The organism is Bradyrhizobium dasycarpum (assembly GCF_042019905.1).
In the GTDB taxonomy this organism is placed as follows: Bacteria; Pseudomonadota; Alphaproteobacteria; order Rhizobiales; family Xanthobacteraceae; genus Bradyrhizobium; species Bradyrhizobium japonicum_B.
In genome coordinates this window covers 2,149,332-2,206,080 of sequence record NZ_CP169574.1, presented here as the reverse complement: position 1 = coordinate 2,206,080, position 56,749 = coordinate 2,149,332, and the positions used below count along the sequence as shown (strand labels likewise).

The following is a 56,749-nucleotide window of genomic DNA, read 5'->3' as shown; positions in this document are numbered from 1 at the left end:
CGCTCGTTGCCGGCTCCGCACCGGTCGCGCCCGTGATGATCGCGCCCTTGCCTTCGCGCTTGGGCAGCTTCGCCCAGAGCTGCTCCAGCGTCGCGGCCATGTCGCCGGGCTGCTTGCGCCGGGCGAGGTCGGCGACGACGCTCGACAGTCTTGCAAACGGCTTTGCGCCGCGCGCTTGCGCGTGGGCTTTCGATTCCAGCACCAGGAACGCGCCGGCCGAGCCGAGCGCGAAGCCGGCGTGATCCTTGCGCGCCCACACCGGTGCAAACTTGTCCTTCAGGTTGAAGTCGCCGAATTCGTAGAGGACCATCAGGTCCTTGCGCTCGCCGTTATGCGAGCCGCCGACCAAGGCAATGTCGCTCTCGCCCGAGGCGATGCGCGCCAGCGCGATACGGGCGGCATCGGCCCCCGCAACCTCTTCGCCCATGAAGGTACGCGAGGTGCCGCCAAGACCGTGCACGATCGCGATGTTGCCGGCGAGCAGATTGGAGAGCTGCGCCAGGAACAAGGTCGGCCGCAGATCGCTCATCAGCCGTTCGTTGAGGAAGCCGGGCGCGTTCGCCCCTTGGCCTCGGCCGTCAGAACGCCGGTGTCGACGTTGAGGTCGCGCTCGCCGCCGCCGGCGGCCACCACCATGTCGATCTTCGACAGGATGTCCTTGTTGCCCTTGATCCCGGCGGAATCGAGCGCAAGGCCGGCGGCATAGGTGCCGATGCGCTGCCAGGCTTCCATCTGGCGCTGGTCGCCCTTCTTCGGGATCTGGCTGTCGAAGCTGACAGGCATCAGGGGATGCACGATGTAGGGCGCAAAGCCCTTCTCGTCGACGTTGATGCGCTTCTCGGAAAGCGCGGCCCAATTGGCGTCCAGGCCCTCGCCGAGCGAGGTCGCAAGGCCAATGCCGGTGATCCAGACCTCGGTCTGGCCGGGCTTCGAAGCAGTGTCAATCATGGCGATACGGCCTGTTGCGGAAAGCCGACACGCTCGGCGACTTTCGCCATGTATCCGCGCATATCCGCATTGGGGAAGGGGATCAGCGTGAAGGTGAGCGCCGAATTCGCGCGCAGCTTGCCGCCGACCCTGATCTTGGCGTCGGTCATGGCATAGCCGGAGCCTTCATAGGTGAGGCTCGCCTCGATGCTCATGAGATCGCCGGGGAAGACCGAGCCGCGCACCTTGGCTTCCTTCACGGCGGCAAGAATCGGCATACGCTCGAACTTGAACACGCCGAGCTGGAGCCAGCCCGAGGCCTGCGCCATCGATTCGATCAGGAGCACGCCGGGCATCAAGGGGTAACCCGGAAAGTGCCCCTCGAAGATGGTGCTCTCCTTGGGGACCTGGGCTTCGACGACGATCTTCTTCTCGTCGACCTTGAGGTCGACGATGCGATCGATCATGTGGAAGTATTCGAGTTGCATGGCCGCGCGCTTACGCGCTCGCGCCCTTGGCCGCAACCAGTTCGTCGATGCGGGCGCACAGGTTCTTCAGCACGAAATACTGCTCGGTGGTCGCCTTGCCGTCGTTGACCTCCTGGGTCCACTTTTCCAGCGGCAGCTTGATACCGAACTGCTTGTCGATCGCGAAGGCGATGTCCAGGAAATCGAGGCTGTCGATGCCGAGGTCATCGATGGCATGGCTATCCGGTGTGATCGTGTCGCGTGGGATGTCGCAGGTTTCAGCGATGATCGTGGCGACCTGATCGAATGTGGAGGACATCACTAAGCCTTTGATATATTGCGGGTATTTGTCAGATTGTCCAGAGTGGCACGGTGGGTGGGCATCGCGCCCCTGATGACGCCCTCAACCCCCGCTCTGGCCGGGTCGAAAGCCCGTATATCGGAGCGCCGCCCTGAGTTCAATGGAGCCGGGCAGGCGAGGAGACGGGGCTGGGGACGCCCGCCGGGGGCCCGCTCCCGCCGGCGGATCGGGCCTAGATATGCGGCGTCGTGATCTTGACGCAGTCCCGACGGCCCATCAGCACGCAATCCTGGGTCCGGCGCAGGTCAGCGATGCTGACCGCGAGCCAAATTCCAATGGCGGTCAACGCGATGGTGAAGGCCAGCGCCGCGATGTTGGCGAGCATGCGATGACGGAAATCGCCCGGCTCGGCACGAGGCTGTTCGTAGCGCGACAGGTCGAGCGGTTCGGGCGCGCCGCGCAACGGCTTCACGGTACCGCTCCCGCGGTGGACCGCAGAGGGAGGCGAGGTGCGCGGCCTGAACTGGAGCACCCGGTGCTCGTCGTCAGAGCTTATGGGCCGCTGGGTCGTCATAGGGCGGGGATCACTCCGAAGCACGCTTTTGATAGCATACGTGATGAACGTGTTGCAGAAAATCTTCGCAATGTCCGCGTGCAATCATGGGCCCGCTCTATTTGTGCATGGACTGTGCGGAGCGATCGTGAAACCGGCCGTCATGGCGGCGGCAGGACGCGAGGGTTGCGTTGCAACAACGGGCATAGCGACGGCCAAAGACGTCGCGCCCTGGTCCGTCTCCGGCCCCGACGCGCGCCTCATGGGATCGAGCATCAACGCGGCCGCGCCCCGCCATACACAGCCGCGCGTGAGCGCATGGCGTCAACCGGCCAGGTCTCGTTCGATGTTCCGCAGCCGCACGAAGGCTGCCCATGCCCGCGGATAATCCTTGTCGGCGGGATCGATCGCGAGCAGCGCGCAACGCGCTCTCTGGATCTCTTGCGACGACACACGTTTCGTCGGAGCCTCCGATGTTCTCGACTGCTCCCAACGCGCCTCGATCTCCTTCGCAGCAGCCAAGGCTTCGGCGGCCGTCAGTTCCTGCGTCGATTTCGCCGGACACTGGCCTGAGGGCGGCGCCGGCCATGCGACCGGTGGCCGATCGGCCTGCCAGATCGGTTCGCTGTCCGGTGCCGCCTTCATCTGCGACACTGAAGGTTGCCCTGCCGGCGCCGGTCCCGTCCCGGCCAGTCCTGTCCTTGCCGGACCGGGCGAACCTGCCACGGCCGGTGCGACTGCTGCAGTCCGCGCGGCGAGTTGGCCAAGCTGTTGCTCCATCGTGCCGCCGCTCGATTGGGGAATGACCTTCCCGACGGCCTTGGCCACGGCCAGCGCGCCGGGGGCTATCGGCATTTGTTGTTCGGCAGTCCTGACCTCGGTTGCCGTCGGGCATGATCTGTATGGCAGGTGTTGAGAGGTAATCCGGCCGCCGTCGTCGACCCGGGCGAGGTCACTGGCCACGGCGTAAACGAATGCGGCACCGATCGCGTGGCCGGCCTTGTCCTTCGCGCTCACAGCGCCGCAGACATATCTCGCAGCGTCCGCCTCGACCGTGTGTAGGCCGCTGAAGTGAGCTGAATGCGGCTCGATCAGCATGCGGGAGACTGCTGCTCGGGCCTTGCGATGCTCAGATTGAAACATGCTCCATATTTCATCGGGATCGACGATGTCGGGCTGGTAGTTCCACATGTAGCCAGCCCCGAAGAATGCTGCGCCGACGCACGTCGCGATGATGGATGCTCGCAGGTTCATGAGATCGCGCCCTCTAGCAGGCACGACTCGTCCGCGTCTCCGTCGGTGGGCTTGACGAAAACCGTGGAGGTTGTGCCGGATTATTTACGCTAGTAGTGCGCGAGAATCTTAATAAAGCGTGTTCGATTGTGAAATCATCTCGGTTCCCGTGGGGCGGGAACTTTATTTCCCGCCGGCGGCGTCATTTTCGCCTGCGAGTTTCACCGTTCGTTGGACCGCGCTTGCCATGAGAGTGTCATGAAGCAAGCGGCGGCGAAGTTCTCGGGATCGGCGACGTCGCGTCCCAGGCAACGATTTGACTTTCCGCAAACGCGTATGAGTGCCGCCCGGTACTGTCCGCCTGCATGATTGCCGAAGCAGCGTTCTGCCCCCATGTCGGGGGTGAGGTGGGCTCCAGGTCATGCTAACTGGAGACGCGACCATGAGCATCATCTTCCGCATCCTCTTCGTCATTGCCGGCGCCATCACCGCGTTGTTCGTGGCGCGTGATGCCCTGAACTTCACCATCATTCAGACCTTCGTCGCCGTCCTGCTTGTGACGGCCATCGTGGGGGCTGGAAGTCTCTGGAGCCTGCGGCGGAAGACGTGAGCAAGGCAGAACGCGGCGTTTCCGGCGGACTGAGCGAAACCGAGGCTCGGCTGCGGCTGCAACACGAGGGGTTCAACGAACTGCCTCGGGCCGAGCGACGCACGCCGCTGCGCATCGTGCTGGAGGTGCTGCGCGAACCGATGCTTGCGCTGCTCCTGGGCGGCGGGCTGATTTACCTCCTGCTCGGCGACCTCCGCGAGGCGCTGCTTCTGCTGGCGTTCGGCGCCATCTCCGTCGTGATCACGATCGTGCAGGAGACCCGCACCGAACGCGTGCTGGAAGCCCTGCGGGAGCTGACCAGTCCGCGAGCGCTCGTGGTCAGGGATGGGGAGCGGCGGCGGATCGCGGGCCGGGACGTCGTCCGTGGCGATCTTCTCGTCCTGGCCGAAGGCGACCGGGTGCCGGCGGACGCGGTGCTCGTCAGCGCCCATGATCTGGCGGTCGACGAGTCGCTGCTGACCGGCGAGTCGGTCCCTGTTCGCAAGCAGGCCGTCAAGACGCCGGCGCGCGAAGCCGCTTCGGCCGAGCATCGCCCGGGCGGCGACGATCAGCCTTTCGTGTATTCGGGCTCGTTGGTGGTGCGAGGCGAGGGCCTGGCCGAGGTGGAGGCCACCGGCCCTCGCAGCGAGATCGGGAAGATCGGACTGTCGCTGCATGGCTTGCAGGCGGAGCCGCCGCGGTTGCAACAACAGACCGCACGGCTCGTGCGGCTTTGTTTTCTCGGCGGCGCGGCGATCAGCCTGGCCGCTGTCCTGCTTTACGGAACGTTGCGCGGGGATTGGCTGCAGGCGCTGCTCGGGGGCATCGCCATCGGCATGTCCATGCTTCCCGAGGAGTTTGCCGTCGTCCTCACCGTGTTCATGGCGATGGGCGCCTGGCGCATTTCGAAGGCGCGCGTGCTGACGCGGCGCTCCGCCGCGATCGAGGTTCTTGGCTCTGCCACGGTGCTGTGCACCGACAAGACCGGCACGCTGACGCAGAACCGGATGTCGGTTGCGGAGCTGAGGCTGCGCGACGGGACGAGCATGCGCCTTGCTTCATCGCAGCCCGCTCCTGTGGGAGCAGAGTTCTTCGAGCTGGCGCGTTGCAGCGTGCTGGCGAGCTCGCCGGAACCGTTCGACCCGATGGAGAAGGCCCTGCACACGTTCGCGCAGGCGCAGCTGCCGAAGGATGAGGAAGCCGGCGGCGCTCGGACCTTGATACGGACCTACGGCCTGCGGCCCGAGCTGCTGGCGATGACCCAGGTTTGGCGGTTGTCGCACCGCCAGGAGATCTTCGCTTCGGCGAAAGGCGCCCCCGAGGCGATTGCCCGCCTCTGCAAGCTGGACGGTGCGCAGCAGGAGGCGATGCGTGATTCGGTCGCGGCGATGGCGAAGAACGGCCTTCGCGTGCTGGGCGTGGCCGCTGCGAGCCATGGCGGCGGAGTCTGCCGACCTCGCAGCAAGGCTTTTCGTTTCGCTTCCTCGGTCTCGTCGGGCTGGCCGATCCGCTGCGTCCTGGCGTCCCCGAGGCAGTGGCGGAATGTCGTTCCGCCGGCATTCGCGTCGTCATGATCACGGGCGACTATCCTGCGACCGCGATGGCGATCGCCGGGCAGTCCGGGCTCGATGTCAAGGAGGTCGTAACCGGCGAGCAGATCAAGCTCGCGAACGAGATCGAGCTGGAGGCGCTCGTCAGGAACGTGAACGTGTTCGCCCGGGTCCTGCCGGAGCAGAAGCTGCGGATCGTTCAGGCGATGAAGCGCAACGGCGAGATCGTCGCGATGACCGGCGACGGCGTCAACGACGCGCCGTCCCTGAAGGCTGCCCATATCGGCGTCGCGATGGGCGGCCGCGGCACCGACGTGGCCCGCGAGGCGTCCTCGATCGTTCTGCTCGACGACGACTTCGGCTCGATCGTCGCATCCGTCCGCCTCGGGCGCCGGATTTACGACAATCTCCGCAAGGCGATGGCCTTCATCTTCGCCGTCCACGTTCCGATCGCGGGGCTTGCCCTGCTTCCCCTGGTGTTCGGGCTGCCGGTGATTCTAGGCCCCGTTCACATCGCGTTTCTGGAGCTGATCATCGACCCCGTCTGCTCGCTGGTGTTCGAAGCCGAGCGGGACGAGCGCGATGTCATGGCGCGCCCGCCGCGGCGCGCCGATGCGGAGCTGTTCTCGTGGGCATTGGTCGGGTGGAGCGTTCTTCAGGGGGTTCTGGCATTTGCGCTGATCGCCGCGATCTTCGTCGTCGCGCTTCGCTCCGGCATTCCTGCCGACGAGGCGCGCACGCTCGCCTTCATCGCGCTCGTCGTCTGCATCGTCGCGCTGGTGCTGGTCAACCGGTCCTTCAGCGCGTCGTTCCTGTCCGCCTTCTTCCGTCCGAACCCGGCATTGCTCTGGATCTTCGTGTCGATCGCGTCGATTCTGACCACTGCTCTGGTCTGGCCGCCGGCCTCCGGCCTGTTTCGTTTCGGTCCCCTGCACCTGGACGATCTGATGGTCACGCTCGGCGCAGGCCTGCTGGTGCTCACCGTGCTCGAATTGCTGAAACCGATATGGGCACGACGGCTGCGATTCTAGATCGCGACCGCGGCAGGTCTGTCATCGCGGCGCGGCGATGTATCCTATGCACCAGCGGAAGATGCGCGCGAGATGCTGGCGTCATCATTAGAACGGATCCAGTCTACATAGATTCTACGATACGAGGCTCCAAAACACTTTGATTGTGCGATTGGAGTCTCTGCATGGTCGTCCCCGTGAATTCGGGGACTGGGAATGCTGGAATTTGTGTCTGACGCACGCGCAATGAAGCGCGGATGCGTGTCGGTGCTGTGCGGTCTTCTCGTGCTCCCGCCGGCCATCACGTTTGGCGGCGGTGCGCGAGCCCAAAGCGTGAGCGGAGCATCAGATCTTCCGCCCGTCGTGGTCGAGCAAAGCCGCGCGAGCAAGCGTCAGGTTACGACATCGCGCACATCCCGATCCGTGAGTGCCAGAGGCGCGCGATCTCGTGCGGCAGGACAGGTGCCCCAGGCCGGCTCTCAGCCTGCCGCCGCTGCCGTGGAACGCGGGACGGATCCGGTGAGAGGGTTCGTGCCCGTCGTCAGCTCGGCCGCGATGAAATCCGACACGCCCATTCTCGAGACGCCTCAATCCGTCTCCGTCGTCAGCCGCGATCAGCTCGATGCCCGCTCGGCCACAACCCTGGTCGAAGGACTGCAATATGTGGCGGGTCTTGCGGTTCAACCGGGCGGCAAGGACCCGCGCTTCGACAATGTCTTTATCCGCGGCTTCGACAACAACGGCTACGGTGCTTATCGCGACGGGCTTCGCGAGGTCGGCGATCCCAACTTCCTGTCGCTGTTCCGCAACGAGCCCTACGGCTTCGAACGCATCGACGTCGTCAAGGGACCGAGCTCCGTCATGTACGGGCAGGGGGCACCGGGCGGTCTCGTCGACGTCATCAGCAAGCGGCCGACCGACAAGGCCTTCGGCGAGATTGTCGGGCAGCTCGGCAATTACGACCGGTTTCAGGGCGCGTTCGATTTCGGCGGGCCCGCGACCAAGGACGGCACATTGCTCTATCGGCTCACCGGCGTGTTCAGGGATTCCGATGCGCAGATCGCCAACTTCTCGAACTTCGTGAAGGACAACCGGACCTATATCGCGCCCGCCGTGACCTGGAAGCCGACCAACGACACCACGCTCACTATTCTTGCCGACTACACCCACGACGTGACGGGAAATGCGTTTCCGCTGTCGATGCTCCATGTTACGGGCGGAAGGATCACGGGCATCACCGCGCTGCCGCTGTTCCTCGGCGATCCCAGCTACAACAAGTTCGACCAGGAGCAGGAGCGCGTCGGCTACCAGCCTCGAGCATCGCTTCAGCAACAATCTGATCTTCGAATCGAAGGCCCGCTACGGCCACACCGAGCTCGACTATCGCTATCTGACGTTCGTCGGAACTCCGCTCGATACGGCCACGGTCTTTCCACGGCGCGCAATGCGCATACAGGAGCAGGTCGATACTCTGTCGACCGACAATCACCTGATCAGCAAGTTCAGCACCGGGCCGGTTCAGCATACCGCGGTCTCCGGCGTCGACTATCTCGTGTTCAACATGACGGACCGGACCTATTTCGAAGTGCGCCGTCGCTCAGCAAGATCAATCCGGTCTACAATCAGGCCGTCGCGGATCCGACTGCGCTCACCACCCCCTCGGCGAACCAGACGATCGATCAGGTCGGCGTTTACGTGCAGGATCAGATGAGGATCCAGAACTGGATCTTCACCCTGGGTGGACGGTACGACACGTCGGAGCAGAACACCTACGCGTTGGCGACCAGGAAGACCACCGACACGAAGGACACGGCTTTCACCAAGCGGGGGGCGGTCTCCTATGTGTTCGATTCCGGAGTGGCGCCCTATTATAGCTATTCGGAGTCGTTCCTGCCGACGCCAGGCACAGACTTCGCGGGCAGCCCATTCAAGCCGACGACGGCGCAACAGCATGAGGTCGGCGTCAAGTATCAACCATCACGCACCCTGCTGATGACGCTGGCGCTGTTTGACCTGACGCGGCAAAATTCGCTCACGGCGGATCCATCACATCTCGGCTTCTCGGTCCAACTCGGCGAGGTGAATTCGCGCGGCGTCGAGTTCGAGACGCTGGCGCAGATCCTGCCTGGGCTGAATCTCGTGGCGACCTACACCAATCAGGACGTGAAGGTGACGCGGAGCACCGGGACCGACCTCGGCAAGGTGCCGACGCTCGTGGCGCGCCAGATGGCGTCGACCTATCTCGATTACACGATCCAGGGCGGCATCTGGGACGGCTGGGGCCTTGGCGGCGGCGTCCGCTACAACGGGCCGACCTTCGCCGACACCACCAACACCATCGTCAACGAGGGCTACGTCGTGTTCGACGCCGGCCTGCATTATCGCAAGCCGAAGGGTGTGAATCTGGCGCTGAACGTCAAGAACATCGCCGACCGCGTCACCCTCGCTTGCACGACCGGCGGCGGTTGCCAATACACCAGTCCGCGCACCATCACGGGCACAATCAGCTATCGCTGGTAGACGCCATGGTTCACGCACCCACGATCCGCCGGTGGTCCCGCATTCACACCTGGACCTCGCTGCTGTGCATGTTGTTCCTGCTGATGCTATGCGTGACAGGCCTTCCGCTGGTTTTTCACGACGAGATCGAGGGCCTGCTCGAGGACGAGATCGCAGCTCCCGCCATGCCGGAGGGGACGCCGCGTCTCTCGCTCGACCGCATGATCGCGGCGGCCCAGGCGCGCTTTCCCGGGCAATACGTCCTGCAGCTCAACTTGAGGCAGACCGAGCCGCTGGTGACGGTCGTGGTTTCGCCGACCGCCGTCCCGGCGCCGGGCAACTTCCATCGCCTGACGCTCGATGCGCGGACGGCGGATGCGCTCGGCGAGGAGGCGCCGCATCAGGACGTCATGAACATCGTGTTGCGGATTCACAAGGACATGTTTACGGGCCTGGCCGGCGAATTGTTTCTCGGCGCGATGGGTCTTGTGTTTGCCGCGTCGATCATATCCGGTGTGGTCCTGTATTGGCCGTTCATGCGGCGGCTCGATTTCGGCACGATCCGCCGCCGATCGTCGTCTCGCGCCAGGTGGCTCGATATCCATAACTTTATCGGCATCGTCACCGTGACCTGGGCGGTGGTTGTGGGTCTCACCGGCACGATCAACACGCTGGCGACGCCGCTGTTCGATCTGTGGCGTGCGCAGCTGATTCCGGTCCTGCTGGCGCCTCATCTTGGCAAGCCCGTGGCGCCGATCCCGTCGGTACAGGCTGCTGTCGAGCTCGTCCGCGTGAGATTTCCGGACCGTCTGGTCACGTCGGTGACGATGCCGACATCGGCGCGCTTCGGCAGCCCGCAGCACCTCGTCGTCTGGACCAAAGGCGCGACACCCTTTACGGCGCGTATGCTCCAGCCGATGCTCGTCGATGCCAACGACGGCGAGACGATCGTGGCACCCGAGGTGCCCTGGTATCTGAAGACACTTCAGGTGTCGCGGCCGCTGCATTTCGGCGACTATGGCGGGCTTCCGCTGAAGATCATCTGGGCGCTGCTGGACATGATCACGATCATCGTTCTCGTCAGCGGGATCTATCTGTGGGTGGCGAGGCGAAAGTCGTCGGCCCGCCGCAAGCCGGCGGATGCGGGCCGGACCGCGGCAATTGGCATCTAGCCGATGGAGACTCCCGCCCGGAACCTGCCTCGGATTCACAGAAGCGCATGGGGCGTCTTCCGCTGGCCCCTCTTTGTCGGCGTCGTTTGCGGCGCGGGGCTCGGCCTTGCGCTGGTTGGAGACGGCGTCTGGGACGCTCTTTCGTGGCTGGCGTTGTCGTTGCCGGTCGTTCTGGCGATCGTCTATTGGTGCCGCGCAGGTCAACCGCGCTGAGATTCACGGACGGCGATCGGGCTCGGGCAGACGGTGCTGCTCGACATCGTGGCCGACGTCATGCCTCTCGTCCTTGCCACCGAGCATCCGATGCAGCCAGCGCTCCAGGCGCCGGCCGATCGTCAGCAGAACGAAGGCAAAGGCCAGCGCGGCCAGCACGATCTTCCATTGTCCGGCGCCGCAGGCAATGCCGAGACAGGCGGCCAGGAAGGTGCAGGCGGCGCTGGTCAGGCCGCGCACGCGAAAACGTTCGCTTTCATGGACGATGACGCCGGCCCCGAGGAATCCGATGCCGGTCAGGATGCCCTGGATCACACGGCTCGCCGCATCGGTGATCTTGCCGGGCTCGGCGAACTGGACCGCAAGCAGCACGACGGTTGCGGTGGAGAGCCCGACGATTCCGAGCGTCTTCAGCCCGATCGGCTTGTCGTGCAGGTCGCGGTTCAGGCCGATCGCGCTGCCGGCGAGCGTCGCGCTTCCGAGACGCAGCAGGATTTCGGGCCAGTCCAGCTCGGTCATGTCTTGTCCGTCATCTCCCGCCGGCTTTGCGCCGGCAAAACATAGTCTATGCGGGCGAGAGGCTCAACGAGGTGCGACGGGCGACAACGCGCTGATGTCATCGCTCATTCAATCGGGCGATCCAGTATTCCAGATGCGTTAGTGCTTGAGCCGAGAAGCTGCGGCGCGCTGGATGCCCAGGTCAAGCCCGGGCATGACACCGGAATTCGCGGAGGCGCGGCTGTCCGCCCCTTACCGCAGCGGCTTCTTCAGCAGCGAGAAGCGGTCCGGATCGAGCCCCATCGAGGGTTGCAGCATCGGCGCCTCGACGTTGGAGAGCGTCTTGGCGGGCGGGGCCGAGAACACCGGATCGTTCGGCACGTCGCGCTGCGAAGTGGCGCCGCGCCAGCGCCTCGAGCACGGCGCTGACGAAATGCATGTCGTGGCCGGAGGTGACGGACGGCACGCTTCGAGATGGTGGCTTCGCCGCGCGGCAATTGATGCGGCGGCACCTCCTTGAAGCGCAAGCGCGTCGGCAGCGCGACGCCCTCGCCGAAGGCCAGCACTTCACGGGTGCCGAGCGAGGGCACGAAGGACAGCAGGTTCGCGGCGGCGTCAGACACCGCGGCGCGCAGCAGCGCCTGGTCGCGGTCGTTGGCAAGACGCATCGTAAACAGCGTGTTGCACTGGGAGATGATGGTGGCGTCGAGCTCGGCCGGACGCTGGGTGATGAGGCCGAGATAGACGCCGTATTTGCGGCCTTCCTTGGCGATGCGCGACACCGCCTTGCGGGTCGGCCCGAAACCGATGTTGCGGTCGGCGGAGGCGTAACGATGCGCTTCCTCGCACACGAACAGCAGCGGCGAGACGCCGTCGCTCCACAGGCCGAAATCGAAGGCCATGCGGCACAGCACCGAGACGACGGAATCGATGACTTCGGCCGGGAAGCCGGCGAGCTGCATCACCGTCATCGGCTTGCCGTTGGCCGGGAGGCGGAACAGATGGCTGATGACCTCGGCCATGGTGTCGCCGCCGACATTGGCATTGTCGAACATGAAGGTGTAGCGCGGGTCGTTGCGCACCGCCTCGATGCGCGAGATCAGCTTGTGATAGATGATGCGCGAGGAGCGGTTCTCGAGGCTTGCCCATGCGCTCGTCGATCAGCGACAGCAGGTCGACCAGGCGATAGGGCACCGGCGTGTCGACCGTGTAGCCGATCTGCTTGGGATCGATGCGCTTGAGGCCGATGCGGTCAGCGTTCTGGTACTGGGTGTAGACGCCCTTGGCGAGCGGGATCACCTCGGCGAGGATGTCGAGCTCCTCGGGCACGCCGGCGCGGCCGCCGAACAGCACGTCGACGATTTCCTCGAAGTTGAACAGCCAGAACGGCAGCTTCAGGTTTCGTGGGTTGAGCACCAGCGCGCGGTCGCCGAAGCAGCGGCCATATTCGTTATGCACGTCGAGCAGGAAGATGCGCAGGTTCGGGCGCGCCTTCAGGATCTCGTTGAGCAGCAGCGACACGCCGGTGGATTTGCCGACGCCGGTCGATCCCAGCACCGCAAAATGCTTGGACAGCATTTCCTCGACGTCGACATAGGCGACGACCGAGCGGTCCTGCTGAAGGAAGCCCACATTGATCTGGTCCGAGCCGGTCGGCGCGTAGATCGTGCGCAGCTCCTGGCTGGTGATCAGGTCGACGGCATCGCCGATGGTCGGATAATTGGTGACGCCGCGCTGGAATTTCGGCTTGTCGCTGGCGTTGAGGATTTCGCCGAGCAGGTCGACCGAGGCGACCGCGATATAATCGTCGCTGCTCGACAAATTCTCGCAGGACACCTCGGTGATCATCGCGACGATGACCGAGCTGGCACTGCGAATGCTGACGAAGCGGCCGACGGTTGCCCGAACTTCCGAGATCGGCATCTGGCTTTCCGCCAGCAGCCCGACCCGGGCGAGCGATCCGCGAACCGAAATCACGCGTCCAAAGGATGTCACGATCAATGAACCTGGCAAGAGCGAGAGGATTTGTCCCCGACTATGCGCGGTCGTCGCTGGACAAACGGTTAAGCGCCAGGCGCGGCCGCTTCGTTAAATCTGTGACAATTCGGCCGTGAGGTTTGTTTCCGATTGCGGACTTATGAGCGGAAACGTCGGGAAAATGCTCCAATTCAAGGGCCTTTGAAGCAAAAGACGCGTTAAGGAATATTTTACCATCCGGTCACTCCGCTCCCCGTTTTCGGAATGATGGCCCTCGCGCAGCGAACGTCATCCGAGTCCGGGCGGTCGTTTGATTTGTTGACGGGACCTAATCATTTGTACATTAGTACAAATGAGCCGGCGGCTTCGGTAGCGCGATGGGGCGGGTGAGCGTGTTGCACCCCGCACCCGATCGCGCGATCCGGTCCGGCGGGTCGCTAGCCGTGGAGGAAGACATGCAGCCCGAACCGATCCTCGATCTCGCTCATCTCGGCCATATGGAGCTGCTGACGCCCAAGCCCGATGAAAGCCTGAAATTCTTCGTCGACGTCATGGGCATGACCGTCAGCGGCCAAAAGGGCGAGTCGGTTTATTTGCGCGGCTGGGACGATTACGAGCGCTACTCGCTGAAGCTGACGGCGTCGAAGACCTCAGGCATGGAACACATGGCGCTGCGCGCGCGCAGCCAGCAGGCGCTGGAGCGTCGCGTCGCCGCGCTGAAAGGGTCCGGCTTCGACATTGGCTGGATCGACGGCGACATGGGGCAGGGCCCGACTTTCCGTTGCCGCGACCCCGATGGCCACATCGTCGAACTCTATTACGAGACCGAGTGGTATCAGGCCCCGCCCGAGCTGAAGCCCGCGCTGAAGAACCAGGCGCAGCGCTTTCCCGCCCGCGGCGTCAATGTCCGTCGTCTCGATCATCTCAACTGCCTCGCGGTCGATATCAAGGCCAACCGCGAATTCTTCGAGAATTACCTCGGTTGCCGCCTCACGGAGCAGATCGTGCTCAACGACGGCCGCGAAGCTGCGATGTGGCTGACGATGTCGAACAAGAGTTACGATTTTGCCTATTCGCTCGACCATTCCGGCGTGCCGGGGCGCTTCCATCACATCACCTACGCGCTCGACAGCCGCGAAGAGATTCTTCGCGCGGCCGATATTTTCATCGAGAACGGCGTGCACATCGAGACCGGCCCGCACAAGCACGCGATCCAGCAGACCTTTTTCCTCTACGTGTACGAGCCCGGCGGCAACCGCGTCGAGGTCGCCAATGCCGGCGCGCGGCTCATCCTCGCGCCCGATTGGAAGCCCATCGTGTGGACCGAGGAGGAGCGCAAGAAAGGCCAGGCTTGGGGATTGAAGACGATCGAGTCCTTCCACACCCACGGCACGCCTCCGGTGGAGATGAAGCAGCACGGCTAGAACCGCACCTCCGACGTGTCATTCAGCGTCATTCCGGGGCTCGCCGCTTCGCGTCGCCCGGAATGACATCAGTGGTTGGAGCTGCGCACCCGCGCGATCGCATCCCGCACGCCCGGCCATGCCGGCTTGTCGGGTGCGAACTGCCTGCGCAGGAACGTGACGAGTTCCTCGATCTGCGCGTCGCTCATGCTGTTCCTGAATGCCGGCATGTAGCCGAGATCGCTGGAGACCGGATCCGTGATCCCGTGCAGGATCACCTGGACCAGATTGTCCGCCGTTGCGCTGTGCAGATTGCTGTTCAGCGCGAGCGAGGGGCGAGTGCCGAACAGCGGCAGGCCGCCGACCTCGTGGCACACCGCGCAGGCGCCCTGATAGAGCCGCGCGCCGGTGGAGGAGGCGACGGTGACCTGCGTTGCGCTCTCCAGCTTCACTGCGAGAGCAGGTGCGTCGGCGGCGTCGTCGTTGAAGGAGCCGAGATAGACCGCCATCGCGCGAATGTCCTCGTCTGGGAGGGCCTTGAGGTCCCTGACCACGGGCGCCATCGGGCCCGCGGCGACGCCGTGATAGCGCGAATGGCCGGTGCGCAAATAAGCAAACAGCTCGTCCTCGCTCCACGGGATCGGCGCGTGCGACAGCGCGGTCAGCGCCGGCGCCTCCCAGCCTTCTGCGAAGCCGCCGGCAAGATAGGCATTGCGCTGTTCGGCGCCGAACGCGTTGCGCGGCGAGTGGCAGCCGCTGCAATGGCCGAGGCCCTCGACGAGATAGGCACCGCGATTCCAGGCTTCCGATTTTGTCGGATCGGGCTTGAACTCCGTCGCTTCGTGGAACAACGCGTTCCACCCCGCGAGCAGCGGACGGAGATTGAACGGGAAGGCGAGCTCATTCGCCGGCGGCGTCGCGCGCACCGCGGGCTGCGCCATCAGATAGGCGTAGAGCGCCTGCATGTCCGCGTCGCTGGTCTTGGCGAAATGCGTGTAGGGGAAGGCCGGATAGAGCTGCCGCCCATCACGGTGCAGCCCGTCGCGCATCGCGCGCTCGAAGGCGGGATAGGACCATGCCCCGATGCCGGTGTCGACATCGGGCGTGATGTTGGTGCTGTAGATCGTGCCGAACGGCGTCTCCAGCGCGCGACCGCCGGCATTGAGCGCGCCGCGAAGCGTGGTGTGGCACTCCGCGCAATTGCCGAGCGCTGCGAGCTGCTCGCCGCGGGCGATCGTCACTGCGGAATAGACCGACGCATCGGGGCGCGCGATCGGCGCAATCGCGCGCCCCGGCAGCAGCGCGGCGCCGATGCCGATCGCAGCCGTGCAGACCGCCGCAATTGCTGCGAAGATGCCGGCGCGCTTGGCGAACGGATTTTCCCAGATGCGAGAGGGAGGCGGGGCCGTGGGTGCGGGCAGCGGCACAGCCGATGTTTCACCGTGCAACCCCTTCAAGATACGTTCGGGGGTAAACGGCGGCTCGCGAAAGCGGACGCCGGTGGCATCGAAGATCGCATTGGCGATCGCCGCCGCACTCGGCACCGAGGCGGACTCGCCGACGCCGAGCGGCGGCTGGTCCTGCCGCGGCAGCATCAGGACGTCGATTTTGGGCACGTCGGGGAAGGGGATGATCGGATAGGCGCCCCATTCGCGCGCCGCCACCGCGCCGCGTTCGAACGAGACCTCTTCCATCAGCGCGCGGCTGGTGGACTGGATCACGTTGCCGTGGATCTGGTGGCGCACGCCGTCCGGGTTGATCATCAGGCCGGAATCCTGCCCGGCGACGACGCGGGTCACGCTGACGTCGCCGGTCGTCTTGTTCACGGCAACATCTGTCACCCAGGCCGACCATGCCGCGCCGTAGCCGGGAAACTTGCTGTGGACGTAAAGGGCATAGGCGAATCCGCGTCCGTGCACGACCTCGCCGTCCTTGTCCTGCCTCACAGGCCGTGGCGTCCAGCCGGCGCGCTCCGCCACGGCATTGACGAGATCGATGGCGCGCTGGTCTTTCAGGTAACGCAGGCGATATTCGATCGGGTCGATTCCGGCCTCGGTGGCGGCCTCGTCGATAAAGGATTCGTGCGCAAAGGTGTTCGGCAGCGCAGAGACGCCGCGAAACCAGGAGGCGCGCACGATCGGCGGCGAGTCGTGGGCGACGACGCGCATGTGCTCGTAGTCATAGGGCGGGATCGCCGTGCGGTCGCCCATCTGGAGCACGGCCGGCTCCGGTGAGATGCGGCCGGTCAGCAGCAGGGCCAGCGTCGGCGCGGCGTTCGAGGGATAGCGCGTGGCGAGGTCATAACCGGCGATGCCGCCGTCGGCATCGAGCCCGCCATTGACGTCGATGAGCTGCGCGGTGCCTTTGGGCTCCCAGGCGTGCTCCTGCTCGCGCGACAGCTGCACACGCACGGGACGGCCGACCGCACGCGACAGCAGCAGCGCGTCGGCGGTGACGTCGTCGGCGCAGTTGCGGCCGTAGCAGCCCGCGGCCTCCAGGCGGATGACCTCGATCTCGCTCTCGGGACGCTCGATCAGGAGCGCAAGATCGCTGCGCAGCAGGTGCGGGTTCTGCGTGCCCGACCAGACCCTGATGTTGCCGTCCTGGAAATCCGCAACCGCGCAGGAGGGCCCGATCGAGGCGTGCATCTGATACGGCCAGACATAAGTGCGCTGCATCGGCTTGGCCGCGCCGGATATCGCAGCGCCAACATCGCCCTTGTCGATCAGCGTGCGCGGGGTCGATGGATTGGCGCGCAGTGCAGTCTCGACGTCGGAAAGATCGGTGAGGGTGGGCGTCGGCTTCCAGCTCAGCTTGAGCTGCTCGGCCGCGCGGATCGCATTCTCCTCGCGCTCGGCGACGACACCGACGAAATCGCCGATGCGCACCACGGCCACGAGACCGGGAATGCCGCGAACCGATGCTTCATCGACGCCGATCAGGCTGGTGCCGACAAAGGGTCCTGCATCGACGCCGGCATAGGGCGGCCGCACCACGCGGCCGTGCAGCATGCCGGGCACGCGGATGTCGTGGACGAAGGTCAGCTCGCCCGTGGCCTTGGCCGGCAGGTCGACGCGCGGGACGGACTGGCCGACGATGGCGTAGTCGCCGACGGGTTTGACCGCGACATCGTCGGCAAGCTCGAGCCGGATCTCCTCGCCGCCGATCAGCTCGCCATAGCTGACGCTGCGGTTGTCATGCCCGCGCACCAGGCCGTCCTCGATCTTGAGATCGGCCTCCGGCAGTTCCAGCCGCTCCGCCGCGCGCGCGATCAGGAAGTGTCGCGCCTGCGCTGCGGCCTTGCGCAGCGGCACGGCGGTGATCTGGATGGTCTCGCTCGCGATGGTCGCGCCCTGGTTCGGCACCAGGGCGGTGTCGCCGAGCACCACGATGACGCGTGCAAAAGACACGTCCAGCTCTTCGGCGACGATCTGACCGAGTGCGGTGCGAATGCCGGTGCCGAGATCGACATGGCCGTTATAGGCGGTGACCGAACCGTCGGCCGTGATGCGGACGAAGGTCTCGGACGTAATCTCGTCCACGGTGCGGACGACGACAAGCGATCCCGATGACCGGTCGGCTCCGTTCGAAACAGGGGAGGCCATCAGTCAGCCGCCTCGATGAGCTGGCCCGACGCCCGCATCACGGCGCGCAGGATTTCGACATGGGTGCCGCAGCGGCAGAGATTGTAGCGCAACGCCGCCAGCGCCTCCTGTTCGGTCGGCCGCGGGTTGATTGCAAGCAATGCCTTGGTGGTCATGATCATGCCGTTGAGGCAATAGCCGCATTGCGCGGCCTGCTCGTCGATGAACGCCTGTTGCACGACGTCAGGCTTGTCGCGCGTGCCGAGACCTTCGAGCGTCACGATGTCGCGGCCGGCGCAGCCACTGACGGGAATCACGCATGCGCGCGCTGCAGCTCCGTCGATCAGGACGGTGCAGGTGCCGCATTCGCCCAGACCGCAACCATATTTCGGGCCGTTGAGCGCGAGATCGTTGCGGAGCACGTAGAGCAGCGGCGTCTGCGGCGCCGCATCGATCTCGTGGATCCTGCCGTTGACGGTGAGGCGGATCGGTGTGTGCGCCATCCCTTAGTCCCAAGCCCGCATCAAATTCGACGTCGCGACGATACCGTTTGTACACAAACGTGCAAGCCATGCATGCCGCACTGCAGCGCGGCTGCCTTGTTTGTGGACAGAGTGGATGGGCAAATGAGGCTTTATGCGGCAGCTGCATCTTTTGCACTGCACCGCCGCTTGACAGCCGGAGGCGACCGCGCGCAACATCGTTCGTATACGAATGATAACCCGCGCCAGCTGGCTCCGACATGGTGACTGAAACGACGAACGCCGCCATCGACAAGATCCGCTGCGATGCGTGTCCGGTGATGTGCTACATCAAGCCGGGCGCGGCGGGTGCCTGCGACCGCTACGCCAACCACGACGGCAAGCTCGTCCGCGTCGATCCGCACGTGATCCTGGAGCGCACCGTCTCGCATGGCGGCAAGCTGGTTCCGTTCAGCCGCACGGAAGACTGGGACGGCAAGATCGTCCACGAGCCCTCGACCTTCGTCACCGCGATCGGTGCCGGCACCACCTATCCCGATTACAAGCCCGCGCCCTTCATCGTCTCCGCCGAGGTCGAAGGCGTCGACATGGTGACCGTGGTCACCGAGGGCATCTTCTCTTATTGCGGCGTCAAGGTGAAGATCGACACCGACCGCTATCTCGGTCCGGAGACCGCGACCGTGCGCGCGCAGGGTGAGGCGGTCGGCCACGTCACCACCAGCGAATACGGCTCGCAGATGCTGTCGCTCGGCGGCGTGCATCATCTCACCGGCGGCTCCAAGAAGGAGGGCCGCGTCACCTGCGACACGCTGATGGATCTCGCCAATTGCAAGCCGGTCGAGCTCACCATCGACGGCGGCGCCACGGTGGTGGTGCAGGCCGGTCAGCCGCCGATCGTCAACGGCGTCAGGGAAGAACGCATGCGCGTCGGCTGCGGCTCGGCGACGATCGGCATGTTCGCCAAGCAATGGCACGGCAAGGTGAATGAAGTCGTCGTGGTCGACGACCACATCACCGGCGTGCTGAGCGAGCACCAGGCCGGCAAGCTGCTCGACATCGCCGACACCGGCATCAAGATGAAGGGCCGGCGCTCGACGCCGGGCCGCTATTTCCAGGTCGCCGATCCCGGCACGGGGTGGGGCGGCACCAACATTTCCGATCCGCTAGCGATCCTCGGACCATTCGATGCCAAGGAAGCCAGACCCGGCCTGACCATGCTGATGGTCTCCACGACAGGTGAGCACTCGTCCTACTACGTGCTCGACGAGGCCTTGAAGCCGGTCGAGACCGAGATGCCGACCGACCTGAAGTTCTCGGTCGAGCGCATCCAGGAGAACTGCGAGCCGGCGCTGTGCACGGTGCTGTTCATGGCGGGGGCCGGCGGTTCCTTGCGTGCCGGCGTCACCGATAATCCGGTCCGGCTGACGCGCTCGGTGAAAGACGCGCTGACGCGCGTCACCAGCGGCGGCGCGCCGGTCTATGTCTGGCCCGGCGGCGGCATCACCTACATGGTCGATGTGACGCAGATGCCGGCGGGGGCTTTCGGCTACGTTCCGACCCCGGCGCTGGTCGCGCCGATCGAGTTCACGATGAAGCTGTCTGATTACGCCGCGCTCGGCGGCCATATGGATTACGTGAAGCCGCTGTCCGAGGTGCAGAACGGCGAGGATGTGCGGCAGCTGCCGTGGCAGAACCCAATCCCTGGGCCACGGGCATGACGAGGTTGCCGCAAATCGCATTGCTGTCTGACGGCCGGCGGCTGCATTTGCAGGATGGACCGATCGACCTGATCATCGAGGCGAGGGGGCGTGCGGACGCGGTGCGTGCGGCCTATGAGGCCGCGACGCAGCGGTTCACCGGATTGCTCGACGAGCTCTGCGCGGAGCTGCCGGCGTTGCGCGCTGCGGCCGAGGCGCGGACCTCGCTGAGCGGCGTGGTGGCGCGCCGGATGCACACGGCGGTCGCGCCCTTTGCCGCCGATGGCTTCATCACGCCGATGGCCGCCGTTGCCGGCAGCGTGGCCGAGGAGATCCTCGGCGCCATGCTGGGCGCTGCGACGCTCGATCGGGCCTATGTCAATAATGGCGGCGACATCGCTCTGCATCTCGGCCGTGGCGAGCATTTTTCGATTGGCCTGATGGATCGTCCCGATGGTGACGGCGTGATGCGGGCCATCCGGGTCGATGCGGACGACCGGGTCCGGGGTATTGCGACCAGCGGGCGCCACGGCCGCAGCTTTTCGCTCGGGATCGCCGATGCAGTGACGGTGCTGGCCGCGACGGCGTCGCAGGCCGATGCGGCGGCAACGGTCATCGCCAATGCCGTGGATCTGCCCGGGCATCCTGCCATCGTCAGGCAACTGGCCTGCGAGCTTCAGCCCGACAGCGATCTCGGCGCGCGTCTTGTCACCCGGCATGTCGGTGAATTGTCACGGAACGAGATCGCTGCCGCCCTCGAATCTGGCGCGGAATGTGCACGTCGATTGTTCGATCGCGGCTTGATCGAGGGTGCCGTAGTCCGGCTTTGTGGTGATATGCTTGTCATCGGACCTAAGCATATAAGAGAGCAACGAACGCGCCCGCGTCTGCCGGAAGACGCGGTCTGTGCCTGAACAGGGAAGCGAAACATGAGCGCGATCATCCGCAAGATCGTCACCGTCGTGGAAGAGACGCAGATGGAGATGGGGCGCCAGGTCTCGCCGCCGACCCGGCGTGCCGCGGCGATCGCCGTGATTGAGAATCCCTTTGCGGGACAGTATGTCGAGGATCTCTCGCCGCTGATTGCGATCGGCGAGGAGCTGGGGGAATTGCTGTCGAAGCGTGCGGTGGCCGCGCTCGGCATCGACGGTGCGAAGGCGCAGAGCTATGGCAAGGCCGCGGCCGTCGGCGAGAACGGCGAATTGGAACATGCCGCCGCGATCCTGCATCCCAAGATGGGGGCGCCCGTGCGTAAAGTGCTGAGCAAGGGCGCGGCGCTGATCCCGTCCTCGAAGAAGCGCAGCGGACCGGGCACGACGCTCGACATTCCGCTGGGGCACAAGGATGCGGCCTTCGTGCGCAGTCATTTCGACGGCATGGAGGTGCAGATCAACGATGCGCCGCGTGCCAACGAGATCATTGTCGCCGTCGCCGTCACCGACAGCGGCCGTCCGCTGCCGCGCGTCGGCGGGCTCACGGTCGCGGAGATCAAGGGCGAGGACGGTCTGAGATAGGGTTTGAAATCGGGGAGGCGGGCACAGCTTTCCCGACAAGGTCACGCTGACGACGTCAAAGAGTTCAAAAACTGGAGGTTGGGATGCGAGCGAGAAACATTTTTGTGGGAGCGGCCTTCGCGCTCCTGGCAGGCGGCATGGCTCATTCGGCCATGGCGCAGGACATCAAGATCGGCGAGATCAACAGCTATTCTCTGCTGCCGGCGTTCACCGAGCCCTATCGTAAGGGCTGGCAGCTCGCGGTCGAGGAAGTCAACGCAGCCGGAGGCATCAACGGCAAGAAGCTCGTCGTCATCTCCAAGGACGACGGCGGCAAGCCGGCGGACGCGCAGACCGCGGCCAACGAGCTGGTGTCGAGCGAGGGCGTTGCGATGCTCGCAGGCACCTTCCTGTCCAACATCGGCCTTGCGGTCAGCGACTTCGCCAACCAGAAGAAGGTGTTCTTCCTCGCGGCCGAGCCGCTGACGGACGCCATCACCTGGTCCAAGGGCAACAAATATACCTTCCGCCTGCGTCCCTCCAACTACATGCAGGCCGCGATGCTGGTCGAGGCGGCGGCGAAGCTGCCGGCCAAGCGCTGGGCGACGATCGCGCCAAATTACGAGTACGGCCAGTCGGCGGTCGCGGTGTTCAAGAAGCTGATGTCGGAGAAGCGCCCGGACATCCAGTGGGTCGACGAGCAATGGCCGCCGCAAGGCAAGATCGACGCAGGTCCCGTGGTGCAGGCGGTTGCCGCCGCCAACCCGGAAGCGATCCTCAACGTCACCTTCGGCGCCGATCTCGTCAAGCTCGTGCGTGAAGGCAACACCCGCGGCCTGTTCAAGGGACGCGAGGTCGTCTCGTTCCTGACCGGCGAGCCGGAATATCTCGATCCGCTCAAGGACGAGACGCCCGAGGGCTGGATCGTCACCGGCTATCCCTGGTACTCGATCAAGACGCCCGAGCACGATGCGTTCCTGAAGGCCTACCAGGCCAAGTACAACGACTATCCGCGCCTCGGCTCAATCGTCGGCTACCAGACCATCAAGGCGGCAGCGGCAATCCTGGCCAAGGCCGGCTCCACCGACCCGGAGAAGCTGATCGCGGCCGCGGAAGGGCTCTCCATGCCGTCACCGTTCGGCGAGATCACCTTCCGCAAGATTGATCACCAGTCGACACTCGGTGCCTTCGTCGGCAAGACCGCGCTGAAGGACGGCAAGGGCGTGATGGTGGATTCGTCCTACAAGAAGGGTGCGGACTATCTGCCTGGTGATGCCGAAGTCGCGAAGCTGCGTCCGAAGGATTAAACAGCCGTTCCGAACTCCGCCGCGTAGGGTGGGTTGGCCGAAGGCGTAACCTCACCTTCTGCGGCACACGAGAGACGGTGGGTTACGCCGGGCGACAGCGCTCCGCGCTGTCGCTGGGCTAACCCACCTTACGACATCACTCAACCCGGACCGCCGATGGCCTTTTACGTCGTACAGTTTCTGACCGGTCTCGCCAGCGCGGCGTCGCTGTTCCTGGTGGCCTCGGGCCTGTCGATCATCTTCGGCGTGACGCGGATCGTGAATTTCGCGCATGGCGCCTTCTACATGATCGGCGCCTACATCGCCTTCACGCTGACCGAGCGCCTTTCCGGCGCCTTCGGCTTCTGGGGCGGCATCGTGCTGGCGGCACTGGCCGTGGCGCTGATCGGAATCATCGTCGAGATGGTGCTGCTGCGGCGCATCTATCATGCGCCGGAATTGTTTCAGTTGCTCGCAACGTTCGGCCTGACCTTGATGGTCGAGGACCTCGTGGTGCTGGTCTGGGGGCCCGACGATCTCGTCGGCCGCCGCGCCCCGGGCTTCAGGGGCGCCATCGATTTCTTCGGCCAGAACATCCCGAGCTACGATCTGTTCCTGATCGTGCTGGGGCCGGTCGTGCTCGGCATCCTCTGGCTGCTGTTTCAGCGCACGCGCTGGGGAGTCCTGGTGCGCGCCGCGACGCAGGACCGCGACATGGTCGCAGCCCTCGGTGTCAATCAGAAATGGCTGTTCACGTCAGTGTTCGCGGTCGGCGTCTTCCTCGCCGCGCTTGGCGGCGCCCTTCAGATCCCGCGCGATGCCGTGCATCACGCCATGGATCTGCGCATCATTGTCGAGGTCTTCGTCGTCGTCGTGATCGGCGGCCTCGGCAGCATCATCGGCGCCTTCGTCGCGGCGGTGCTGGTCTCCGAGCTCAATGCCTTCGGCATCCTGATCTTTCCGAAGATCTCCATCATCCTGGTCTTCCTGGTGATGGCGGTGGTGCTGATCGTGCGCCCCTGGGGCCTGTTCGGCAAGCCGGAGGCGCCCGCGCGCAAGACGCCGGGCCTGACGGTCAATCCCTGGCGGCCGTTGACGTCAAACGAACGTCTCGCCGCGTTCGCAGCGCTCGTCGCGGCGGCCACCTTGCCGCTGTTCGCCGGCAATTATTTGCTGACCGTCGGGTCGGAGATCGCGATCTTCGTGATCTTCGCCGTCTCCCTGCATTTCCTCATGTCTGTCGGCGGGCTCGCGTCGTTCGGCCATGCCGCCTATTTCGGCCTCGGTGCGTATGGCATCGCATTCCTTGCCAAGATGGCGGGGCTGCCGATGGTCGTCTGCCTGCTTCTCGGGCCGCTGCTGGGCTGCATGGGCGCCGCCGTGTTCGGCTTCTTTGCCGTGCAGCTCTCCGGCGTCTACTTTGCGATGCTGACGCTGGCCTTTGCACAGATCGTCTGGTCGATCGCGTTCCAATGGGTGAGCGTGACAGGCGGCGACAACGGCATCCTGGGCGTCTGGCCGGAAAAGTGGGCGGCGAGCCCGTCGCACTTCTATTGGCTGGCGCTCGGCGTTGCAGCGCTGGTGACCATCGCGCTGCGGGCCATGGTGTTCTCGCCGTTCGGCTACGCGCTTCGTGCCACGCGCGACTCGCTGCTGCGCAGTGAAGCAATCGGCATCGACGCCAAGCGCATCCAGTGGACGGCGTTCGTGATCGCTGGCACGACCGCCGGCGTCGGCGGCGCGCTGTTCGCCTACCTCAAGGGCAGCGTCTTCCCCGACAATCTCGGCATCTCGCTGTCGGTCGATGCACTCGTCATGGTGCTGCTCGGCGGCGTCGAGACGGTGTCGGGCGCGGTGATCGGCGCCATCGTCTACAAGGCGCTCAACATCTGGCTGGTCAGCCAGACCGATCTGTCGAAGCTTGTGCTCGGCGGCTTCATCATGCTGATCGTCGTCGTCTTTCCCAAGGGCATCGTCGGCATGCTGGAAACGTTGGCGCAGCGCCGCAGGAAAGCGCCGCCGCCGGCCTCACCTCTGCTTGCCAAGCCGATCGAGTCTGCCGAATGAGCATCGCACCCCCACTTCTTGCGGTCGAAGGTCTGACCAAATCCTATGGCGGCATCCACGCCGTGCGCGGGGTGTCGTTCTCGCTACGGGCCGGCGAAATCCTGGCACTGATCGGGCCGAACGGCGCGGGAAAAAGCACGTGCTTCGATATGCTCAACGGCCAGAACGAGCCTGATACCGGCCATGTTCGCCTGCTCGGCGAGGAGATCACCGGCAGAAAGCCGCGCGATGTCTGGCGGCTCGGCGTCGGGCGCACCTTCCAGATCACGGCGACCTTCGCCACCATGACCGTGCGCGAGAACGTGCAGGTCGCGCTGATCTCGCACGGGCGACAGCTGTTCAATCCGTTCGGTTCGGCACCCAAGTTCGACCGCGACGAGGCCGGCCGTCTGCTCGAACTGGTCGGTATGGGCGGCTATGCGGATCGACCCTGCGGCGAGCTCGCCTATGGCGACCTCAAGCGGCTCGAGCTTGCGGTGGCGCTCGCCAACCAGCCCAAGCTCTTGTTGATGGACGAGCCGACCGCCGGCATGGCGCCGCGCGAGCGCGTCGACCTGATGCGGCTCACGGCGCAGATCGCGCGGGAGAAATCGATTGGCGTGCTCTTCACCGAGCACGACATGGACGTGGTGTTCGAGCATGCCGACCGCATCATTGTGCTCAACCGCGGCACGCTGATCGCCGAGGGCTCGCCGGCGGAGGTACGCGGCAATCCGCAGGTGCAGGCGGTCTATCTCGGCGAGGGCCTCGTCTACGATGCCCGCCACCGCGAGGGGACCTCGGCATGAAGCTCACGGTGCAAGACCTCAACAGTCATTATGGCCCGGCGCATATCCTGTTCGACATCGGCTTCGAGGTCGGCGAGGGCGAGGTCGTCGCGCTGCTCGGGCGCAACGGCGCCGGCAAGTCGACCACGTTCCGCTCGATCGTCGGCCTCGTCGCACAGCGAACCGGCCGCATCATGTTCGAGGGCAGGGATGTCTCGGCAAAGCCGACCCACGAGATCGTACGCGAGGGGCTCGGCTACGTGCCGGAGGAGCGGCGTATCTTCACCGACCTGACGGTTGAAGAGAATCTCGAGGTCGGTCGCCAGCCGAAGCGTGCGAACGCGCCGCACTGGACCCGCGAAAAGCTGTTCGCGCTGTTTCCCAATCTCGGTGAGATGAAGAACCGTCCGGGTGGCCGCATGAGCGGCGGCGAGCAGCAGATGCTCACCATCGCCCGCACGCTGATGGGCAATCCCTCGCTGGTGCTGCTCGACGAGCCCTCGGAAGGCCTGTCGCCGAAGATCGTGGAGCAGATGGTCGATGCCATCCTGACCATGAAGAAGGAGGGCGTCAGCATCGTCGTCTCCGAGCAGAACCTGCATTTCGCGCGGCTGATCTCGGATCGCGCCTATATCATCGAGCGCGGGCGCATCTGCTTCGGCGGCACCATGGCCGAGCTCGACGCGCGTCCTGATATCCGCGACGCGCATCTGTCGTTGTAAGGGCGGGGAACGGATGGCGAGAAGCGTCACGGCGAAGAAGAACGTCAAACCGACAAAACCGCCTTACGTGCTCGACGAGCAGGTCGGCTTCATCCTGCGCCAGGTCTGGCAGCGCCACAGCTCGATCTTCGCCCGCGATATCGGCACCAATCTGACGCCAACGCAATGGGCGGCGTTGTCCAAGCTCGCCGAGACCGGTCCGTGCTCACAGAACCAACTCGGCCGCCTGACGGCAATGGATGTCGCCACCATCAAGGGCGTGATCGACCGCCTCACGGCGCGCGGCCTGACCGAGACCAGTCAGGATCCCGAAGACGGACGCCGCTTGCTGGTGAGTCTGACGCGCGTCGGCCAGCAGCTCGCGGAGAAGCTGGGGCCCAATGCGCTGGCGATCACCCGCGAGACTCTGGCGCCGCTCGACGCCAAGGAGCGCGAGACGCTGATGGCGCTGCTGAACAAGCTGCGCTGACGACGGTGCCGTAGGGTGGGCAAAGCGCAGCATGCCCACCATCTCTTCATCAGTGAGAGATCGTAGGCACGGCGCTGCGCGCCTTTTCCCATCCCTCGGCAGTTGGACAAGGCGCGCAGATCTGTTGGCATTGTGAAATTCCTAAAGAGAGCCGTTCTCAACGTCATGTCTTGCCCGGCCATTTGGCGCGGTAGCGGATTTCGCTGCCGTCAGTCAGCCGCCGCCACGTTCCGAACTCCGGCGTATGCGGGGCGCGGGCCGTCAGGTCGATCGGATAGATTCGGGTCGGCTGGCCCTGGATGCTCACAGCGAGTTGACGGTGCGAGGTTCGAAAGGCGAGTTCGACTTCGCCGGCGATGACGGCCTGGTCGCCGTCGCGATGGAAGGCGGCCGGGTTCACTTCGCCCGGCATGGTGTTGAGGTCGGTCTGCAATTCGATGGCGATTCCCTGCTGTGATGCCGGCACCGTTACTCCCGCCGGAAAGCGGACCTCGAACACAAGAAGAGGATTGGCCGCGTTCGGATTGAGCCACGGCGTCGCGGTCGCATAGGCGTAAGCGAGGTAAGTGGCGGCGGCTGCGACGCAGAAGAGTACGACGATGCCAAGGGACTTCAGACTGGTGCGGGCGACGCTTCCGTTGCTTGCGTCCGTCTCTGGGCGCGTCACCAGCCAGCTTGCGAGCACCGCGCCGGCGATTGCGCCGATGGGGGAGTAGACGAACAGTCCCAGCAGACCCGATGTGATCGGGTCCGCCCGGTTGCCGAAATCGAAGAAGGACAACAGCACAAAAGTGGCGATATAGCCCGCCACCGCGCCGGCAGCGCCGACGGCTATTCGCGATGAGCTTTTCATGTCTGCCTCGATGGTCCAGCAATGAACTGCCGCCGCCGAGGGCTGCCTGCGTTAGACGCAGCAGGACGCAGACTTGTTCAAACCCTTCGATGGACGATGCGGAGCGGTTGGCCGCACCGCCAGCGTCACTTCGCCACCACCTCGGGCACTTTCCCCGCCGGCGGGGTGTTGCGGCTGCGCTGGGTGCGCACGATGCCGTCGATGATGGTCATGCCGATGCCGGGCAGATCGCCGAGCTGGACGCTCTCGAGAATGTTCTTGCCGGGCGAGTGCTGCGCCTTGTCCATGATGACGAAGTCGGCGGAACGGCCGACCTCGATCAGGCCGCAATCGAGCTGCCGCATCCGCGCGGTGTTGCCGGTGGCAAGGCAGAAGGCGATCTCGGCCGGCAGATCGCCGAGCGAGGACAGCATCGAGACCATGCGCAGGATGCCGAGCGGCTGCACGCCGGAGCCGGCGGGCGCGTCGGTGCCGAGGATGACGCGGTGCAGGTCGCCCATCTCGCGCGCGGTGCGCAGCGTGAACAGGGCCGAGCGTTCATTGCCGTTGTGCACGAGCTCGAGGCCCGCGCTTGCAGCCCTCGCAGATGCAGCGGATCTGGTCGTCGGGCAGCGCGGTGTGGCCGCCGTTGATGTGGCCGACGACGTCGGTGTCGGCCTCCAGCACCACGTCCTTGTCGATCAGGCCGGAGCCGGGGATCGAGGGGCCGCCAGTGTGGATCGTGCTCTGGATACCGTATTTGCGCGCCCAGCCGACCATCTTGCGTGCGGTCGGGCCGTCCTTGACGCCGCCAAGGCCGACTTCGCCGAGCAGCTTGACGCCGTTGGCGGCCATCTCCTTGAAGTCTTCTTCGACCATCTCGCATTCGATCACCGGCGCGCCGGCGTGAACCTTCACGCCGCCGGGACGCAAGGTCCAGAACGCGCGCTGGGCGAACACCGCCATGGCCTTGAGGCCGACGACGTCGCGAGGCCGGCCCGGCATGTGCACTTCGCCGGCGGAGATCATGGTGGTGACGCCGCCATGGAGATAGCTGTCGATCCAGTTGATCTGGTTCTGCCGCGGCGTCCAGTCGCCGGCGACGGGGTGAACGTGACTGTCGATCAGGCCCGGCGCCACCGTGGTGCCCTGGGCGTCGACGATGGTGGTCGCGCCCTCGATATCGACGTCCTTGAAGCGGCCGATGGCGGTGATCTTGCCGTTCTCGGCGACGATGGTGTCGCCGTCCAGGATCGGCTTTTCCAAGGCGCCGGACAGGATCAGGCCGATATTCCGGATCACGAGCTTGGACGGTCCGGCGGCCTGGGGTGCGTCATGCGCCATGGAAAGGGCTCCTTATTCCTAACTGCAACGCTTCCGATCTTGGGCAGCCTTGACCGCGGGATCAAGCCGGATTATTCATTAGTATACGAATGATCGTGTACAAACGACGCATAGCTGGACCGCCTCGAAGACCGCAATTGACGCGACAGGGAAGGTGAGATGAGCAATTTCAATCAGGAAAGCGTTTTGAGCGTCCACCACTGGACCGACACGCTGTTCTCGTTCAAGACCACGCGGAGCCCGACCTTCCGCTTCCGCAACGGCGAATTCACCATGATCGGGCTCAAGGTCGGCGAGAAGCCGCTGCTGCGGGCCTACAGCGTCGCCAGCGCCAATTACGAGGACACGCTGGAGTTCTTCTCGATCAAGGTGCCCGACGGCCCGTTGACGTCGCGGCTGCAGCACCTGAAGGAAGGCGACGAGATCATCGTCAGCCGCAAGGCCACCGGCACGCTCGTGATCGACAATCTGGAGGAGGGGCGCAACCTCTACCTCATCGGCACCGGCACGGGCCTTGCGCCGTTCCTGAGCGTGATCAAGGATCCCGAGACCTATGAGCGGTTCCAGAAGGTGGTGCTGCTGCATGGCTGCCGGCACGTCAAGGAGCTCGCCTATGGCGAGATGATCACCCAGACGCTGCCGCAGGACGAACTGATCGGCGAATACATCCGCGAGCAGCTGATCTATTACCCGACCGTGACCCGCGATCCCTTCCGCAATCGCGGCCGCATCACCGATCTGATCACCTCGGGCAAGCTGTTCAGCGATATCGGCCTGCCGGTGCTGGAAGCCGCCCACGACCGCGTCATGATCTGTGGCAGCCCCGCGCTGGTGGCGGACACCCGCGTGCTCCTGGGCGAGCGCGGCTTCGTCGAGGGCAATCACGGCGAGCCGGCCCAGTTCGTGGTCGAAAAGGCCTTCGCCGAGCGCTAAGTTCGCAGAAAGACCGTATTTTCGCCCTCGGGCGGGCGTTGCGGTGCCGATTCGGCGCTTGATACACTGTGGGAACAGATCAGCGGAGTTCCCACATGGTTGCGGACAGCGACAGCAACATCGCCTGGCACCGGGTTCAGTTGAGGAAGAATCGTGCCGAGTTGAAGGCGCTCGAGACCGCGCGCTTCACGATCGGGGAAATCGCATCGTCGAAGCGGAACGGCCAGACCCAGAAGGCGGTCGCGGAAATCAAGCGCAAGATCGCGCAGTCGGAGCGTGTGATCGCCGATCACGATAAGCGCACGCGCCGTCCGCTCGCGACGGACCTGCAGAGCCTCAGCAATGGCAGTTGGAGCCATTGGGACGCCTACACCCAGCAGCAGCGCAAGACGGGTCAACGTTCGCCGGAACGCGGCTAGACTCGTCTCGTTCCCGAAGGGGAAGGCCCCTGCGCCGCCCGGGCCGCGCACCATCTGGGTGAGACGCCAGCAATCAGTGCGGTGATCCCATGAATGTGCGCCTCGATTTCACCAGCGAGGCCTTCTTTCGCGATCCGCCCAGGGCCATTGCGACGCTGCGCATGTCCGGGCCCGTGGTTGCGACACGGTTTCCTCTCATCGGCGACGTCTGGATCACCACGACCCATGACGCCACCGCGCAGGTCCTGAAGGACGACGCGATCTTCACGTTGCGAAAGGAAGACGGCGACGTCGCCGGTCTGCGCTGGTGGATGCCGCGCTACGTCAGGACCATCGCCAACAACATGCTGACGATGGACGAGCCGGATCACACCCGGCTGCGCAGCATCGTGGACGAGGCCTTTCGCCGCCGCGCGATCGTCGCGATGGAGCCGCGCATCCGTGCCATCGCCGACGGCCTCGCCGACGAGCTGTTCTCTGCGGGAAGTCCGGCCGATCTGGTTCAGCGCTATGCGCGCATTCTGCCGCTCGCGGTGATCTCGGAATTGCTCGGGTTGCCGTTGGCCGATCGTCCCCGCTTCATCGCCTGGGCCAATACGATGTCTTCGCTGACCAACGTCGTCAGCTTCTTCCGCCTGCTGTTCGCGTTCCGCAAGATGCGTGCCTATCTGGATCGACAATTGCAGGTCGCGCGCGAACATGGCGGCGAGGGCCTGATCGCAGAGCTGGTCCAGGTCGAGCGTGAGGGCGGCCAGATCACGCCGGATGAAATGGTCTCGATGGTCTTTCTGCTGCTCGCGGCGGGGTCGGAGACCACCACGCATCTCATCAGCGGCTCCGCTTACGAGCTCCTCAGAAGTCCGGACTGGCGCGATTGGCTGGAGCAGGACTGGAGCCGCATCGGGCTCGCTGTCGAGGAGTTCCTGCGCTTCGTCTCCCCCGTGCAGTTCTCCAAGCCGCGCTATGTCCGGCGGGATGTCGTGGTCGAAGGCGTACGTCTGAGCAAGGGTGATCGGGTCATGGTGATGCTCGCCGCCGCGAACATGGATCCGGCGATGCATGACCGTCCGGAGCGGCTCGATCTTGAGCGCAAGCCGAATCGTCATCTCTCGTTCGGAACGGGAATCCATTTCTGCCTCGGCCATCAGCTCGCGCGCATCGAGGCGGCCTGTGCGCTGGAAGTACTGTTCGTGCGCTGGCCGAAACTCGGCTTGGCCGTCGATCCCGCCGAGGTCCACTGGCGCAAGCGGCCGGGCTTGCGCGCGATCGCGAAGCTTCCAGTCGCGGCCGAGGGCCGGGGAACACGGATGACTGCCTGCAGCGAAGCAAGCATCGATCGTTCCCTTACCGCGGCGAGCTGACGCAAGTCTCCCTTCGGGGAATCTTTGTCACACATCGTCCAGGAACGGTGTGCCGCTCGTCCTGTTGTCCCCTCGCACGTCCGAACGGGAGACACATCATGACCAGCAAGATGCCACCTGTTCCGCCGGAAAATCAGAGTCGCAAGGGAACCGGCGACAGCAAGCAAATGTCCGCTGATCAAACGCCGCATGGTCAGCAGCGCGCGGAAAATCCGGACCAGCAGGGACAGCAGGGCAACATCAAGCAGAACACGACCAACCAGGGATATCAGCAAGATCGTTGAGGAGGGCGACATCCATGTCGACATCCACCAAGACCCCGAACAGCATCCGCCAGGGCGGACCCGGCGCCTCACACGAGAACGCCAAGGCGCCGCTGGAGGTGAAGAAGCCGCCCGCCGACAATTCGCAACGCAATCATAGCCGTGTCTCGGGCGGCGGAGGCGAGCGCGACTCCCATCACACGCACGACGAGGCTGGCAAGGGCGGAGGCAGGTGACGCTGCAAGTTCCGATGCAGAACTCGTCAGGGAAACACGAAGAAGATCACTGCAAGAGGAGAAACCGATGCCAGGTGGGCATGGCAGCAAGACGCATTTCAGATCCGGCATGCACGGCAAGGGCGACGGCACCGGCGGCATGACCGAAATCCCCAAGGAGATGATCGGCGACAACATGGTCCTGTCCAACCGCGACAAGAAGCAGCATTCGGACATCCGCGGCATGGACGGCAAGACCATCCAGACCGAACAATATCAGGACCACGCCGCCAACCGGCTCGACGAGAAGCCGGAGACCGACGAGACCTAACGGCGTTCCTCCCGACCAACTCGCGGACCGGCGTTCAGCCGGTCCGCTTTTTTGTGAGCGCGAGGTCGCGTTCCCAGCCGAACACGGAGCGGCCGTCGAGATCGGGCGAGGCGGCGTGCTCATTGGCGATGTAGGCCTCTACCGAAGGCCCGCGCGCAGTCCGCTCCAGCCGTCGGGCCTGATCGTCGAGCCGTTTCATCGCCTGGATCTCTTCCTCACGCCCGAGCTTGGCGCTCTGGATCGCGCCCTTCAGCACGCGGATGGTCTCGTCATAGACCTTGATCGGCACGGGATAGGGATGCCGGTCCTTGCCGCCATGGGCGAGCGAGAAACGCGCCGGGTCCGCAAAGCGATAGGGCGCGCCGTGGATGACCTCTGCGACCATCGCCAGCGAGCGCACGGTGCGGGCGCCGACGCCGGGCGTCAGCAGCAATTCGGGAAAGTCGACCGGGCCGCGCTCGGCCGCGGCGGCCAGCGTGCCGTGCAGGCGGCGCGCGAATACGTCCTTCGGACGCACGTCGTGGTGCGCGGGCATGATCAGATGCGGCAGCATGGGCTGAGCCGGTTCGGACGCAGTCCCCACCAGACGTTCGAATTCGGAGACGATGCGATCGGGACCGAGATCATCCAGGAGATCGAGCTGCGCGGTGCGTGAGACGTCGGCGCGATGGTCGGTGAGATTGACGATCTCGCCCTGTTGCGGCCCGTCGATCGCGCTATGCGGCGCATCGACGAAGCTCTTCAGCGCCTCGGAATGCCAGTGATAGCGGCGGGCCTGGCGCTTGTCGCCGTTCATGCCCTGCTGCACCACCGTCCATTTGCCGTCGGCGGTGACGAAGAAGCCGTGGAGATAGAGGTCGAAGCCGTCCTGCACGGCCGCGCTGTCGACCTTCGCCACCAGGCGGCTGGCGCGGGTCAGCTTTGCGCCGTCGAATCCGACGCGCTCGCCGAGTTGCATCAGCTCGTCCGGTGTCTTGCGCGAATGCTGGCCCCGGCCGCCACAGACATAAATCCCAAGCTCGTCCTGGAGCGGCCCCAGCCCGCGCTTCAATGCGCCGATCACGGAGGTCGTGATGCCGGAGGAATGCCAGTCCATTCCCATCACGGCGCCAAACGACTGGAACCAGAACGGGTGGGACAGCCGCTGCAGAAATGCGTCGCGGCCGTAATGATGCACGATCGCCTGCGTCACGATCGAGCCGAGCGAGGCCATGCGGCTCGCCAGCCAGGGCGGAACCCGTCCGGTATGCAGGGGAAGATCGGCGCTGCCGCTACGTCGAGTCATGAGCACCCAAATTAGCCCAGTTCGGCGACACTTGCACCTATGGGATGCTGCGTTGCACAGGGCGGGGGAGCGAAGCCGGCCGAGAGGCGTTGAGCCGGCTATCGCAGAGCAAATCGGGGAATGGCGATGCATTGGCAGGCTGTGATGGCCGACATCGACGGGATGTTCGGCTGGATACCGTCATGGTTCATCGGTCTCAGCCTCGTTGCGGCGGCAATCCTCCTTGCACTGTCGTTCTACCGGATCGCCAAATGGCTGCTCAACCGGGCCTTTGGAACCCGCCTGCCGCTGCTGAGCGTGTTCATCGAGCGGACCTCCGGCCCGGCCCAGCTGGCGCTGTGCCTGGCGGCCGTCGCCTTGGTCCTGCCGCTCGCGCCGCTCGACGACACGATCCGCACGCCGATGATGCGCCTGTTCGTCGTCGCCGTCATCGCCCTGATCGGCTGGATCTCGATCAGGATCGTCGACATGAGCGCGGCGCGCTACCTGCAGAATTTCCGCGATGTCACCGAGAATTTCGTCGCACGCAAGCACGTCACGCAGGTCCGCGTGTTCAAGCGCGTCACCGACACCATCATCGTCATCATCACGGTGTCCACGGCGCTGATGACGTTCGATTCGGTCCGGCAATACGGCGTCAGCCTGTTCGCCTCGGCAGGTGCTGCCGGCATCATCGTCGGCCTTGCGGCGCGGCCGCTGCTCAGCAACCTGATCGCGGGCCTGCAGATCGCGATCACCCAGCCAATCCGCATCGAGGACGCGGTGATCATCGAGAACGAGTGGGGCTGGGTCGAGGATATCGCCGCGACCTATGTCGTGATCCGGCTGTGGGACTGGCGCCGCATGGTGGTGCCGCTGTCCTATTTCATCGAGAAGCCGTTCCAGAACTGGACCCGCGACACCGCATCCCTGATCGGTGTGATCGCGCTTCATGTCGATTATCGCGCCGACGTTCCGCGCATTCGGCGCTGGCTGGAGGAGGCGGTGAAGCAGTCCAAGCTCTGGGATGGGGCCGTCGTCAATCTTCAGGTGATCGATGCGGACGCGCGCACCATCGAGCTGCGCGCGCTGGTCAGCGCGCGAAACGCGCCGCAATCCTGGGATCTGCGCTGCGAGATGCGAGAGAAGATGATCGCCTTCATCCGTGACGAGATGCCGGAAGCGCTGCCGCGCGATCGCGCGATCCTGATCCCCTCGGCCGACAACGATGGCGATCTCTTCCAGCGCGTCGCACCGGAGAAGGTGCGGGCGGGCGCGCGCAATTGACTCTCCGCGCGATCAGCCGGCGCCGACCATTGCCGCGTCGGTCGGCCCCTCCGCGCGCGGTCGCCGCTTGCGCAACGTTCGCCGCGCCCAGATCAGCAGGCCGGTCGACAGCAGGATCAGCAGCGCGATCGACGTCACGACATTGAGCGGCGCGGCGATCAGGGCCGACCAGTTTCCCTCGTGGATCAGGCGCGGCCAGTTGCGCGGCAGGGGTGCGGCCCCGGACGACGTGACGGCATAGGCGCGCAACTCGCCGCCGTCATAAAGTCTCGCCATCATGCGGCCGCCGCGCGTGCCGATCGAGACCAGCTGCGACAGCTCGTGCGAGGCTGCGACCATGCGGATCGCGTCCGGCAGGGCGAGAGAGCGGCCGGTTGCGGCCGGAGCAGCTCCACCCTGGAACGTCAGGCCGAACGCCATGCACAGGCCGGTCAGCGGACTGAGCAGGATCAGCGGCAGCGTGAACCAGGCAGTTGCCTTGTGCCATCCCGACAGCGTGTTGCGCAGCCGCGGCAATCCCATGACGATGCCGAGCAGCATGATGATCACCATGGCCAGCGTGGATGCCGTCACTAGCCAGGCCTGGCCCATGAGGCGTTCGTGCGTGAACCGGGCCCAGAGCAAGACATTCGACAGGGTCGAACCCGCCGAGGCGGCCTCGCCGGTTGTAAGATCAATCGCCGGCATGTTGGTGCCCCGGAGCGTGATGCTGTGGCTGCCCGCGTCGATGGAGAGCCCGCGCGCCTTGCCGTCGGGATCGTATCGCTTCACCAGCTCGATGACACGGCCGGCCTCGATCGCGGCACCGCTCATGCTAGTCGTTTGCACGAGAGGCTCGATCGACAGAATCAGGCCGGTGACAATGATCGCGAGCAAGGGAAGGGCGAAGGCCAAAGTGATCCAGCGATGCAGCCTCAACAATGCGGGTTTGCTCATTCGTCGTCCTCGGTGCCTTCCAGACTTTGCTCGCGCAGAGCCGTGCAAAACACAAATGACGCTTTGTCCATGTTGTTGCGTTGACTTGCAGCAACCGGAATTTAAGCGCGCGGAAGGTATTCGAGTCCCGCGCGCCACGTGTCGCCGCACTCTCTGCGCCGGCACGCGCGCTTAAAGCGGATCAACGGACTTGCGCACTTCATTGTGCGCGGATATTGGCCGCCTGCAGCACTGGCTCCCATTTGGTCGCCTCGGCGTGCATGTAGGCATCGAACTCCTTGGACGTTGAGCCGACCGGAGTTGCACCGATCTTGCCCAGCGTCGACTGCACATTCGCATCCTGCAGCGCCGCCTTGAGGTCGGCTTCGAGCTTGGCCACGATCTCTGGCGGCATCTTGGCCGGGCCGAGGACGCCCCACCAGACCGAGACGTCGTAGCCGGGCACGCCGGACTCCGCGACCGTCGGCACGTTCGGCAACGCCTTCGAGCGTTCGGCCGAGGTCACCGCGAGCGCGCGCACCGGGCCGCCCTCGAGGTTGGCCGATCGCTTCGGCGAGCGGATTGATGCTGAGCGGGATCTCGCCTGATATGACCGCGGTCAGCGCCGGTGCGCCGCCCTTATAGGGAATGGAGACGATCTTGGTGCCGGACATGTACTTCAACAGCTCGCCGGCCAGATGCGCGGACGTCCCGTTGCCCGACATGCCATAGGAGAGCTTTTCCGGCTCCTTCTTCGCGGCCGCCAGGAGATCGCCGAGCGTCTTGTAGGGACTGTCCTTGGCCACCACGATCGCGAGCGGCGAGGAGGCGACCTCCGTGATCGCGGTAAAATCCTTGAACGTGTCGTACGGGACGCTCGGATAGATGAACTGGTTGAGCGGATGGCCGCTCGCGACGAGGATCAGCGTGTAGCCGTCGGGTGCGGCCTGCGTCAGCGCTTGCGAGGCCACGATGCCGCCAGCGCCGGGACGATTGTCAACCACCGGCTGCTGGCCCCAGCTTTTCGCCAGCGCCTGTGCCAGCGTACGCGCGAGCACGTCGACCGCACCGCCCGCGGCATAGGGGACCAGAATATGCACCGGCTTGCTTGGATAATTGTCGGCGGCTTGCGCGCCGCCCGCCAGCAGACCGGCGCCCAGCATCAACCCTCCGATCGTCTTGTTCAAACCCAGCATCTTCCCAGCACTCCTTGTAGGCATTCGCGTCCGAGCCGCGGTCTCCATGCCGTCCCGCACGCCGGCACGGTTTTTGTTGACGAGACCTGATCTTTTGTACGATAGTACAAATCACATGGTCCGCAAGCCCACCAGCAAGGAAACGGCCCGCAAGCCGAATATGCGCGAGGCAATCCTCGCCGCGGCCGAGGAGCTGTTCGCCACCAACGGCTTCAATGCCGTCTCGGTGCGCGATATCGCGCACGCGGCCGGCGCCAATCCCGGCAGTGTGACCTATCATTTCAAGACCAAGGACGGGCTGCTGCTGGAGATCTATCGGCGCCATTGCGGGCCGATGAACCTGCGCCGTTCGGAGCTGCTCGCGGCCGCCCGGCGCGTGCGCGATCTCCAGGACCGGCTGGAGGCGATCGTGCGCGCCTATGTGGTGCCGGCATTCACCTCGGGCAGCGATCTCGCCGGCGGCGGGGCGCGCTTCACGCGGCTGCGCGCTGTGATGTCGGCGGAAGGCAACGAGGTCACGCGAAAGATCATCGCGCAGACTTTTGACGACACCAGTCACGCCTTCATCGATGCGGTCCACGAAAGCCTGCCGCATATTCCGCGCACTGACATCGTCTGGCGCAGCCATTTCCTGCTCGGCGCGCTCTATTATTCACTGGTGACGCCGGACCGCGTTTCGCGCCTGTCGCGCGGCGCGGCCGACGGCGGCGATGCCGCCACTGCCATCGAGCAATTGGTGCAGGCGACGGTTGCCTCGTTCCAGGCGCCGCCGCTCGATCATGCCGCGCCGGCGCGGCGCCGGCCGGTCGTCAGCAGCAAGACTTGAAACAAGCGGTCTCGCTTCGGCGGGCTCACCTGATGACGATGATGTACACGCCGACCATTCCGCCGCCCGATCCGAACACGCGCACGCCGAAGTTCAAGCTGCCGAAGCTGTCTTGCGACGCGCATTGCCACATCTTCGGGCCCGGCGCGAAATATCCTTATGCGCCGGATCGGTCCTACACGCCGCCGGACGCGCCGCTGGAGGATTTTCGCGTGCTGCATGCCAAGCTCGGTGTCGAGCGCGCGGTCATCGTCAATGCCAGCGTGCACGGCACTGACAATACGGTCGCGCTTGATGCGATCGCTGAGAGCAACGGTGCCTATCGCGCGGTCGCCAATATCGACGACACCATCACCGAGCGCGGGCTTCGCGTGCTGCATGAGGGTGGCTTCCGCGGCTGCCGCTTCAATTTCGTCCGCCATCTCGGCGGCGTGCCCGACAAGGGCGTGTTCGACCGCGTCATTGCCATGGTCGCGCCGCTCGACTGGCACATCGACCTGCATTTCGACGCGATCGACTTGCCGGATTATGCCGATATGCTGACGAGGCTGCCGCTGAGCTACACGATCGACCATATGGGGCGGGTGAAGGCTGCCGACGGGCTCGATCAGCCGCCGTTCAGGATTCTGATCGAGCTGATGCAGCGCGATGAGAAATGCTGGGTCAAGATCTGCGGCTCCGAGCGGGTGTCCTCGGCCGGTCCGCCGTTTACCGATGCGGTACCGTTCGCGCGAAAGATCGTCGAGACCGCGCCCGACCGCGTCATCTGGGGCACCGACTGGCCGCATCCCAACGTCAAGGTGATGCCGAACGATGGTGACCTCGTCGATCTGATCCCGCTGTTCGCGCCGGAGCCGGAGCTGCAACAAAAGATCCTCGTCGACAATCCCGCGCGCCTGTTCGGGTTCGACCGATGATCAATATGATGCCTACAAACGAAAGAAGGGAGTTCGTCCCATGAAGACAGGTCTCGTGGTCACCGCCCATCCCGGCGATTTCGTCTGGCGCGCCGGCGGCGCTATCGCGCTGCATGCGAAGAAGGGCTATCGCATGAAGATCGTCTGCCTGTCCTTTGGCGAGCGCGGCGAGAGCCAGTTCGCCTGGAAGGAGAAGGGCGCGACGCTGCAATCGGTCAAGGCGGGGCGCAAGGACGAGGCGGAGCGCGCGGCGAAGCTGCTGGGTGCCGAGATCGAGTTCTTCGACTGCGGCGACTATCCACTGAAGCTCACCGAGGCGCATTTCGACCGCATGGTCGATATCTACCGCGAGCTCAACCCGAGCTTCGTGCTGACGCACGCGCTGGAAGATCCGTATAATTTCGATCATCCCAACGCGACGCATTTCGCGCAGGAGACGCGGGTGGTCGCGCAGGCGATGGGCCACAAGCCCGGGGCTCAGTATAAATATTCCGCGCCACCGGTGTTCCTGTTCGAGCCGCATCAGCCCGAGCAGTGCAACTACAAGCCCGACCTGCTGCTCAAGATCGACGAGGTCTGGAAAGAGAAATACGAAGCGTTCCAGATCCTGGCCGCGCAGAAGCATCTGTGGGGCTATTACGAACGCGTCGCGCTCAACCGCGGCATCCAGGGCAGCCGCAACACCGGCGTGCCCATGACCTATGGCGAGGCCTATCAGCGCCTGTTCCCGACAGTTGCAGAGGAGCTGGCATGAAGCCGGTCGTCGTTCGCAACATCAAGCGAGCCGACCCTGCCGGCATGGCCGAGTATGGCGTCTCGACCGTGCATGAGGCCTACGGCCGCCTCGGCTTGATGAAGCCTTACTTGCGGCCCGTCTGGCCGGGCGCGGCGATTGCCGGTCCCGCGGTCACCGTGCTGGCGCAGCCCGGCGACAATTGGATGATCCATGTCGCCGTCGAGCAGTGCAAGAAGGGCGACATCCTCGTCGTCGGCTGCACCACCGACAATACCGACGGCATGTTTGGTGAGTTGCTGGCGACCTCGCTGCAGGCGCGCGGCGTGCAAGGGCTGATCATCGATGCCGGCTGCCGAGACGTCAAAGCGCTGCACGAGATGGAGTTTCCGGTCTGGTCGCGCGCGGTTTCGGCCAAGGGCACAGTCAAGGCGACGCTCGGCTCGGTCAACGTTCCCGTGGTCTGTGCCGGCGTCAACGTCGATCCCGGCGACATCGTCGTCGCTGACGACGACGGCGTCGTGGTGGTGCCGAAGCGCTATGCCTCCGAGGTCGCGGACAAGGCGAAAGAGCGCTACGCGGACGAGGGCGGCAAGCGCAAGCGGCTTGCCTCCGGCGAGCTTGGCCTTGAGATCTACAACATGCGCGAGGCGCTGGCGAAGGCCGGGCTCGTCTACGTCGACAATTCCGGGGACGTCTAAGGCGAAGACAAGCGGAGCGGGCGGATGGATCGTCTCAAGCTGAAGGCCGTGCTCGGCAACCACCGCCATGTGCAGGCGGTCAAGAGCGGCGAGCTCCGCTCCGACTTGTTCGATCTCGACTTCATCGAGTACACACCGACCAACACAGCGTTCAAGCCGATGGTGCGTGAGCAGGTCTTTGACGTCTGCGAGATGGCGATCGTCACCTATCTGATGGCGAAGGCGCACGGCAAGCCGCTGGTGCTGCTGCCGGCGACCATGCTCGGCCGCTTCCAGCATTCCTACGCGCTCTACGATCCCGTACGTGGATCGCTCGGACCGTCCGATCTCGAAGGCAAGCGCGTCGGCATCCGCTCGTTCACGACAACGACAGGCGCCTGGATCAGGGGCATCCTCGCCAACGATTACGGCGTCAATCTCGACAAGATCCGCTGGATCACCTTCGAGGATCCGCACGTCGCCGAGTATGTTGACACCACCGAGCGCGCGCCCAAGGACAAGAAGATCCTGTCGATGCTGCTCGATGGCGAGCTCGATGCCGTGCTTGGTGAGACCTCCGACAATCCCAGGCTCAAGTCTCTATTTCCTGATCCGGCCGCCGAGGCCGCCAGATGGTACGCCCGGCGCGGCGTCGTGCCGGTCAATCATCTCGTGGTCGTGACTGAGATGCTGGCGAAATCGCGTCCTGACGTGGTCGCGGGCCTCTATGATCTGCTCAAGCGGAACAAGCAACAGATGGGGCCTGCGGCAGAACCCGATCTCGTGCCGTTCGGGATCGAGGCCAACAGGAAGCCGCTCGAACTGATCGTCGACTACGCCTTCCAGCAGTCGCTGATCCCGCGCCGCTATGCGGTCGAGGAGCTGTTCGACGAGACCACACGAGGATTGAACTGATGGCGGATCCGAAGCGCTGGCAGATCGGGCTGGTCGGGTATGGCGAGGTCGGCCGGATCCTGGCCGAGGATTTGCGCCGGCAGGATATTAAGGTCTCAACCTACGACATCAAGCTCGGAAGCGAGCTGGGCGCCTCGCTGCAGCAGCATGCGGCAAGATTCGGTGTGGCGCTCGCAGCTTCGCACGCCGAGTTGGCTGCGAAATCCGACTTCATCATCTCCGCCGTCACTGCCAGCCAGGCCGTACCGGTGGCGAAGGCCTGTGCCGTCGCGCTCAACCAGGGCACCTGGTTCCTCGACTTCAATTCGGCCTCTCCCGGCGCCAAGCAGCGCGCGGCGGCCCTGATCGACGTTGGAGGCGGCCGCTACGTCGAGGGCGCGGTGATGACCTCGGTGCCGCCCTATCGCATCAAGGTGCCGCTGCTGCTCGGCGGCCCTGGCGCGAGGGAGATCGAGCCGCTTTTGAATGCGATCGGCTTTGCGGCGAAGGTTGCGAGCGATGAGCTCGGCGTGTCCTCTGCGGTGAAGATGTGCCGCAGCGTCATGATCAAGGGCCTCGAGGCCATGGTCATCGAAAGCTTCACCACCGCGCGCGCCTATGGGGTGGAGCATGCGGTGCTGGCCTCGCTCGCGGAGACGTTTCCCGGAATCGACTGGGAGAAGCAGGGCGCCTATTGCTTCCAGCGCGTGATCGAGCACGGCCGCCGGCGTGCCGAAGAGGTGCAGGAGGTCGCCGAGACCGTGCGCGAGGCCGGGCTGACACCATGGTCCGCGCAGGGCACTGCCGAACGGCAGGCGTGGGTGGCCGATCTCGCCGACGAAGGGGTGTTCGGCGCCAGGGGCACCAAGGAGTTCGCCCGCAGCGCCGACTGGCGGACCGAGGCAGACCGGATATTGGCGAAGATCAAGCTCTGACGTCGAACGCCTGCGTTCAGCTCAACACCCTGCGGCCATCGCGATAGTCCAAGATTTCATCACGAGCGTGCGCGATCGCATCGACCAGGCTCTTGGCCTTGCGGACAACCTGCTCCTTGGCGGGCGCAGTGCGGAACTCCGAGACGATCATGCGGATGCACTTGTCGGCGGTCTCGAGCGTCCAGAGTGCGCGGGTCATGTCGTCCTGAGTGCGGATCGTCGAGATATCGAGGTCCGACAGGACTTCGCCGATTCCGTTCAGTCGCTTGACGGCGGATTCTGCGGGTGTGTTGGCCCGATTCGAGCGAGAATCGAGGCTACTGAAAGCGTTGAACATAGACAGGCTTCCCCACTGAACCCGGATGGTTCAGAGCGCTCCCTTAGTATGATCCGGATGACCTCTTGTTCAATGCGCACAGCTACGGTCCGGGATTCTACCGGACTCGGATTTGGGGTGAGATCGGCAGTGAAACCAGCGCGAACGGCCTATATCCGGCTCCTGTTCCGACGATTTTACCATTGGTGTTCGACTGAAAAGCGTTCAGGTTCCGGGCCGGAACAAGGTGGGCCGCTGCCGCTCAAAGGTCTGCTGGCCGCGCTTGAAGCCCATTACGACATCAGGCAGATCGGCGATGGCGAAGCGGCTATCTTTCGTGTCGAGCACGATGAGATCGGCGGGATTTCCGACCTTGATGCCGTAATCGGCGAGGTTCATCAGCCGGGCCGGCTGTTCGGTCACGAGATCGAGGCAGGTGTCGAAATCTGTCACCGCGGCGTGCGCGACATTGGCGTAGAAGTTCGCCATCCGCAGCAGCGATGCGTCGCCGAACGGCGTGAAGGGATTGAGCACGTTGTTGGTCGCGACCGAGCACACCACGCCGTCGCCCGCGAGCTTGTGGGCGAGCGTCAGTCCGCGCGGCGCGTTGTGGGTGGCCTCGCGACCCATCAGATAGAGATCTGTCGCGGGCAGCACGGTGACGGCGACGCCGGCTCTTGCCAGCTGCGCGGTGGCAGCCTTCATCCGATCCGGCGGCAGGGCCGAGAGTTTTGTCGCATGGCCGATCGCGACCCGTCCGTGATAGTTGCGCCGCTCGGTCTGCCGGCAGACGTCGTCGAGATGCCACCAGGAGGGATCGAGATCGAAATCCAGGTGAAGGTCGACGTCGACGTCGAACTCCTGCGCGAGATCGAAGATGCGCTCGAGATGAGCGCCCGGATCGGTGTCGGTATAGGGACAGCCGCCGATCACGTCGCCACCGTCCCGCAGAGACTGGATCAGCAGGTCTTCAGCTCCGGGATCGTTGGTCAGGCCTTCCTGCGGGAACACGCAGAGCGAGAGGTCGATGGCCCAGGCGTAATCGCGCTTCAGCGCTTTCACCGCTTCGAAGCTCCGCAGGCCGATCCGTGGATCGATCTCGACATGCGTGCGCATCCGTGTCGTGCCGTGCACGATCGCGCGCTCCAGCACCTTGGCACCGCGGGCGTAGACGTCCTCGACCGTGAAGTCGCGTTTCATCGCCGACACCGCCCGGATGGCGTCGCCGAGACTGGCGTGTTCGTGCCCGCAGCGGTCGAGCAGGCAGGCCTTGTCGAGGTGGATGTGGGTATCGACGAAGCCGGGCAAAGCCAGGTGCCCGCCGAGATCGACGCCGACCGCTTCACCGGCGAGCTGTGGCTCGATTGCGGCGATCCGGCCGCCCTTCACGCCGATATCGACGGGTGCGGGGGACGATCGCAACAGCGCGTTGCGGAAGATCAGGTCGAAGGCGGGCTGGGTGATCATGGCTCTTGCGGACGGAATTTAGAGCAAGCGGCGGGGGTCGGCCGCTCCAGATTCTCGGCAGTGTAGCGAGGCAAATGTCCAAAATATATGCATGGATCTTGTGCGAGTAGCGGTAGTATTCCGCACATTCGGGAGACCCAGCCATGTCCGTTGCCGCAAGAGCCGACACCGCTCCATTGTCCGACGCCGCGATCGTGGAGGCCTATCTCACGGCATCGATGATCCCGGATCCGGATGCTGCGGCGACCTATATGGCGCCGGGCACTGTGATCACCTTCACCGGCGGAAACACGTTCGATCATCCGCGCGGCCCGACCGCCTTCAACGCCAAGCGCTACCGCTGGGTCAAGAAGAAGATGGACCGGTTCGACGTCTGCCCCGGCGACGGCGAAACGGTAGTTTACAGCGTCGGCACGCTCTACGGCGAGTGGAAGGACGGGACTCCCTTTGAGGGCACCCGTTACGTCGACCGCTTCGTGGTGCGCAACGGCAAGATCACCAAGATGGACGTCTGGAACGACAGCGCCGAGCGCATCCTGGTCCAGCGCGGCATCGACGCGTAAGAGCCGTCTCGCGTATTGAAAGCCGGGATAGCTGATAGGCGCAAGCGCGTCTGGCGGCCTGTGCGCGCCTGCGCTATCAACGCGCTCGATTGCGCCCGGCAAGGAGGCGCGAGACCCCTTGAGGAGCAGCCGATGCGTCTACCTACCGTTATTCTGGCCCTGACATGTCTTGCGAGTGCCGCCTCGGCCGAGGACCTCACGGGCACGCTCCAGAAGATCAAGGAGACCAAGAAGATCACGCTGGGCTATCAGGAGGCCTCCGTCCCGTTCAGCTATCTGGACGGCAACCAGAAGCCGGTCGGCTTCGCCATGGACATCTGCCTCAGGATCGTCGATGCCGTGAAGAAACAGCTGGGCATGCCCGACATCGCCGTCGACACGCTCGCCGTGACCTCGTCGAACCGGATCCCGTTGATGGTCAACGGCACGCTCGATCTGCACTGCTCGGCGACCACGAACAACGCCGATCGCCAGAAGCAGGTCGCCTTCACCAACACGCATTTCCTCAGCGCGACGCGGTTCGCCGCCAAGAAGGCCGCGAAGATCAACACCATTGACGATCTAAAGGGCAAGGCGGTCACGGCCGTCGCCGGCTCGGTCAACCTGACGCAGCTCGCCAAGGTCAACACCGAACGCAATCTCGGCCTCAACGTGATGCCGGCGAAGGATCAGGCTGAGGCTTTCCTGTTGCTGGAGACCGACCGCGCCCAGGCCTATGCACTCGATGACGTGCAGCTGGCCGTTGCGATCGCGCGCTCCAAGGAGCCGCAAGCCTACATGATCAGCGAGGAGGCGTTCTCGAAGCCGGAGCCTTACGGCATCATGCTGCGGCGGGAGGATGCGCCTTTCAAGGCGCTGGCCGATCGGGCGACGGCGGAGCTCTACGCAAGCCCGGAGATCGAGGTGCTCTACAAGAAGTGGCTGCAATCGCCGACGCCGCCGAGCGGCCTCAACTACAACGTCCCGATGTCGTCCGCCCTGCGCAACGCTTTCAAGAAGCCGAGCTCGAGCGCCGACCCTGATGTCTATGTGGTGAACTGAGGCCGAGACGCTGCGCATTATTGCTCCCTCTCCCCTTGTGGGAGAGGGCATCTCCGCTGGTAGACAAAAGCTAACTCGGGTGAGGGGTATGTCTCCGCGCGCGAAGCTTTAAACTCGTGCGTGCGGATGGATACCCCTCATCCGGCGCCATAGCCGAAGTTCGCTTCGGCGTTCTAAAGAACGGCGGCCGACGGCCGCCTATGCCACCTTCTCCCACAAGGGGAGAAGGAAGAAAGTCGCCGCCGCCGCTTAGCGAAACAGACAATGCCCAGCTACGCGTTCGAATATTTCTTCAGCTCGAACCGTGCGATCTGGTTCCGGTGAACCTCATCGGGTCCATCGGCAAGCCGCAGCAGCCGCGCGGTGGCGTAGGCCTGGGTCAAGCCGAAATCGTTCGAGGTGCCGCCGCCGCCATGGGCCTGGATCGCCCAGTCGATGATCTGGCAGGCCATGTTGGGCACGGCGACCTTGATCATCGCGATCTCGGCCTTCGCCACCTTGTTGCCGACCGTGTCCATGGCAGAGGCCGCGTTGAGCGTCAGCAGCCGTGCCTGCTCGATCATGATGCGGGCCTCCGCGATGCGCTCCTGCGTCACCGTCTGCTCCGAGACCGGCTTGCCGAAGGCGACGCGGCTGCGCACGCGGCGGCACATCTTCTCCAGCGTGCGCTCGGCGAGGCCAATCAGCCGCATGCAGTGGTGGATGCGGCCAGGACCAAGGCGGCCCTGCGCGATCTCGAAGCCGCGGCCCTCGCCGAGCAGCATGTTTTCCTTCGGCACCCGCACATTGATGAAGATCACTTCGGAGGCGCGGTCGGGCACGCCGTAGAAGCCGAACACGGGCAAGGGACGCTTGACCTCGATACCGGGCGTATCCATCGGCACCAGAATCATGGACTGCTGCTTGTGGCGGTCGGGATTGTCAGGGTCCGTCTTGCCCATGAAGATGCAGATCTTGCAGCGGGGATCTGTTGCGTTGGTCGTGTACCATTTGCGCCCGTTGATGACGTAATGGTCGCCGTCGCGCACGATCGAGCTTTCGATGTTGGTCGCGTCCGATGATGCGACCGCCGGCTCGGTCATGGCGAAGCAGGAGCGGATCTCGCCGGCGAGCAGCGGCTTCAGCCAGCGCTCCTTGTCCTTCTCGCTGCCATAGCGCTCCAGTACCTCCATGTTGCCGGTGTCGGGCGCCGAGCAGTTGAACACCTCGGGCGCAAGATGCGAGCGGCCCATCACCTCGCAGAGCGGGGCATAGTCGAGATTGGTGAGGCCCGCGCCATGGCTGGATTCCGGCAGGAACAGATTCCAGAGGCCCTCCGCGCGCGCCAGGGGCTTCAATTCCTCGACGACCGGAAAGACCTTCCACGGCCCGAGCTCCTCAGCCTCGCGATAGAAGCGCTCCTCGTTCGGATAGATGTGCCGGTCCATGAAGCTCTCGAGCCTGCGCTTGAGCTCGACGACTTTGGACGACATCGGGTACAGCATCTTTCGTGTTCCTTGATCGATGGACGGCTTTTTTGAGAACGGGCAGGTTATGCGACGCGATACTCTCTAAATTTCTCGCGCAGCGCCGACTTCAGCACCTTGCCGGTCCCCGTCATCGGAAACTCGTCGAGAAATTCGACGGCGTCGGGCATCCACCAGCTCGCGATCTTCGGACGCATATGGTCGAGCAGCGTCTTGCCGTCGACGCTCGCGCCTTTCTTGCGGACGACGAGGAGCAGGGGACGCTCCTGCCATTTCTCATGGTGGATCGCGACCACCGCGGCTTGCAGCACATCGGGATGCGACAGTGCGACGTCCTCGAGCTGGATCGAGGAGATCCATTCGCCGCCGGATTTGATCACGTCCTTGGAGCGGTCGGTCAGCGTGACGTGGCCTTGAGGGTCGATCACCGCCATGTCGCCGGTGATCAGCCAGCCGTCGCGGTCGAGACCTTCTTCCAGCTTCATGTACCCGGAGGCGACCCAGGGGCCGCGGGCGCGCAGATGGCCGACGGTCTTGCCGTCGCGCGGCAGCTCGTTTCCGACGTCGTCGACGATGCGCAGAGAGGTGCCGAAGCAGGCACGGCCGGACACCTGGCGGCGGTCGAATTTCTCCTTCTCGTTGAGGTGCTCCGAGCCGGGCCGCAGGCCCGGCATCGAGCAGCCCAGGGCCTCGGTCATGCCCCAGGCCTGGATGTAGTCGATGCCGTAGTCGCGCTTCAGCTTCTCGACCATCGCGCGCGGCGGGGCCGAGCCAGACGACAACGTTGCGCGCAGGGTCGAGAACCTGTTGCCGGTACGCCCGAGCCAGTCGAGCAGGATCAGCCAGAAGCTCGGTACGCCCGCCGACAGCGTCACCTTCTCGCCCTCGAGCAGCTCGTAGAGCTTGTCGGGCTCGTAGTTGCGGCCGGGCAGCACCAGCTTGGAGCCGGTATAGGGCGCGGTGAACGGCATGTTCCAGCCATTGCCGTGGAACAGCGGCGCCATCGGCATCATCACCTCGCGCACGCCCTCGACATGTCCCGGCAGGAAGTCGAAATTGCAGCAGGTCATGGTCTGCAGGATCGCGGCGCGGTGCGAATAGATCACGCCCTTGGGATTGCCTGTGGTGCCCGAGGTGTAGCAGATCGTCGAGGCCGACTTCTCGTCGAACTCCGGCCAGGCGAAGCCAGCGTCGTTCTCGCGCGCCAGAAGCTCTTCATAGCAATGCACGTTCTTTAGCTTCGTCTCCGGCATCCGCTCCCGCGAGGACATCACGACGTAGGCCTCGACCGTCTCGAGCTGCGGCGCGATCGCTTCGACCAGCGGCAGCGTGGCGCGGTCGACGAACAGCAGGCGGTCTTCGGCGTGGTTGACAATGTAGACGAGTTGCTCGGGAAACAGCCTGGGATTGACGGTGTGTAGCACGTAGCCCATGCCCGGCGCGGCGTAGAACATCTCGAAGTGCCGATGGGTGTTCCAGGCCAGCGTGCCGACGCGGTCGCCTTGCTTCATGCCGAGCCGCTTCAACGCCAGCGCCATGCGCTTGATGCGCGGATGCGCGTCCGCATAGGTGTAGCGATGAATGTCGCCCTCGATCTCGCGTGCGACGATCTCGGCTTCGCCGTGATAATCGGCCGCATACTGGATCAGGCCGCTGATCAGAAGCGGCATGTCCATCATCAATCCCTGCATGGTCTCCTCCGGAAGCCACGTCGTTGCGCGGCGTATGCTTGTAATCTGCGCGCGAGGTTAGCGGAACGTCTCGCGACGTTCACGCAAAAAGCATTGGACGCGATTGCATGCTTTACTTTTTCGGGGCTAACGTGAGGCGAGCTGCCGGCGAAGCAGCGCTCTGCTTGGAGGACGTGCATGGCAGCGGAAAGACACAAGACCGGTGCAGCCGGCGAGCCTACCGTCGACGTGGCGGCTCTTCGTGTGCGCTATCGCGAGGAGCGCGATCGCCGTTTGCGTGCCGAAGGCAAGGCTCAATATGTCGAGGTGGCAGGCGGCTTCAGTCGCTACCTCGACGATCCCTGGGCCGATCCCGGTTTTGCGCGCGCACCTGCCACTGAAGAGACCGAGGTGCTGGTCGTCGGCGGCGGCTTCGGCGGCCTGCTGTGTGGCGCGCGCTTGCGCGAGGCCGGCATCGATGATTTCCGCATCGTGGAAAAGGCTGCCGATTTCGGCGGCACCTGGTACTGGAATCGTTATCCTGGAGCTGCCTGCGATACCGAGAGCTACATCTACCTGCCGCTGCTGGAAGAGACCGGCTACATGCCGGTGCGCAAATACGCACGGGCGCCGGAGATCTACGAGCACTCCCGCCGCATCGGCCGTAATTTCGGTCTCTACCAGCGCGCCCTGTTTCAGACCGTCATCTCCCGCATGGTGTGGCAGGAGGAGGAGGCGCGTTGGCTGGTCGAGACCGATCGGGACGACCAGATCCGCGCACGCTTCGTCATTCTCGCCGGAGGCCCGCTCAGCCGGCCGAAGCTGCCGGGCATTCCCGGCATCGAGAGCTTCAAGGGCCACAGCTTCCACACCAGCCGCTGGGACTACGGCTACACCGGCGGCAACGCCGATGGCGGTCTGACCGGGCTTGCCGACAAGCGCGTCGGTATCATCGGCACCGGCGCCACCGCGGTGCAATGCGTGCCGCATCTCGGCCGTTCGGCGAAGGAGCTTTATGTCTTCCAGCGCACGCCGTCTGCCATCGGCGTGCGCGACGACCGTCCGACGGATCCGGGCTGGGCAGCGAGCCTGAAGGCGGGCTGGCAGCGCGAGCGCATGGACAATTTCACCGCCGTGATCTCGGGCGAGCCGTTCGAGCGGGATCTGGTGCAGGACGGCTGGACCGGCCTGCTCGGCGAGATCCTGCTCGCGCCGCGCCGGCAGCCGCAACCGGTCACCTCGATGGAGGAGGCGCTGAAGGTCATCGAGCAGGCCGACTACCGCAAGATGGAGGAGATCCGCGCCCGGGTCGACGCGGTGGTCAGGGACAAGGCGACGGCGGAGGCGCTCAAGCCCTGGTACAAGGCGTTCTGCAAGCGGCCGTGCTTCCACGATGAATATCTCGACACTTTCAATCGTCCCAACGTTCATCTCATCGACACCAAAGGACTGGGTGTCGATCACATCACCGAGAATGCCGTCGTGGCCAGCGGCAAGGCCTATGAGCTCGACTGCCTGATCTACGCCAGCGGCTTCGAGGTCGGCACCGATTACGCCCGGCGCATGGGCTTTGAGGTCTATGGCCGCGGCGGCATGAGCCTGTCCGAACGCTGGCAGGGCGGCGTCAAGACGATGCATGGCTTCTATAGCCGCGGCTTCCCGAATTGCTTCCTGATCGTCACCGTGCAGGCCGGCCAGAGCGCCAACTTCCCGCACATCATCGACGAGCAGTCGCAGCACATCGCCTATGTCATCGACCAGGCGCGCAAGCGCGGCGCCAGAACGCTGGAGCCGACGCTCGCCGCCGAGGATGCCTGGGTCGACGAGGTCGTCAAAGCCGCGATTGGCCGGCAGACCTATCTCGCCGAATGCACGCCTGGCTACTACAACAATGAAGGCGTGTTCGATCCGATCGCGGCAAGAAACAGCCAATATTGGCGCGGGCCGGTGGCGTTCCTGCGGCTGCTCGACAAATGGCGGAAGGAAGGCAATCTGGCGGGTCTGGAATTGACCTATGATCGCGCCATGGAGTCGGCGCCTTTGACGGGGTAAGATTGCCGATCGGTACAGGACGGGAGACGCCGGGTATGATCAGGGGCAGGGCTGTTGCGGGGGCGATTTTTGGCGCGATGGCGCTGTTCGGTTGCCTGGCGCCCGCCGCCGAGGCGGCCACTTGCGGCAACGGGCCCGGCGGGTTCGAGGCCTGGAAGCGCGAGTTCAGCGCGGAGGCGCAAGGCAAGGGCATCGGTCAGACCGCGCTCTCGGCCCTGATGCAGACCAACTACGCCAGCGCCACCATCGCGGCCGACCGTGGCCAGCGCAGTTTTTCACTGACGCTCGACCAGTTCCTCGCCAAGCGCGGCGCCACCACCATCGTCGCCAAGGGGCGGCAGCTCAAGCAGTCGCAGGCCGCCTTGTTCGCCTCCATCCAGCAGCGCTATGGCGTCCCGCCTGGACCCTTGATCGCGATCTGGGGCATGGAGACCGGTTTCGGCAGCCAGCGCGGCAACCAGAACATGCTGTCGTCGATCGCGACCCTTGCCTATGATTGCCGCCGTCCCGAATTTTTCACCGACCAGCTCTACGCCGCGCTGAAGCTGATCGACCGCGGCACGCTGTCGGGGGCGACCCGCGGCTCCATGCACGGGGAGGTCGGCCAGACCCAGTTCATGCCCAAGAGCATCCTGGCCTATGGCACCGGCAATCTCGAGGTGGCCGCCAACGCGCTGAACTCGACGGCGAACTTCCTGAAGGCTCATGGCTGGCGCGCGGGAGCCGGGTACCAGCCGGGCGAGCCGAATTTCGCCGCGATCGAGGCGTGGAATGCCGCCGGCGTCTATCAAAAGGCGATCGCTCTGATGGGCCGGCAGATCGACGAGGGCGGAGCGGCGGCCGCCTCGCGCTGACCAGTTCAGCAAGGCGTGATGCGCCGGCGCGAGAAAATTGTTGCTATCAGGAACCGACGGCACGACCTTTGCTTTGATCAGATTCAGGGGTGGGCATGAGGAGACTCAACATGGCAACCCAGATCGTGATGGACCAGACGGGCGATACACGCCATGAGTTTGATCCTGGCAATGCTGAAGCGCTGGCGCGAGCCGAACGGCGCTTTCGGGAGCTGACCGGGGCCGGCTTCACCGCCGCCCTGCGAACCGGACCTGGCGAGGTCACCCGCATCAAATCGTTCGACCCGACCGTGCAGGAAACGCTGTTCTATCCCCGTCTGGTCGGCGGTTGATCTGAGCTGCACATGATCGCGGCAGTTTGGCTCCGCGCGCCGGCGCGTGCACGTCTGCATGCGCTGCGTGAACTCTATCGGCGGTTCTTCGGCGAGAACACGCCGGATGCTCGTGGCCGTCGGCTTCTGGCGGAATGGCTGTCGCCGGCGCAGCGCGCACAATTCGAAGAGCACCGCTATTTCGACGTCGTCGGCTGCGACACCGGTAAGACGTACCGCATCCATTACGGCACGGCCGCCAATGTCCACGAGATCGACGAGGCCGGGCGTGCGACGATGGGCTGGTGCTTCGTTCCGTCAGGCTTTCTCGTCCCGGGCGATGTGATGCTGGCGCAGAAGATCGGGCTCGAAACGGACGAGAAGGGAACGTTGGCGCTTGCCAACCGCTTTCCACCGGCAACGCATTCGGAGCACTTCTACCGGCGACCGTTCTAGTGCCGAAAAAGCGAGCCGGTCAGGAATGCGTGGTGCGGTAGGCATCCAGCGCATGCGCTGCGAACACGCCGACGCTGCAAAGGGCCAGAAGGGCGGAGATCAGCTCGATCATAACTCGTCCTCCTGTAGCGGCTGGCCGACGAGGTTCTGACAGCAGGAATATTCGTAGATCAGGTCGAGAAGGAATTGCATGGTGGCCGTCCCTGTACTTGTTTTGACAACCATTTAACCGGCAATCTGTTTCAGGGTTGTTTCGTCGCGTCTGGAATGCGGTTTCGCGGGGAACCCGGAGGGCGGGTTTTTGCGCTGCAGCCGCACCAAATGCCGGAGCCGAATAAGGATGAAGGCACCCTTTCGGCCGGCGCGGACCCTTGCGGCTCGCCCACGGAGGTGGTCATCTCGGCGCGGGGAATGCGCTGGAGGCTGACATGACACGATTCTTTCGCGCCGTTTTGCTGACCGCGAGCGTCCTCGGGGCAGGGCCGGCGCTGGCGCAGAAATCCAAGGTCGGTGACTGGACCATCGAAAAGCGGACGCAGGACACCCATTGCAATGCGAGCCGGGGCTACAAGGACAAGGACGACGAGAATCGCGACTACGTCATCGTGATCACCTATTCCGAGAAGACGATCGTGATCGTGATGATCTATGACGGCTGGGAATGGGAGACGGCCGGCGAGATCCTTCGGGCCGATGTCGGCACTGACGATGCGGACATCATGAAGAAGGCGAAGTGGGAGGTCATGGACAGGACCACCGTGCGCGGTATCTTCGAGTACGACCAGTCGATGATGGACCGCCTGTCGAAGGCCAAGCGCCTCACGCTCGACTTCGAAGACGATGACGACGACAGCATCGAGATGCAGATACCGCGCGCCGGCGAAGCGCTGGCCGCGTTGAAGTTCTGCGAGGAGAATCGGAAATAGATGGCTGATGCCGGGCCGCAAACGGGAGAGGGAGCACAGCTTCGTCATCGCTGCACCCGGGCATCATCCCATCATGCTTAGTGGCTCACAGGCTGGGCCGGCGCCGCGCTGGTGTCGCTGCCATGATGCGTCAGCGGCTTCATGCCGGTGATGGTCCGCAGCAGCACGTAGAACACCGGCGTCAGGAACAGGCCGAACACGGTGACGCCGATCATGCCGGAGAACACGGCAACGCCCATGGCGCGCCGCATCTCCGAGCCGGCGCCGGTCGAGAGCACCAGCGGCAGCACGCCCATGATGAACGCCATCGACGTCATCAGGATCGGACGAAGCCGCAAGCGGCTCGCCTCGATTGCGGCCCGGATCGGCGTGCGGCCGGCGAATTCGAGCTCGCGCGCGAATTCGACGATCAGTATCGCGTTCTTGGCCGAGAGCCCCACGAGAACGATCAGACCGATCTGGGTGAAGACGTTGTTGTCGCCCTTGGAAATCCAGACGCCGAACATCGCCGCGAGCAGACCCATCGGCACGATCATGATGATCGAGAGGGGCAGTGTCAGGCTCTCATAAAGCGCGGCCAGCACCAAGAAGACCAGCAGGATCGCCAGCGGGAATACCCAGATGCCGGAATTGCCGGCGATGAACTCCTGATAGGTCAGGTCGGTCCATTCGAAAGCGAAGCCGGGCGGCAGCACCTCGGCCGCGATCCGCGTCGCCGCCTCCTGAGCCTGGCCCGAGGAGAAGCCGGGCGCGGCCGCCGCGTTGATGTCGGATGACAGGAAGCCGTTGTAGCGGATCGCGCGCTCCGGCCCCGCGCTCTGGCGGATCGTGAGCAGCGCCGACAACGGCACCATGTCGCCTGACGACGAGCGCACCTTCAACTGCCTGATGTCGTCGGCACGCGCGCGGAACGGCGCGTCGGCCTGCACGCGGACCGAATAGGTGCGGCCGAACTTGTTGAAGTCGTTGACGTAGTAGGAGCCGAGGTAGATCTGCAGCGTGTTGAAGACCTCGGTGACGGGCACGCCGAGCTGCAGCGCCTTGGTGCGGTCGATGTCGGCGAACAGCTGGGGCACGTTGACCTGGAAGCTCGAGAACACGCCGGCGATCTCCGGCGCCTTCTGCATCGCCGCCATGAACGCCTTGGTCGCCTCGTTCAGCGCCTCATAGCCGAGACCGGCGCGGTCCTCGATCTGCAGCTTGAAGCCGCCGATGGTGCCGAGGCCATTGACCGGCGGCGGCGGGAACATGGCGATGAAGGCTTCCTGGATGCCGGCATATTTCTTGTTCAGCTCGGCGGCGATGGCGTTTCCGCTCAGGGCGGGGTCCTTGCGCTCGTCGAACGGCTTGAGCGTAGAGAACACGATGCCGGCGTTGGACGAGTTGGTGAAGCCGGAGATTGAGAGCCCCGGGAAAGCCACCGAGCTCTCGACACCGGGCTGGGTCAGCGCGATGTCGCTCATCTTGCGGATCACCTCCTCGCTGCGGTCGAGCGCGGCGCCGTCGGGCAGGCGGGCGAAGCCGACCAGGTACTGCTTGTCCTGACCCGGCACGAAGCCGCCCGGCACCTGCTGGAACAGGAGCGCGGTGAGGCCGACCAGCACGGCGTAAAGACCCATCACCGCGGCCTTGCCTGAGATCACCCGAGTGACGCTGCTGCCATAGTTCTCCGAGGAGCGTGTGAAGGCCTTGTTGAAGCCACGGAAGAACCAGCCAAGGCTCTTTTCCATGATCAGCGTCAGCCGATCCTTCGGCTCGTTGTGGCCCTTGAGCAGCAGCGCGGATAGCGCCGGCGACAGCGTCAGCGAGTTGACGGCGGAGATCACGGTCGAGATCGCGATCGTCAATGCGAACTGCTTGTAGAACTGCCCGGTGAGGCCGGAGATGAAGGCGAGCGGCACGAACACCGCGATCAGCACCATCGCGATGGCGATGATCGGTCCCGACACCTCGCGCATCGCCTGATAGGTGGCATCGCGCGGCGACAGCCCGGCCTCGATGTTGCGCTCGACGTTCTCGACCACGACAATGGCGTCGTCGACGACGATGCCGATCGCGAGCACGAGGCCGAACAGGCTGAGCGCGTTGATGGAGAAGCCGAACACGTGCATCACCGCAAAGGTGCCGACGATCGACACCGGCACCGCGAGCAGCGGGATGATCGAGGCGCGCCAGGTCTGCAGGAACAGAATCACGACCAGCACCACCAGCGCGATCGCTTCCAGGAGCGTATGGATCACCGCCTCGATCGAGGAGCGAACGAACTGGGTGGGGTCGTAGACGATCTGGTAAGACACGCCTTCCGGCATATTCTTCTTGATCTCGGCCATGGTGGCGCGGACGTTGTCCGAAATCTGCAGCGCGTTGGAGCCGGGCGCCTGGAAGATCGGAAGCGCCACCGCCTGCTTGTTGTCCAGCAGCGAACGCAGGCCGTATTCGGACGCCCCCAGCTCGATGCGTGCGACGTCGCGCAGGCGCACGACTTCGCCGCGCGTGCCCGTCTTGACCACGATGTCGCCGAATTGCTCCTCGTTCGAGAGCCGGCCTTCTGCGTTGACGGAGAGCTGCAGATCGATCCCCTTGACGTTCGGGGAGGAGCCGACCACGCCGGCGGCGGCCTCGACGTTCTGGGCCTGGATCGCCCGCACGATATCGCTGGCAGTCAGGCCGTGCTCGGCGGCCTTCTGCGGATCGACCCAGACCCGCATCGAATAGTCGCCGGCGCCATAGAGCTGCACATCGCCGACGCCATCGATCCGCGCGAGCCGGTCCTTGACGTTGAGCACCGCGTAATTGCGCAGATACGTCATGTCGTAGCGGCCGTTCGGCGACAACAGATGCACGACCATGGTGAGGTCGGGCGAGGACTTCTTGGTGATGATGCCGAGCTGGCGCACCACGGCGGGCAGGCGCGGCTCGGCCTGCTGCACGCGGTTCTGCACCAGTTGCGTCGCCTTGTCGGGGTCGGTGCCGAGACGGAACGTCACCGTCAGCGTCATCGCGCCGTCAGTGGTCGCCTGGCTCGACATGTACAGCATGTTCTCGACGCCGTTGATCTGCTCCTCGATCGGCGTCGCCACCGTTTCCGCAATCACCTTGGGATTGGCGCCGGGATAGGTCGCGCGCACCACGACGGAAGGCGGCACCACGTCGGGATATTCCGAGATCGGCATCGCGAACAGCGAGATCAGGCCGGCAAGGAATATCAGGACCGACAGCACGCCGGCGAAAATCGGACGATCGATGAAGAACTTTGAGAGATTCATGGTCTTGCCCCTGGGCAATATCTTGCGGTTCTCCGGCAGCTCTCCCGTCATTCCGGG

Annotated in this window: 47 protein-coding genes and 5 pseudogenes (1 of these 52 running past the window's edge); 33 read left to right on the top strand and 19 right to left on the bottom strand. The window is 64.6% G+C overall.

What is annotated here, in order from left to right; all coding sequences use genetic code 11:
- From ACETMP_RS10930 to ACETMP_RS10910, 5 genes and pseudogenes are all read right to left on the bottom strand, one after another.
- A pseudogene (locus ACETMP_RS10930) lies at positions 1-948 on the bottom strand (beta-ketoacyl-ACP synthase) (it extends 257 nt beyond the left edge of the window).
- Entirely contained in the window at positions 945-1,415 is a 471-nt protein-coding gene (locus tag ACETMP_RS10925; protein WP_375160944.1) for a 3-hydroxyacyl-ACP dehydratase FabZ family protein, read from the bottom strand. Before ACETMP_RS10925 ends, ACETMP_RS10930 begins: the two are co-directional and overlap by 4 nt.
- 10 nt (positions 1,416-1,425) lie before the next feature.
- Positions 1,426-1,713: an acyl carrier protein gene (locus ACETMP_RS10920; RefSeq protein ID WP_007592476.1), complete on the bottom strand. Its 288-nt coding sequence runs from the start codon at positions 1,711-1,713 to the stop codon at positions 1,426-1,428.
- Between the two features lie 214 nt (positions 1,714-1,927).
- Positions 1,928-2,269, bottom strand: coding sequence for a hypothetical protein (locus ACETMP_RS10915; protein ID WP_375160943.1), 342 nt, complete (start codon positions 2,267-2,269; stop codon positions 1,928-1,930).
- Positions 2,270-2,572: 303 nt separating this feature from the next.
- Complete coding sequence (locus ACETMP_RS10910) at positions 2,573-3,502, bottom strand: hypothetical protein (protein ID WP_375160942.1); 930 nt, start codon at positions 3,500-3,502, stop codon at positions 2,573-2,575.
- A 421-nt stretch (positions 3,503-3,923) separates the two neighbouring features.
- Between ACETMP_RS10910 and ACETMP_RS10905 the strand changes: the two genes are divergently transcribed.
- From ACETMP_RS10905 to ACETMP_RS10890, 4 genes and pseudogenes are all read left to right on the top strand, one after another.
- A complete protein-coding gene (locus ACETMP_RS10905; protein WP_164719030.1) occupies positions 3,924-4,091 on the top strand; it encodes a hypothetical protein in 168 nt (55 codons plus the stop codon).
- Positions 4,088-6,651 (top strand): annotated as a pseudogene (locus tag ACETMP_RS10900) (cation-translocating P-type ATPase). The gene ACETMP_RS10905 and the pseudogene ACETMP_RS10900 overlap by 4 nt, the downstream one beginning before the upstream one ends.
- A gap of 510 nt (positions 6,652-7,161) precedes the next feature.
- Entirely contained in the window at positions 7,162-9,150 is a 1,989-nt protein-coding gene (locus ACETMP_RS10895) for a TonB-dependent siderophore receptor (protein WP_375160941.1), read from the top strand.
- Positions 9,151-9,155: 5 nt separating this feature from the next.
- A complete protein-coding gene (locus ACETMP_RS10890; RefSeq protein WP_375160940.1) occupies positions 9,156-10,301 on the top strand; it encodes a PepSY-associated TM helix domain-containing protein in 1,146 nt (381 codons plus the stop codon).
- A 216-nt stretch (positions 10,302-10,517) separates the two neighbouring features.
- Here ACETMP_RS10890 and ACETMP_RS10885 read toward each other — a convergent pair whose 3' ends face one another.
- A complete protein-coding gene (locus ACETMP_RS10885) occupies positions 10,518-11,033 on the bottom strand; it encodes an MgtC/SapB family protein (protein ID WP_375160939.1) in 516 nt (171 codons plus the stop codon).
- A gap of 231 nt (positions 11,034-11,264) precedes the next feature.
- Positions 11,265-13,007 (bottom strand): annotated as a pseudogene (locus tag ACETMP_RS10880) (ATP-binding protein).
- Positions 13,008-13,444: 437 nt separating this feature from the next.
- On the opposite strand from ACETMP_RS10880, the gene ACETMP_RS10875 reads away from it, so the two are divergent.
- The gene (locus tag ACETMP_RS10875) at positions 13,445-14,413 is read left to right on the top strand and encodes a catechol 2,3-dioxygenase (RefSeq protein ID WP_375160938.1); all 969 of its coding nucleotides are present in this window, start codon (positions 13,445-13,447) and stop codon (positions 14,411-14,413) included.
- Positions 14,414-14,481: 68 nt separating this feature from the next.
- Here ACETMP_RS10875 and ACETMP_RS10870 read toward each other — a convergent pair whose 3' ends face one another.
- Entirely contained in the window at positions 14,482-17,997 is a 3,516-nt protein-coding gene (locus ACETMP_RS10870; protein WP_375160937.1) for a molybdopterin cofactor-binding domain-containing protein, read from the bottom strand.
- Complete coding sequence (locus tag ACETMP_RS10865; RefSeq protein ID WP_375160936.1) at positions 17,997-18,479, bottom strand: (2Fe-2S)-binding protein; 483 nt, start codon at positions 18,477-18,479, stop codon at positions 17,997-17,999. The genes ACETMP_RS10870 and ACETMP_RS10865 overlap by 1 nt, the downstream gene beginning before the upstream one ends.
- Before the next feature lie 239 nt (positions 18,480-18,718).
- On the opposite strand from ACETMP_RS10865, the gene ACETMP_RS10860 reads away from it, so the two are divergent.
- The 8 genes from ACETMP_RS10860 (at position 18,719) to ACETMP_RS10825 (ending at position 26,959) form a co-directional block, all read left to right on the top strand.
- Positions 18,719-20,176, top strand: a complete 1,458-nt coding sequence (locus ACETMP_RS10860; RefSeq protein ID WP_375160935.1) for a 6-hydroxynicotinate reductase — start codon at positions 18,719-18,721, stop codon at positions 20,174-20,176.
- Positions 20,173-21,069, top strand: a complete 897-nt coding sequence (locus tag ACETMP_RS10855; protein ID WP_375160934.1) for a UPF0280 family protein — start codon at positions 20,173-20,175, stop codon at positions 21,067-21,069. Before ACETMP_RS10860 ends, ACETMP_RS10855 begins: the two co-directional genes overlap by 4 nt.
- Positions 21,070-21,084: 15 nt before the next feature.
- On the top strand, positions 21,085-21,669 hold the full coding sequence (locus ACETMP_RS10850; protein ID WP_375160933.1) for an amino acid synthesis family protein: 585 nt from the start codon (positions 21,085-21,087) through the stop codon (positions 21,667-21,669).
- Between the two features lie 83 nt (positions 21,670-21,752).
- Complete coding sequence (locus ACETMP_RS10845; RefSeq protein WP_375160932.1) at positions 21,753-22,955, top strand: ABC transporter substrate-binding protein; 1,203 nt, start codon at positions 21,753-21,755, stop codon at positions 22,953-22,955.
- 156 nt (positions 22,956-23,111) lie between these two features.
- The gene (locus ACETMP_RS10840; protein WP_375160931.1) at positions 23,112-25,001 is read left to right on the top strand and encodes an ABC transporter permease; all 1,890 of its coding nucleotides are present in this window, start codon (positions 23,112-23,114) and stop codon (positions 24,999-25,001) included.
- Complete coding sequence (locus ACETMP_RS10835; protein WP_375160930.1) at positions 24,998-25,789, top strand: ABC transporter ATP-binding protein; 792 nt, start codon at positions 24,998-25,000, stop codon at positions 25,787-25,789. The genes ACETMP_RS10840 and ACETMP_RS10835 overlap by 4 nt, the downstream gene beginning before the upstream one ends.
- Entirely contained in the window at positions 25,786-26,490 is a 705-nt protein-coding gene (locus tag ACETMP_RS10830; protein WP_375160929.1) for an ABC transporter ATP-binding protein, read from the top strand. The genes ACETMP_RS10835 and ACETMP_RS10830 overlap by 4 nt, the downstream gene beginning before the upstream one ends.
- 13 nt (positions 26,491-26,503) lie before the next feature.
- Positions 26,504-26,959 (top strand): MarR family winged helix-turn-helix transcriptional regulator, encoded by a 456-nt coding sequence (locus tag ACETMP_RS10825; protein WP_375160928.1) that lies wholly within the window; start codon positions 26,504-26,506, stop codon positions 26,957-26,959.
- Between the two features lie 163 nt (positions 26,960-27,122).
- On the opposite strand, the gene ACETMP_RS10820 is transcribed toward ACETMP_RS10825, so the two are convergent.
- Both ACETMP_RS10820 and ACETMP_RS10815 read right to left on the bottom strand, forming a co-directional pair.
- Positions 27,123-27,812: a hypothetical protein gene (locus tag ACETMP_RS10820; RefSeq protein ID WP_375160927.1), complete on the bottom strand. Its 690-nt coding sequence runs from the start codon at positions 27,810-27,812 to the stop codon at positions 27,123-27,125.
- Between the two features lie 125 nt (positions 27,813-27,937).
- Positions 27,938-29,135, bottom strand: a pseudogene (locus tag ACETMP_RS10815) (amidohydrolase family protein).
- Positions 29,136-29,294: 159 nt separating this feature from the next.
- Between ACETMP_RS10815 and ACETMP_RS10810 the strand changes: the two are divergent.
- The 6 genes from ACETMP_RS10810 (at position 29,295) to ACETMP_RS10785 (ending at position 32,657) form a co-directional block, all read left to right on the top strand.
- Complete coding sequence (locus tag ACETMP_RS10810) at positions 29,295-30,068, top strand: ferredoxin--NADP reductase (protein ID WP_028135708.1); 774 nt, start codon at positions 29,295-29,297, stop codon at positions 30,066-30,068.
- 95 nt (positions 30,069-30,163) lie between these two features.
- Positions 30,164-30,487 (top strand): hypothetical protein, encoded by a 324-nt coding sequence (locus ACETMP_RS10805; RefSeq protein WP_375160926.1) that lies wholly within the window; start codon positions 30,164-30,166, stop codon positions 30,485-30,487.
- An 89-nt stretch (positions 30,488-30,576) separates the two neighbouring features.
- Complete coding sequence (locus ACETMP_RS10800; protein WP_375160925.1) at positions 30,577-31,848, top strand: cytochrome P450; 1,272 nt, start codon at positions 30,577-30,579, stop codon at positions 31,846-31,848.
- A 98-nt stretch (positions 31,849-31,946) separates the two neighbouring features.
- Complete coding sequence (locus ACETMP_RS10795) at positions 31,947-32,132, top strand: hypothetical protein (RefSeq protein ID WP_375160924.1); 186 nt, start codon at positions 31,947-31,949, stop codon at positions 32,130-32,132.
- 14 nt (positions 32,133-32,146) lie between these two features.
- Positions 32,147-32,347 (top strand): hypothetical protein, encoded by a 201-nt coding sequence (locus ACETMP_RS10790; protein WP_375160923.1) that lies wholly within the window; start codon positions 32,147-32,149, stop codon positions 32,345-32,347.
- A gap of 67 nt (positions 32,348-32,414) precedes the next feature.
- Entirely contained in the window at positions 32,415-32,657 is a 243-nt protein-coding gene (locus ACETMP_RS10785; protein WP_028135713.1) for a hypothetical protein, read from the top strand.
- A gap of 34 nt (positions 32,658-32,691) precedes the next feature.
- Here the strand turns inward: ACETMP_RS10785 and ACETMP_RS10780 are convergent, their stop codons facing one another.
- Positions 32,692-33,942: a DUF763 domain-containing protein gene (locus tag ACETMP_RS10780; protein WP_375160922.1), complete on the bottom strand. Its 1,251-nt coding sequence runs from the start codon at positions 33,940-33,942 to the stop codon at positions 32,692-32,694.
- 126 nt (positions 33,943-34,068) lie between these two features.
- Here ACETMP_RS10780 and ACETMP_RS10775 point away from each other — a divergent pair, with 126 nt between their 5' ends.
- Complete coding sequence (locus ACETMP_RS10775; protein ID WP_375161884.1) at positions 34,069-35,208, top strand: mechanosensitive ion channel family protein; 1,140 nt, start codon at positions 34,069-34,071, stop codon at positions 35,206-35,208.
- A 12-nt stretch (positions 35,209-35,220) separates the two neighbouring features.
- Here the strand turns inward: ACETMP_RS10775 and ACETMP_RS10770 are convergent, their stop codons facing one another.
- Positions 35,221-36,144 carry a PepSY domain-containing protein gene (locus ACETMP_RS10770; RefSeq protein WP_375160921.1) on the bottom strand — a complete coding sequence of 308 codons (924 nt, stop codon included), beginning with the start codon at positions 36,142-36,144 and terminating at the stop codon, positions 35,221-35,223.
- 199 nt (positions 36,145-36,343) lie between these two features.
- Positions 36,344-37,319 (bottom strand): annotated as a pseudogene (locus ACETMP_RS10765) (tripartite tricarboxylate transporter substrate binding protein).
- 115 nt (positions 37,320-37,434) lie between these two features.
- On the opposite strand from ACETMP_RS10765, the gene ACETMP_RS10760 reads away from it, so the two are divergent.
- The 6 genes from ACETMP_RS10760 to ACETMP_RS10735 are packed head-to-tail and all read left to right on the top strand — an operon-like array spanning position 37,435 to position 42,304.
- Positions 37,435-38,145, top strand: coding sequence for a TetR/AcrR family transcriptional regulator (locus ACETMP_RS10760; RefSeq protein WP_375160920.1), 711 nt, complete (start codon positions 37,435-37,437; stop codon positions 38,143-38,145).
- Positions 38,146-38,177: 32 nt separating this feature from the next.
- Positions 38,178-39,062, top strand: a complete 885-nt coding sequence (locus ACETMP_RS10755; RefSeq protein ID WP_375160919.1) for an amidohydrolase family protein — start codon at positions 38,178-38,180, stop codon at positions 39,060-39,062.
- A 40-nt stretch (positions 39,063-39,102) separates the two neighbouring features.
- Complete coding sequence (locus ACETMP_RS10750; RefSeq protein ID WP_375160918.1) at positions 39,103-39,816, top strand: PIG-L deacetylase family protein; 714 nt, start codon at positions 39,103-39,105, stop codon at positions 39,814-39,816.
- Positions 39,813-40,496: a 4-carboxy-4-hydroxy-2-oxoadipate aldolase/oxaloacetate decarboxylase gene (locus tag ACETMP_RS10745; protein WP_375160917.1), complete on the top strand. Its 684-nt coding sequence runs from the start codon at positions 39,813-39,815 to the stop codon at positions 40,494-40,496. Before ACETMP_RS10750 ends, ACETMP_RS10745 begins: the two co-directional genes overlap by 4 nt.
- Positions 40,497-40,520: 24 nt before the next feature.
- Positions 40,521-41,390, top strand: coding sequence for a hypothetical protein (locus tag ACETMP_RS10740; protein WP_375160916.1), 870 nt, complete (start codon positions 40,521-40,523; stop codon positions 41,388-41,390).
- Positions 41,390-42,304, top strand: a complete 915-nt coding sequence (locus ACETMP_RS10735) for a DUF1932 domain-containing protein (protein ID WP_375160915.1) — start codon at positions 41,390-41,392, stop codon at positions 42,302-42,304. Before ACETMP_RS10740 ends, ACETMP_RS10735 begins: the two co-directional genes overlap by 1 nt.
- 16 nt (positions 42,305-42,320) lie before the next feature.
- Here the strand turns inward: ACETMP_RS10735 and ACETMP_RS10730 are convergent, their stop codons facing one another.
- Both ACETMP_RS10730 and ACETMP_RS10725 read right to left on the bottom strand, forming a co-directional pair.
- On the bottom strand, positions 42,321-42,641 hold the full coding sequence (locus ACETMP_RS10730) for a hypothetical protein (RefSeq protein WP_375160914.1): 321 nt from the start codon (positions 42,639-42,641) through the stop codon (positions 42,321-42,323).
- A gap of 204 nt (positions 42,642-42,845) precedes the next feature.
- Positions 42,846-44,087 carry an amidohydrolase family protein gene (locus ACETMP_RS10725; protein WP_375160913.1) on the bottom strand — a complete coding sequence of 414 codons (1,242 nt, stop codon included), beginning with the start codon at positions 44,085-44,087 and terminating at the stop codon, positions 42,846-42,848.
- Positions 44,088-44,230: 143 nt separating this feature from the next.
- Between ACETMP_RS10725 and ACETMP_RS10720 the strand changes: the two genes are divergently transcribed.
- Together ACETMP_RS10720 and ACETMP_RS10715 are read left to right on the top strand one after the other, a co-directional pair.
- Positions 44,231-44,650 carry a nuclear transport factor 2 family protein gene (locus ACETMP_RS10720; protein ID WP_375160912.1) on the top strand — a complete coding sequence of 140 codons (420 nt, stop codon included), beginning with the start codon at positions 44,231-44,233 and terminating at the stop codon, positions 44,648-44,650.
- A gap of 132 nt (positions 44,651-44,782) precedes the next feature.
- A complete protein-coding gene (locus ACETMP_RS10715; RefSeq protein WP_375160911.1) occupies positions 44,783-45,691 on the top strand; it encodes an amino acid ABC transporter substrate-binding protein in 909 nt (302 codons plus the stop codon).
- 272 nt (positions 45,692-45,963) lie between these two features.
- On the opposite strand, the gene ACETMP_RS10710 is transcribed toward ACETMP_RS10715, so the two are convergent.
- Entirely contained in the window at positions 45,964-47,175 is a 1,212-nt protein-coding gene (locus tag ACETMP_RS10710; protein ID WP_375160910.1) for an acyl-CoA dehydrogenase family protein, read from the bottom strand.
- A 47-nt stretch (positions 47,176-47,222) separates the two neighbouring features.
- Positions 47,223-48,848 (bottom strand): long-chain fatty acid--CoA ligase, encoded by a 1,626-nt coding sequence (locus ACETMP_RS10705; protein WP_375160909.1) that lies wholly within the window; start codon positions 48,846-48,848, stop codon positions 47,223-47,225.
- Positions 48,849-49,025: 177 nt separating this feature from the next.
- On the opposite strand from ACETMP_RS10705, the gene ACETMP_RS10700 reads away from it, so the two are divergent.
- The 5 genes from ACETMP_RS10700 to ACETMP_RS10680 all read left to right on the top strand — a co-directional run bounded on the left by ACETMP_RS10700 (position 49,026) and on the right by ACETMP_RS10680 (position 53,426).
- Positions 49,026-50,879, top strand: a complete 1,854-nt coding sequence (locus ACETMP_RS10700) for a flavin-containing monooxygenase (protein WP_375160908.1) — start codon at positions 49,026-49,028, stop codon at positions 50,877-50,879.
- Between the two features lie 35 nt (positions 50,880-50,914).
- On the top strand, positions 50,915-51,733 hold the full coding sequence (locus tag ACETMP_RS10695; protein WP_028135730.1) for a lytic transglycosylase domain-containing protein: 819 nt from the start codon (positions 50,915-50,917) through the stop codon (positions 51,731-51,733).
- A 110-nt stretch (positions 51,734-51,843) separates the two neighbouring features.
- Complete coding sequence (locus ACETMP_RS10690; protein WP_375160907.1) at positions 51,844-52,065, top strand: hypothetical protein; 222 nt, start codon at positions 51,844-51,846, stop codon at positions 52,063-52,065.
- A gap of 12 nt (positions 52,066-52,077) precedes the next feature.
- Positions 52,078-52,500: a hypothetical protein gene (locus ACETMP_RS10685; protein WP_375160906.1), complete on the top strand. Its 423-nt coding sequence runs from the start codon at positions 52,078-52,080 to the stop codon at positions 52,498-52,500.
- Between the two features lie 428 nt (positions 52,501-52,928).
- Positions 52,929-53,426: a hypothetical protein gene (locus ACETMP_RS10680; protein ID WP_375160905.1), complete on the top strand. Its 498-nt coding sequence runs from the start codon at positions 52,929-52,931 to the stop codon at positions 53,424-53,426.
- Positions 53,427-53,503: 77 nt separating this feature from the next.
- Here the strand turns inward: ACETMP_RS10680 and ACETMP_RS10675 are convergent, their stop codons facing one another.
- The gene (locus ACETMP_RS10675) at positions 53,504-56,692 is read right to left on the bottom strand and encodes an efflux RND transporter permease subunit (RefSeq protein WP_375161883.1); all 3,189 of its coding nucleotides are present in this window, start codon (positions 56,690-56,692) and stop codon (positions 53,504-53,506) included.
- Between the last annotated feature and the right edge of the window lie 57 nt (positions 56,693-56,749).

Coding starts and splice junctions, on each gene's coding strand:
- ACETMP_RS10910 (WP_375160942.1), bottom strand. CDS start 3,502: ATGAACCTGCGAGCATCCATCATCGCGACGTGCGTCGGCGCAGCATTC.
- ACETMP_RS10810 (WP_028135708.1), top strand. CDS start 29,295: ATGAGCAATTTCAATCAGGAAAGCGTTTTGAGCGTCCACCACTGGACC.
- ACETMP_RS10805 (WP_375160926.1), top strand. CDS start 30,164: ATGGTTGCGGACAGCGACAGCAACATCGCCTGGCACCGGGTTCAGTTG.
- ACETMP_RS10920 (WP_007592476.1), bottom strand. CDS start 1,713: ATGTCCTCCACATTCGATCAGGTCGCCACGATCATCGCTGAAACCTGC.
- ACETMP_RS10710 (WP_375160910.1), bottom strand. CDS start 47,175: ATGCTGTACCCGATGTCGTCCAAAGTCGTCGAGCTCAAGCGCAGGCTC.
- ACETMP_RS10770 (WP_375160921.1), bottom strand. CDS start 36,144: ATGAGCAAACCCGCATTGTTGAGGCTGCATCGCTGGATCACTTTGGCC.
- ACETMP_RS10695 (WP_028135730.1), top strand. CDS start 50,915: ATGATCAGGGGCAGGGCTGTTGCGGGGGCGATTTTTGGCGCGATGGCG.
- ACETMP_RS10860 (WP_375160935.1), top strand. CDS start 18,719: ATGGTGACTGAAACGACGAACGCCGCCATCGACAAGATCCGCTGCGAT.
- ACETMP_RS10735 (WP_375160915.1), top strand. CDS start 41,390: ATGGCGGATCCGAAGCGCTGGCAGATCGGGCTGGTCGGGTATGGCGAG.
- ACETMP_RS10755 (WP_375160919.1), top strand. CDS start 38,178: ATGACGATGATGTACACGCCGACCATTCCGCCGCCCGATCCGAACACG.
- ACETMP_RS10740 (WP_375160916.1), top strand. CDS start 40,521: ATGGATCGTCTCAAGCTGAAGGCCGTGCTCGGCAACCACCGCCATGTG.
- ACETMP_RS10905 (WP_164719030.1), top strand. CDS start 3,924: ATGAGCATCATCTTCCGCATCCTCTTCGTCATTGCCGGCGCCATCACC.
- ACETMP_RS10700 (WP_375160908.1), top strand. CDS start 49,026: ATGGCAGCGGAAAGACACAAGACCGGTGCAGCCGGCGAGCCTACCGTC.
- ACETMP_RS10725 (WP_375160913.1), bottom strand. CDS start 44,087: ATGATCACCCAGCCCGCCTTCGACCTGATCTTCCGCAACGCGCTGTTG.
- ACETMP_RS10730 (WP_375160914.1), bottom strand. CDS start 42,641: ATGTTCAACGCTTTCAGTAGCCTCGATTCTCGCTCGAATCGGGCCAAC.
- ACETMP_RS10685 (WP_375160906.1), top strand. CDS start 52,078: ATGATCGCGGCAGTTTGGCTCCGCGCGCCGGCGCGTGCACGTCTGCAT.
- ACETMP_RS10715 (WP_375160911.1), top strand. CDS start 44,783: ATGCGTCTACCTACCGTTATTCTGGCCCTGACATGTCTTGCGAGTGCC.
- ACETMP_RS10680 (WP_375160905.1), top strand. CDS start 52,929: ATGACACGATTCTTTCGCGCCGTTTTGCTGACCGCGAGCGTCCTCGGG.
- ACETMP_RS10840 (WP_375160931.1), top strand. CDS start 23,112: ATGGCCTTTTACGTCGTACAGTTTCTGACCGGTCTCGCCAGCGCGGCG.
- ACETMP_RS10820 (WP_375160927.1), bottom strand. CDS start 27,812: ATGAAAAGCTCATCGCGAATAGCCGTCGGCGCTGCCGGCGCGGTGGCG.
- ACETMP_RS10885 (WP_375160939.1), bottom strand. CDS start 11,033: ATGACCGAGCTGGACTGGCCCGAAATCCTGCTGCGTCTCGGAAGCGCG.
- ACETMP_RS10785 (WP_028135713.1), top strand. CDS start 32,415: ATGCCAGGTGGGCATGGCAGCAAGACGCATTTCAGATCCGGCATGCAC.
- ACETMP_RS10705 (WP_375160909.1), bottom strand. CDS start 48,848: ATGCAGGGATTGATGATGGACATGCCGCTTCTGATCAGCGGCCTGATC.
- ACETMP_RS10675 (WP_375161883.1), bottom strand. CDS start 56,692: ATGAATCTCTCAAAGTTCTTCATCGATCGTCCGATTTTCGCCGGCGTG.
- ACETMP_RS10750 (WP_375160918.1), top strand. CDS start 39,103: ATGAAGACAGGTCTCGTGGTCACCGCCCATCCCGGCGATTTCGTCTGG.
- ACETMP_RS10915 (WP_375160943.1), bottom strand. CDS start 2,269: ATGACGACCCAGCGGCCCATAAGCTCTGACGACGAGCACCGGGTGCTC.
- ACETMP_RS10890 (WP_375160940.1), top strand. CDS start 9,156: ATGGTTCACGCACCCACGATCCGCCGGTGGTCCCGCATTCACACCTGG.
- ACETMP_RS10780 (WP_375160922.1), bottom strand. CDS start 33,942: ATGACTCGACGTAGCGGCAGCGCCGATCTTCCCCTGCATACCGGACGG.
- ACETMP_RS10775 (WP_375161884.1), top strand. CDS start 34,069: ATGCATTGGCAGGCTGTGATGGCCGACATCGACGGGATGTTCGGCTGG.
- ACETMP_RS10745 (WP_375160917.1), top strand. CDS start 39,813: ATGAAGCCGGTCGTCGTTCGCAACATCAAGCGAGCCGACCCTGCCGGC.
- ACETMP_RS10760 (WP_375160920.1), top strand. CDS start 37,435: ATGGTCCGCAAGCCCACCAGCAAGGAAACGGCCCGCAAGCCGAATATG.
- ACETMP_RS10830 (WP_375160929.1), top strand. CDS start 25,786: ATGAAGCTCACGGTGCAAGACCTCAACAGTCATTATGGCCCGGCGCAT.
- ACETMP_RS10825 (WP_375160928.1), top strand. CDS start 26,504: ATGGCGAGAAGCGTCACGGCGAAGAAGAACGTCAAACCGACAAAACCG.
- ACETMP_RS10865 (WP_375160936.1), bottom strand. CDS start 18,479: ATGGCGCACACACCGATCCGCCTCACCGTCAACGGCAGGATCCACGAG.
- ACETMP_RS10870 (WP_375160937.1), bottom strand. CDS start 17,997: ATGGCCTCCCCTGTTTCGAACGGAGCCGACCGGTCATCGGGATCGCTT.
- ACETMP_RS10790 (WP_375160923.1), top strand. CDS start 32,147: ATGTCGACATCCACCAAGACCCCGAACAGCATCCGCCAGGGCGGACCC.
- ACETMP_RS10925 (WP_375160944.1), bottom strand. CDS start 1,415: ATGCAACTCGAATACTTCCACATGATCGATCGCATCGTCGACCTCAAG.
- ACETMP_RS10690 (WP_375160907.1), top strand. CDS start 51,844: ATGGCAACCCAGATCGTGATGGACCAGACGGGCGATACACGCCATGAG.
- ACETMP_RS10795 (WP_375160924.1), top strand. CDS start 31,947: ATGACCAGCAAGATGCCACCTGTTCCGCCGGAAAATCAGAGTCGCAAG.
- ACETMP_RS10855 (WP_375160934.1), top strand. CDS start 20,173: ATGACGAGGTTGCCGCAAATCGCATTGCTGTCTGACGGCCGGCGGCTG.
- ACETMP_RS10800 (WP_375160925.1), top strand. CDS start 30,577: ATGAATGTGCGCCTCGATTTCACCAGCGAGGCCTTCTTTCGCGATCCG.
- ACETMP_RS10720 (WP_375160912.1), top strand. CDS start 44,231: ATGTCCGTTGCCGCAAGAGCCGACACCGCTCCATTGTCCGACGCCGCG.
- ACETMP_RS10875 (WP_375160938.1), top strand. CDS start 13,445: ATGCAGCCCGAACCGATCCTCGATCTCGCTCATCTCGGCCATATGGAG.
- ACETMP_RS10850 (WP_375160933.1), top strand. CDS start 21,085: ATGAGCGCGATCATCCGCAAGATCGTCACCGTCGTGGAAGAGACGCAG.
- ACETMP_RS10845 (WP_375160932.1), top strand. CDS start 21,753: ATGCGAGCGAGAAACATTTTTGTGGGAGCGGCCTTCGCGCTCCTGGCA.
- ACETMP_RS10835 (WP_375160930.1), top strand. CDS start 24,998: ATGAGCATCGCACCCCCACTTCTTGCGGTCGAAGGTCTGACCAAATCC.